The organism is Kitasatospora sp. NPDC058478 (assembly GCF_042720345.1).
Lineage (GTDB): Bacteria > Actinomycetota > Actinomycetes > Streptomycetales > Streptomycetaceae > Kitasatospora.
On sequence record NZ_JBHXML010000024.1, the window covers coordinates 1 to 56,124 of the forward strand.

Annotated in this window: 51 protein-coding genes and 1 tRNA gene; 39 read left to right on the plus strand and 13 right to left on the minus strand. The window is 71.7% G+C overall.

Annotated features, from left to right (window positions below):
* Positions 1-79: 79 nt before the first annotated feature.
* The 3 genes from ACFWPT_RS15320 to ACFWPT_RS15330 all read right to left on the minus strand — a co-directional run bounded on the left by ACFWPT_RS15320 (position 80) and on the right by ACFWPT_RS15330 (position 2,117).
* A complete protein-coding gene (locus tag ACFWPT_RS15320) occupies positions 80-991 on the minus strand; it encodes an alpha/beta fold hydrolase (RefSeq protein WP_380377689.1) in 912 nt (303 codons plus the stop codon).
* Positions 988-1,836: a hypothetical protein gene (locus ACFWPT_RS15325; protein ID WP_380482153.1), complete on the minus strand. Its 849-nt coding sequence runs from the start codon at positions 1,834-1,836 to the stop codon at positions 988-990. The genes ACFWPT_RS15320 and ACFWPT_RS15325 overlap by 4 nt, the downstream gene beginning before the upstream one ends.
* Positions 1,837-1,943: 107 nt before the next feature.
* Positions 1,944-2,117, minus strand: a complete 174-nt coding sequence (locus ACFWPT_RS15330) for a cypemycin family RiPP (protein ID WP_159398383.1) — start codon at positions 2,115-2,117, stop codon at positions 1,944-1,946.
* A gap of 516 nt (positions 2,118-2,633) precedes the next feature.
* Between ACFWPT_RS15330 and ACFWPT_RS15335 the strand changes: the two genes are divergently transcribed.
* The 5 genes from ACFWPT_RS15335 to ACFWPT_RS15355 all read left to right on the plus strand — a co-directional run bounded on the left by ACFWPT_RS15335 (position 2,634) and on the right by ACFWPT_RS15355 (position 8,579).
* Positions 2,634-3,332, plus strand: a complete 699-nt coding sequence (locus ACFWPT_RS15335; protein WP_380482155.1) for an ATP-binding cassette domain-containing protein — start codon at positions 2,634-2,636, stop codon at positions 3,330-3,332.
* 5 nt (positions 3,333-3,337) lie between these two features.
* Positions 3,338-5,014 carry a DUF6297 family protein gene (locus ACFWPT_RS15340; RefSeq protein WP_380482157.1) on the plus strand — a complete coding sequence of 559 codons (1,677 nt, stop codon included), beginning with the start codon at positions 3,338-3,340 and terminating at the stop codon, positions 5,012-5,014.
* A gap of 240 nt (positions 5,015-5,254) precedes the next feature.
* Positions 5,255-6,460, plus strand: coding sequence for a sensor histidine kinase (locus ACFWPT_RS15345; RefSeq protein WP_380482159.1), 1,206 nt, complete (start codon positions 5,255-5,257; stop codon positions 6,458-6,460).
* Positions 6,457-7,131, plus strand: a complete 675-nt coding sequence (locus ACFWPT_RS15350; RefSeq protein WP_363377203.1) for a response regulator transcription factor — start codon at positions 6,457-6,459, stop codon at positions 7,129-7,131. The genes ACFWPT_RS15345 and ACFWPT_RS15350 overlap by 4 nt, the downstream gene beginning before the upstream one ends.
* A gap of 230 nt (positions 7,132-7,361) precedes the next feature.
* Entirely contained in the window at positions 7,362-8,579 is a 1,218-nt protein-coding gene (locus ACFWPT_RS15355; protein WP_380482161.1) for an alpha/beta hydrolase, read from the plus strand.
* Between the two features lie 286 nt (positions 8,580-8,865).
* Here the strand turns inward: ACFWPT_RS15355 and ACFWPT_RS15360 are convergent.
* A tRNA-Leu gene (locus ACFWPT_RS15360) sits at positions 8,866-8,953 on the minus strand.
* Between the two features lie 290 nt (positions 8,954-9,243).
* On the opposite strand from ACFWPT_RS15360, the gene ACFWPT_RS15365 reads away from it, so the two are divergent.
* The 3 genes from ACFWPT_RS15365 (at position 9,244) to ACFWPT_RS15375 (ending at position 12,297) form a co-directional block, all read left to right on the plus strand.
* Complete coding sequence (locus tag ACFWPT_RS15365; protein ID WP_063346934.1) at positions 9,244-10,575, plus strand: M20/M25/M40 family metallo-hydrolase; 1,332 nt, start codon at positions 9,244-9,246, stop codon at positions 10,573-10,575.
* Between the two features lie 305 nt (positions 10,576-10,880).
* Entirely contained in the window at positions 10,881-11,123 is a 243-nt protein-coding gene (locus ACFWPT_RS15370) for a chaplin (RefSeq protein WP_063346933.1), read from the plus strand.
* Between the two features lie 298 nt (positions 11,124-11,421).
* Positions 11,422-12,297 carry a chaplin gene (locus ACFWPT_RS15375; protein ID WP_380482163.1) on the plus strand — a complete coding sequence of 292 codons (876 nt, stop codon included), beginning with the start codon at positions 11,422-11,424 and terminating at the stop codon, positions 12,295-12,297.
* A gap of 319 nt (positions 12,298-12,616) precedes the next feature.
* Here ACFWPT_RS15375 and ACFWPT_RS15380 read toward each other — a convergent pair whose 3' ends face one another.
* Entirely contained in the window at positions 12,617-12,826 is a 210-nt protein-coding gene (locus ACFWPT_RS15380; protein ID WP_033350848.1) for a DUF5703 family protein, read from the minus strand.
* A 390-nt stretch (positions 12,827-13,216) separates the two neighbouring features.
* On the opposite strand from ACFWPT_RS15380, the gene ACFWPT_RS15385 reads away from it, so the two are divergent.
* On the plus strand, positions 13,217-13,822 hold the full coding sequence (locus ACFWPT_RS15385) for a hypothetical protein (protein ID WP_063346931.1): 606 nt from the start codon (positions 13,217-13,219) through the stop codon (positions 13,820-13,822).
* Positions 13,823-13,907: 85 nt separating this feature from the next.
* Here the strand turns inward: ACFWPT_RS15385 and ACFWPT_RS15390 are convergent, their stop codons facing one another.
* Together ACFWPT_RS15390 and ACFWPT_RS15395 are read right to left on the minus strand one after the other, a co-directional pair.
* The gene (locus ACFWPT_RS15390) at positions 13,908-16,136 is read right to left on the minus strand and encodes a helix-hairpin-helix domain-containing protein (RefSeq protein WP_380482165.1); all 2,229 of its coding nucleotides are present in this window, start codon (positions 16,134-16,136) and stop codon (positions 13,908-13,910) included.
* 49 nt (positions 16,137-16,185) lie between these two features.
* Positions 16,186-17,166 (minus strand): aldo/keto reductase, encoded by a 981-nt coding sequence (locus ACFWPT_RS15395; RefSeq protein WP_380482167.1) that lies wholly within the window; start codon positions 17,164-17,166, stop codon positions 16,186-16,188.
* A gap of 251 nt (positions 17,167-17,417) precedes the next feature.
* Here ACFWPT_RS15395 and ACFWPT_RS15400 point away from each other — a divergent pair, with 251 nt between their 5' ends.
* The 9 genes from ACFWPT_RS15400 to ACFWPT_RS15440 all read left to right on the plus strand — a co-directional run bounded on the left by ACFWPT_RS15400 (position 17,418) and on the right by ACFWPT_RS15440 (position 23,901).
* Positions 17,418-18,470: an LLM class F420-dependent oxidoreductase gene (locus tag ACFWPT_RS15400; protein ID WP_380377671.1), complete on the plus strand. Its 1,053-nt coding sequence runs from the start codon at positions 17,418-17,420 to the stop codon at positions 18,468-18,470.
* A 79-nt stretch (positions 18,471-18,549) separates the two neighbouring features.
* On the plus strand, positions 18,550-19,104 hold the full coding sequence (locus tag ACFWPT_RS15405; protein WP_380482169.1) for a recombinase family protein: 555 nt from the start codon (positions 18,550-18,552) through the stop codon (positions 19,102-19,104).
* Positions 19,105-19,211: 107 nt separating this feature from the next.
* On the plus strand, positions 19,212-19,661 hold the full coding sequence (locus ACFWPT_RS15410) for a hypothetical protein (protein WP_380482171.1): 450 nt from the start codon (positions 19,212-19,214) through the stop codon (positions 19,659-19,661).
* 410 nt (positions 19,662-20,071) lie between these two features.
* A complete protein-coding gene (locus ACFWPT_RS15415) occupies positions 20,072-20,293 on the plus strand; it encodes a hypothetical protein (protein ID WP_380377667.1) in 222 nt (73 codons plus the stop codon).
* Positions 20,277-20,798, plus strand: coding sequence for a DUF6879 family protein (locus ACFWPT_RS15420; RefSeq protein ID WP_380377666.1), 522 nt, complete (start codon positions 20,277-20,279; stop codon positions 20,796-20,798). Before ACFWPT_RS15415 ends, ACFWPT_RS15420 begins: the two co-directional genes overlap by 17 nt.
* Positions 20,788-21,636, plus strand: coding sequence for a Scr1 family TA system antitoxin-like transcriptional regulator (locus tag ACFWPT_RS15425; RefSeq protein ID WP_380482173.1), 849 nt, complete (start codon positions 20,788-20,790; stop codon positions 21,634-21,636). The genes ACFWPT_RS15420 and ACFWPT_RS15425 overlap by 11 nt, the downstream gene beginning before the upstream one ends.
* A gap of 266 nt (positions 21,637-21,902) precedes the next feature.
* Positions 21,903-22,325, plus strand: a complete 423-nt coding sequence (locus ACFWPT_RS15430; RefSeq protein ID WP_380482175.1) for a hypothetical protein — start codon at positions 21,903-21,905, stop codon at positions 22,323-22,325.
* Between the two features lie 116 nt (positions 22,326-22,441).
* Positions 22,442-22,894 (plus strand): NUDIX domain-containing protein, encoded by a 453-nt coding sequence (locus ACFWPT_RS15435; RefSeq protein WP_380377660.1) that lies wholly within the window; start codon positions 22,442-22,444, stop codon positions 22,892-22,894.
* Between the two features lie 59 nt (positions 22,895-22,953).
* Positions 22,954-23,901, plus strand: a complete 948-nt coding sequence (locus ACFWPT_RS15440; protein WP_380482177.1) for a hypothetical protein — start codon at positions 22,954-22,956, stop codon at positions 23,899-23,901.
* Positions 23,902-24,119: 218 nt separating this feature from the next.
* Here the strand turns inward: ACFWPT_RS15440 and ACFWPT_RS15445 are convergent, their stop codons facing one another.
* The gene (locus tag ACFWPT_RS15445; RefSeq protein ID WP_363377210.1) at positions 24,120-25,103 is read right to left on the minus strand and encodes a magnesium and cobalt transport protein CorA; all 984 of its coding nucleotides are present in this window, start codon (positions 25,101-25,103) and stop codon (positions 24,120-24,122) included.
* 197 nt (positions 25,104-25,300) lie between these two features.
* Here ACFWPT_RS15445 and ACFWPT_RS15450 point away from each other — a divergent pair, with 197 nt between their 5' ends.
* The 6 genes from ACFWPT_RS15450 (at position 25,301) to mshC (ending at position 31,226) form a co-directional block, all read left to right on the plus strand.
* Complete coding sequence (locus tag ACFWPT_RS15450) at positions 25,301-25,993, plus strand: histidine phosphatase family protein (RefSeq protein WP_380482180.1); 693 nt, start codon at positions 25,301-25,303, stop codon at positions 25,991-25,993.
* 328 nt (positions 25,994-26,321) lie between these two features.
* Positions 26,322-26,900 carry a DUF3090 domain-containing protein gene (locus ACFWPT_RS15455; RefSeq protein ID WP_063350992.1) on the plus strand — a complete coding sequence of 193 codons (579 nt, stop codon included), beginning with the start codon at positions 26,322-26,324 and terminating at the stop codon, positions 26,898-26,900.
* 56 nt (positions 26,901-26,956) lie between these two features.
* A complete protein-coding gene (locus tag ACFWPT_RS15460; protein ID WP_063350993.1) occupies positions 26,957-27,742 on the plus strand; it encodes an SCO1664 family protein in 786 nt (261 codons plus the stop codon).
* 73 nt (positions 27,743-27,815) lie between these two features.
* The gene (locus tag ACFWPT_RS15465) at positions 27,816-28,745 is read left to right on the plus strand and encodes an AraC family transcriptional regulator (protein ID WP_380377653.1); all 930 of its coding nucleotides are present in this window, start codon (positions 27,816-27,818) and stop codon (positions 28,743-28,745) included.
* A gap of 127 nt (positions 28,746-28,872) precedes the next feature.
* On the plus strand, positions 28,873-29,712 hold the full coding sequence (locus ACFWPT_RS15470; RefSeq protein WP_063346925.1) for a carbohydrate-binding protein: 840 nt from the start codon (positions 28,873-28,875) through the stop codon (positions 29,710-29,712).
* A gap of 284 nt (positions 29,713-29,996) precedes the next feature.
* The gene (gene mshC, locus ACFWPT_RS15475; RefSeq protein ID WP_380377650.1) at positions 29,997-31,226 is read left to right on the plus strand and encodes a cysteine--1-D-myo-inosityl 2-amino-2-deoxy-alpha-D-glucopyranoside ligase; all 1,230 of its coding nucleotides are present in this window, start codon (positions 29,997-29,999) and stop codon (positions 31,224-31,226) included.
* Positions 31,227-31,314: 88 nt separating this feature from the next.
* Here mshC and ACFWPT_RS15480 read toward each other — a convergent pair whose 3' ends face one another.
* A complete protein-coding gene (locus ACFWPT_RS15480; RefSeq protein WP_063346923.1) occupies positions 31,315-32,265 on the minus strand; it encodes a PAC2 family protein in 951 nt (316 codons plus the stop codon).
* A 370-nt stretch (positions 32,266-32,635) separates the two neighbouring features.
* Positions 32,636-33,727 carry a hypothetical protein gene (locus tag ACFWPT_RS15485; protein ID WP_380482182.1) on the minus strand — a complete coding sequence of 364 codons (1,092 nt, stop codon included), beginning with the start codon at positions 33,725-33,727 and terminating at the stop codon, positions 32,636-32,638.
* 143 nt (positions 33,728-33,870) lie between these two features.
* Here ACFWPT_RS15485 and metH point away from each other — a divergent pair, with 143 nt between their 5' ends.
* The 3 genes from metH (at position 33,871) to ACFWPT_RS15500 (ending at position 40,206) form a co-directional block, all read left to right on the plus strand.
* Entirely contained in the window at positions 33,871-37,377 is a 3,507-nt protein-coding gene (gene metH / locus ACFWPT_RS15490) for a methionine synthase (RefSeq protein ID WP_063346922.1), read from the plus strand.
* Positions 37,378-37,531: 154 nt separating this feature from the next.
* Positions 37,532-38,233 (plus strand): HAD family phosphatase, encoded by a 702-nt coding sequence (locus ACFWPT_RS15495; protein WP_063346921.1) that lies wholly within the window; start codon positions 37,532-37,534, stop codon positions 38,231-38,233.
* 353 nt (positions 38,234-38,586) lie between these two features.
* The gene (locus tag ACFWPT_RS15500; RefSeq protein ID WP_380482185.1) at positions 38,587-40,206 is read left to right on the plus strand and encodes an ABC transporter substrate-binding protein; all 1,620 of its coding nucleotides are present in this window, start codon (positions 38,587-38,589) and stop codon (positions 40,204-40,206) included.
* Between the two features lie 99 nt (positions 40,207-40,305).
* Here ACFWPT_RS15500 and ACFWPT_RS15505 read toward each other — a convergent pair whose 3' ends face one another.
* Positions 40,306-40,977, minus strand: coding sequence for a response regulator transcription factor (locus ACFWPT_RS15505; protein WP_063346919.1), 672 nt, complete (start codon positions 40,975-40,977; stop codon positions 40,306-40,308).
* Positions 40,977-41,885 carry a RecB family exonuclease gene (locus ACFWPT_RS15510; RefSeq protein WP_063346918.1) on the minus strand — a complete coding sequence of 303 codons (909 nt, stop codon included), beginning with the start codon at positions 41,883-41,885 and terminating at the stop codon, positions 40,977-40,979. The genes ACFWPT_RS15505 and ACFWPT_RS15510 overlap by 1 nt, the downstream gene beginning before the upstream one ends.
* A gap of 168 nt (positions 41,886-42,053) precedes the next feature.
* Between ACFWPT_RS15510 and ACFWPT_RS15515 the strand changes: the two genes are divergently transcribed.
* The 3 genes from ACFWPT_RS15515 (at position 42,054) to ACFWPT_RS15525 (ending at position 45,010) form a co-directional block, all read left to right on the plus strand.
* On the plus strand, positions 42,054-43,274 hold the full coding sequence (locus ACFWPT_RS15515; RefSeq protein WP_063346917.1) for a site-2 protease family protein: 1,221 nt from the start codon (positions 42,054-42,056) through the stop codon (positions 43,272-43,274).
* 45 nt (positions 43,275-43,319) lie between these two features.
* Entirely contained in the window at positions 43,320-44,279 is a 960-nt protein-coding gene (locus ACFWPT_RS15520; RefSeq protein ID WP_063346916.1) for a tRNA (adenine-N1)-methyltransferase, read from the plus strand.
* A gap of 125 nt (positions 44,280-44,404) precedes the next feature.
* A complete protein-coding gene (locus ACFWPT_RS15525; protein WP_380380033.1) occupies positions 44,405-45,010 on the plus strand; it encodes a hypothetical protein in 606 nt (201 codons plus the stop codon).
* A gap of 13 nt (positions 45,011-45,023) precedes the next feature.
* On the opposite strand, the gene ACFWPT_RS15530 is transcribed toward ACFWPT_RS15525, so the two are convergent.
* Complete coding sequence (locus tag ACFWPT_RS15530; RefSeq protein WP_063346915.1) at positions 45,024-45,329, minus strand: ferredoxin; 306 nt, start codon at positions 45,327-45,329, stop codon at positions 45,024-45,026.
* Between the two features lie 285 nt (positions 45,330-45,614).
* Between ACFWPT_RS15530 and arc the strand changes: the two genes are divergently transcribed.
* The 9 genes from arc (at position 45,615) to ACFWPT_RS15575 (ending at position 55,982) form a co-directional block, all read left to right on the plus strand.
* On the plus strand, positions 45,615-47,381 hold the full coding sequence (arc, locus tag ACFWPT_RS15535; protein WP_063346914.1) for a proteasome ATPase: 1,767 nt from the start codon (positions 45,615-45,617) through the stop codon (positions 47,379-47,381).
* Between the two features lie 230 nt (positions 47,382-47,611).
* A complete protein-coding gene (gene dop, locus ACFWPT_RS15540; protein WP_208869055.1) occupies positions 47,612-49,123 on the plus strand; it encodes a depupylase/deamidase Dop in 1,512 nt (503 codons plus the stop codon).
* Between the two features lie 174 nt (positions 49,124-49,297).
* Positions 49,298-49,516, plus strand: coding sequence for a ubiquitin-like protein Pup (locus tag ACFWPT_RS15545; RefSeq protein WP_031069167.1), 219 nt, complete (start codon positions 49,298-49,300; stop codon positions 49,514-49,516).
* 163 nt (positions 49,517-49,679) lie between these two features.
* Positions 49,680-50,522 carry a proteasome subunit beta gene (gene prcB, locus ACFWPT_RS15550; RefSeq protein WP_380342771.1) on the plus strand — a complete coding sequence of 281 codons (843 nt, stop codon included), beginning with the start codon at positions 49,680-49,682 and terminating at the stop codon, positions 50,520-50,522.
* 31 nt (positions 50,523-50,553) lie between these two features.
* On the plus strand, positions 50,554-51,309 hold the full coding sequence (gene prcA / locus ACFWPT_RS15555) for a proteasome subunit alpha (RefSeq protein WP_063346912.1): 756 nt from the start codon (positions 50,554-50,556) through the stop codon (positions 51,307-51,309).
* A gap of 121 nt (positions 51,310-51,430) precedes the next feature.
* Entirely contained in the window at positions 51,431-52,792 is a 1,362-nt protein-coding gene (gene pafA, locus ACFWPT_RS15560; RefSeq protein ID WP_063346911.1) for a Pup--protein ligase, read from the plus strand.
* 136 nt (positions 52,793-52,928) lie between these two features.
* Complete coding sequence (locus tag ACFWPT_RS15565; RefSeq protein ID WP_380482188.1) at positions 52,929-53,915, plus strand: FKBP-type peptidyl-prolyl cis-trans isomerase; 987 nt, start codon at positions 52,929-52,931, stop codon at positions 53,913-53,915.
* Between the two features lie 209 nt (positions 53,916-54,124).
* On the plus strand, positions 54,125-55,435 hold the full coding sequence (locus ACFWPT_RS15570; RefSeq protein ID WP_380342778.1) for an FKBP-type peptidyl-prolyl cis-trans isomerase: 1,311 nt from the start codon (positions 54,125-54,127) through the stop codon (positions 55,433-55,435).
* Positions 55,436-55,598: 163 nt separating this feature from the next.
* On the plus strand, positions 55,599-55,982 hold the full coding sequence (locus tag ACFWPT_RS15575; RefSeq protein WP_063346909.1) for an FKBP-type peptidyl-prolyl cis-trans isomerase: 384 nt from the start codon (positions 55,599-55,601) through the stop codon (positions 55,980-55,982).
* Positions 55,983-56,124 lie beyond the last annotated feature (142 nt).

A 56,124-nucleotide genomic window follows, 5' to 3' on the forward strand; every position in this document is an offset into this window, starting at 1 on the left:
CGAACGTGCTGTGGGCGCTCCTGCGCGACAACCGGATCTTCACCTCCGCCCCACCGGTCGCGCAGGCATCTTGACTTCATCATTGAGACTCCAGGATGATCGCCGCCGTCTGCTGCGCCAGGGCGGGCTTGGCGATGATGGACCGGTGGCTGCTCGCCGGCACGACGTGGAAGTCCGCGGCGACCCGCTCGCTGAGCTTGCGCTGCTGCTCGGTGTTGTTGGCGGCCGAGATGACGACGCGCCGCAGCGGCCCGGCGGCCACGAAGTCCTGGCCGGTGAGGGGCTCGTGCAGGTACTCCTGGCGCGCCGCCAGCAGTACCTGGGGGCTGGAGATCGAGGCCAGGTACGCCCGTTGGATGTCCGGGCGGTATTCGAGTTCCCGCTCGGTGGGGCTCGTCAGCCAGCGGGTGGTGCCCAGGGCCGAGCCGAGCAGCCGTCGCGCGGTGTCCTGGTTGTAGCGCGCCACCCGCCGCTTCGACCCGCGGTCCTCACCGAGGAGGACGGCGTCCGTCCCGTCGACGATGTGCAGGACGGTGGCGCGCTCGCGCACGTACGCGGACTCCGCCGCGACGTTCATGGCGGTGAGGGCGCCGATCGAGTGGCCGCACAGGACGACGTCGCCCTGCGGCGCGAGCTGTTGCAGGAGGAACTCGACCAACTGGGCCGGCCGCAGCCTGCTCTTCGAGCGCCAGTACCCGCTGCGGTGGTAGCGCAGGACCCGGAAGCGCCGGCTGAGCAGCCCGGCCACCCAGTCCCAGGACTCCAGCGGCGCGCCCAGGCCGCTTTCGAGGACCGCGACGGGGGCGGTGGGGCCGAGCTCCCCGCCATCGAGCGCGTACTCGATCGCGAGGCCGTCCGGGCCCTGGATCAGGGAGGTCCCCTTGAGTCCGCCGCGCCGGGTGTACTCCTCCTCCAGGCGGATGTACGAGAGGTAGGCGCTGACCACGGCGGCGGCCCCGAAGGTGGCGACCACCTGGCGTTCGAACCTCATCCCCGGCCCCCGTTCCTGGGGAGGCGGTCCACGGCGTAGAGGACCGCCGCGTGGGCCGAGCTGAATCCCCAGAAGAACCGCGGCAGGCCCATCGTCACGGCGATGCCCAGGTGGAAGAGCTTGACGCCGGCCAGGGCCCTGCGGGCGTCCGCCGGTGCCAGCAGGTAGACGACCGGGAACCCCGTCTCCCAGACGATGGTGAACCACGTCATCGAACTGCACAGCAGCGGGCTCTTCTTCAGCCACTTGGCGACCGCGCTGTCCCCGTACTGCTGGGTCTGCAGGACCTGTTCCAGCGCCTCGCCCGACCGCCAGGTACTGGAGATCGCCTTCGCCGCGCCGGCGGTCACGTAGGCGATGAAGGTCTGGGCGTTGACCGCGCGCAGGAAGAGGTCGTCGGACTTCTCGGCCTCGGGGACCAAGGCGGTGAGCAGGCGGTAGCCGCAGATCAGGGCGGCCATGTGGTCCGCCCCGTCCCTGCCGAACGAGGTGCGGTACTTGCTCAGGCCGCTGGAGGCCAGCATCAGGCCGGCTCCGGTGATCTGCTGCGCCCGGCTCCTGCGGCCGGTCAGGGTCAGCGCTCCGCCGACGACGCCCATGGCCTTGATGGCGACGGCGCCGCCGCGGCTGTCGATCGCCTTGCGGAGAGCCTGCGGGACGACGCTGCGATCGCGTTTCGAACTCAGGCCCTGCAAAAGGCCGTTGGGTCCGTAGGCGGCTGTCCGGGTCAAGGCTTCGAGGCCGCTGATGATCTCGCCCACCGCGGCCGGGGCCAGCGTCCAGTAATGCGCGTCCTCGCGCGATATGGGGTGGGAAGGCTCGTTGACGATCTTAGTGAATGGCATTCACGCGTCCTCGTGCTCCGGTCGAGCGGGGCCGGAAAGGGGAACCGCTCGTCCCCCTTTCCGGCCCGTCTGCTCACATGGGTGGTGTCACCGGTGGGTCAGTTGGTTCAGCAGCCGAGGCAGATCGTGCTGCCCGTCACGACGACCTCGCACACGGCGATGATGGTGGGGGTGGTCATCGCGGGAGCGTTGTGTGCGTTCACGAAACCCTCCTGCGCCTCCGCGAACGAGGCGTTGACGGCATCGGTCACGAACTCGACACGCGATTCGGTGGCGTTCACTCTTTCTCCTTTTGATGGTGGAGACAGCGGCCAACCCACAGAGGACCGACGTCCGCTGCCGGCCGCTGCCGTTCGACCATATGTCGTTTCGGTAACCACGGGAATACCCTTGATGTGTTCATGGTGTGCGCAATGCGAATCGGCGGCGGATAATTTCGAAGAAATTGACCAATTCCATTGTAGGTGGACATTCCTCGAATTCTGTGCAATGCCCCTTTTGTTGCGGAGTCCCCGGGTGTTCCTGTATTCGATCATTGATATCGCAGGTCAGGCCTTGATCGAGAATCCGGGCGGGTGGCGGATTCCGCCGAACAGTCCGTATGGCCTCGAATCGCCCCATTTGACTTGACGGCCTCGGGTTCGGGTTCTGGTTCGGCCGGAGGGCGCATGCCGGCCGCCCGGAGGGTGTATTTGGGTCGGCTTTGCAGGATTGGGGCGCCTTGCTATGATCGGCCCAATGTTCAGAAAAGTGTGAAAATGAACGTTTCGATCATCCGAGAGAAGACGGCTCGTCGATTGAAAAACAAAACCGGCAAGGCGGCGGGCGCACCGCTGCTGCAACTCGTCGATGTCACACACGCGTACGGTGACAGCACCGTGCTCGACCGGGTCTCCCTCCGCATCCACCGTGGTGAGTGCGTTTCCCTGGTCGGGGAGAACGGATCCGGCAAGAGCACCCTGCTCCGCGTGGCGGCCGGCCGGGAGAGACCCTCCGCAGGGTCGGTCGTCTTCGACGGGGAAGAGATCCACGAGGATTCCCTGGACGTGCGCAAGCGGGTCGCGTCGGTGATGGATCCCGGTGCGTTCTACCCGGACCTCACCGTGCGGGAGCACCTGCGGCTCGTGGCGCTGTCGCACGGCATGGGCGCCGGAGCCGATGCCGCGGTCGACGGGGCGCTGGAGTCGCACCGCCTCACGGCGCAGTCCGAACAGTTCCCCTCGGCCCTGTCCTCCGGACAGACCCAGGCACTGCTCCTCGCCGCCGCCTTCATCCGGCCGCACGACCTCCTCATCCTCGACGAGCCCGAACAGCGGCTCGACTCCCACGCCCGGACCGCCCTCGCCCGCCTGATCGCGGAGCACCGCGACCGCGGAGCGGCCGTCCTCATGGCCACCCATCACCGGGCCCTGAACGAGGTCGCGGACCAGATCGTCGAAGTCGGCTCGCGTTCGGGGCACCCGGGCCCGTCCGGGGCGGTGCAGGGGGAAGGATGAACGGTTTGAGCGACAGCGTGGCACCCGCGACCGGGACGAGGGCGCGGGTGCCCGACAGGTCGGGGGACTGCACCGCGGACACCCTGCTGTTCCTGCGCGAAGCCCGGAGCGGCACGCGCCAGGAGAAGCGCAGGAGCGCGTGGTTCATCGCCTACACGGTCCTCCTGGTGGGCGGCTGCTGGGGCGTCCCCGCCCTGCTCCAGTGGACGAGTTCGACCCGGGCGGCCGACCGGCCGCCCGTGCAGATCGGGGAACAGGCGTCCGCGACGCTCCTGGCGCTGATCCCGGCGGTGCTGGTCCTCGCCCTGCTGCTCACCGCCCGGGGAGCGATGTGGCGGGGCCCGGTCCTGCTGGACCGGGCCACCACCGGCTTCCTGCTGCCCTCGGCCGTCGACCGGCGAGCCCTGCTCGCACCGGGGCTGCGGTCCTCGGTGGCGCTGGCCTCCGTGGTGAGCGGCGTCGCCGGCGCGGTCGCGGGCTTCCTGCTGCAGGGCCTGGCCCCGCAGTCGTGGATCCTGCTGACCCTCGCGGGCTCCTGGACGGGCGTCTCGGTGGCACTCACCACGAGCGCGGTCGGCGTCCTGGTCGAGCGGCACGACCAGTGGATGTCCCGGTACGGCCGCAGGGTCTTCGCCGCAGGGTGGCTCCTCGCCGCGGTCGCCGCCGTCGGCGTGTGGACGGCATGGACGCAGGGGCGGACGGGCTGGCTGCAGGGCCTCCTGCTCTGGTCGGGCCCGTGGGGGTGGGCGTCCCAACCGCTCCTGTGGGCGCTCGGCCTCGTGGGTGCGGCGGGCGCCGCCGGCACGGTGCTGTCCGTCGGCACCCCGGTGCTCGCCCTCGCCCTCGCCTGGCGGGAACTGCCCGCGATCCCGCAAGCCGCCCTCAGGCTGCGCGCGACGGTCGCCGCCCAGATCAGCACGTCCGTCCTCATGCTCGACCTCCGCCAGGCCCGCTCCGGAGTACCGCGGCTCAAGGAGCGGAACAGCACCCCCCGGCTCCGCCTCCCCATGCCGCGGCACCGGCTGCTGCTGGTCCCGTGGCGCGACCTCACCTGCCTGCTGCGCAACCCCCGCCGCCTGGGGTGGGCCGTCGTCTGGAGCGGAATCGCCGTCGGACTGACCGCGGCGGCCCCCTCCTTCACCTCGACCGCACAGCAGATCGTCGTCGTGCTGTCCCTGGTCGCCGAATACCTGGCGGCCGCTCAACTCACCGAGCCGGCACGGCTGGAGAGCGACGACCCGCGGCGCTCCACCAACCTGCCCTGGACGTTCAAGTCGCTCGCCCTCCAGCACTCGGCGGTGCCCGGCGGCCTCCTCCTCGCGCTCACCGGGGCCGGCGCACTGGCGTGCGCGCTCGCCGGCCGGGAGACCGCAGGACTCCTCCCGCTCCTCGCCTCCGTACCCGCACTCACCGCGGCCGCGCTGGTCAGCTCCTACCGGGGCGTCGTGCCCGTGCACCTGACGATCGGCGTCAACACCCCCATGGGCAACACCGGCCCCGGCCAGGTGGCGCTCTGGTACCTGCGCGGCCCGCTGGCGGTCGGCACCCTCCTGTTCCCGCTCGCCCGCTCCGCAGCCCAGGGCCACCCGTACGCCGCGGCACAACTCGCCTGGACCCTGGCCGTCACCGCAGCCGCCCTCTGGTGGGTCCGGCGCACCGCCCACCGCCTCCACACCCGATAGCCCCGGCCCCACACCAGGGGCCGGCCGCCGCTGCGGACGCATCGTCGGGCGGTCCCTCCGGAGGCGGGCGCCCGTGACGCCTCATACCTGAGAGCCAGGCCGAGAACGGCTCCGCGGCGGGAGGCCGACCGGCGGGTCCGCTCCGTAGCGTGGTGACCGAATGCACCCCGGCGTCGCGCGCCCGGCGTGATCCGAAAGAGAGCCCCTAGGAGGTGGTCGGTGCGCGGAGCGCTGCACACCGTGAGGAAGGATCTGTTCACCCCGGCCCCGCAGCCCATGCCGCCCATGAGCGGGCCGGGACTGCTGAGGTGGCTGCCGCACGGCGCGGTCGTCGCGGTGGCGGTCTTCGCGGCCGTCTCCGCTACCGAGGACATCCCGTTGCGGCCGCTCGGGATGCTCCACGCCGCGCTCCTGGTAGCGGCGCTGCGCCGGCCGCTGCCGGCCTGGTGGCTGTCGCTGGTGATGCTGCCGGTGTTCTCGTTGTACCCGCCCTTCGCGCCGTACACGGGATGGGCGTGGGCCGTGCAGGCTGGGCTGTCGTTCCTGGTCGCGCTGCGCAACCCGCCGCGGGTGACGGGAGAGACGGTGGCGCTGAGCACCGCGCTGCTGCTGGGACTGCAGCTGGCGGGCGGGCGGATCGGGCCCTGGTACTTCACGGTGATCGTGCTGGTGTTGTTCGCCCTCGTCGTGGCCGCCGCGACCGGGGTGCGCCGGACGAGGGAGGTCCGTGCCCGGCTCGCGGAGCAGGAGCGGGCCCTCGCGCAGGAGCGGGCGCACCGCACCGTCCTGGAGGAACGCGCCCGCATCGCGCGCGAGTTGCACGACGTGGTCGCCCACCACATGTCCGTCATCTCCATCCAGGCCGAGGCCGCCCCGTACCGGGTCGCGGACCCGCCCCGGGAACTGGTCGCGGCGCTGGCCGACATCCGCGCGGGCGCCCTGGAGGGACTGACCGAGCTGCGCCGCCTCCTCGGCGTGCTGCGCTCCGAGGACCGTCCCGGCGGGCGTGCTCCCGAGGCTCCTCAACCCACCCTGGAAAGGCTCGACGACCTGCTCGCCGGGGTGCGCGCGGCCGGGCTCGACGTGCGGGCGGTGGTCTCCGGGACGCGCCGACCGCTGCCCGAGGGCGTGGAGCTGTCGGCCTACCGCATCGTGCAGGAGGCGCTCAGCAACACGCTGCGCCACGCCCCGGGCGCCGCGGCCCGCGTCGAGCTGACGTACACCGACGCCGCCCTGCGGCTGCGGATCCGCAACGGGCCCGGCACCGCGGCCGCCGGGCCCCCGCCGGGAGCCGGGCACGGCCTCCTGGGCATGCGCGAACGTGCCGTGATGCTCGGCGGGGAGTTCTCCGCCGGCACCACCCCCGACGGTGGCTACGAGGTCACCGCACTGCTGCCGGTGCCCGCAGCCCCAGCCGTCCGGACAGACAGGGAACAGACCGCATGACGATCCGAGTGATGATCGCCGACGACCAGGCGATGGTTCGCGAGGCCTTCTCGGTGCTCCTCGGCGCCCAGCCCGGCATCGAGGTGATCGCGACCGCCGTGGACGGCCTGGACGCGGTGGCCAAGGCCGAGGAGCTCCGCCCCGACGTGATCGTGATGGACATCCGGATGCCCGGACTGAACGGCATCGAGGCCACCCGCCGGATCACCGGGCAGGCCGGCCTGTCGACCAGGATCCTCGTCCTGACCACCTTCGACCTCGACGAGTATGTGTACGAGGCGCTGCGGGCCGGCGCCGGCGGGTTCCTCCTCAAGGACGCCTCCGGGGTCCAACTGGCCGAGGCGGTACGCGTCGTGGCCGCCGGGGACGCGCTGCTGTCGCCCGGACTCACCAAGCGGCTCATCACGGAGTTCGCCCGGCTGGGCGGCTCGGCGAAACCGCCCGCCCAGGTGCGGATCGACGTCCTCACCAACCGCGAGACCGAGGTGCTCACGCTGGTCGCCCGGGGCCTGTCCAACGCGGAGATCGCCGCCGAACTCGTCGTCGCCGAGCAGACCGTCAAGACGCACATGGGCAGCATCCTGCAGAAGCTGCAGCTGCGGGACCGCACCCAGGCCGCAGTCCTCGCCTACGAGACGGGACTGGTCGTTCCCGGCCGCACCGATCTGTGATCCCGCGGTAGTGCGGCGGCACTGGCGCGGACGTCTCCCCCCGACCCCCTACCTGAGAGCTGCTCCGGAGAATGGCTCCGCGGTGTGAGGCCCGTGCGGGTGCCGGATTCCTAGCGTTCTTGTACGAGCCGGTCCTCGCCGCCCCGTGTGCGGTTCCGAGGACCTCGCGGCTCCCGACAAGTTCCGCGGGCGGCGGCGACCGCCCCGCGCACCATCGCAGGAGTACAGCCATGACCACACCCCGAAGCCTCGCCGCCTCGCCCGCCCGGCCCGGACGGGCTGGCCGGCCCGTCCGGATCCTGCGGGCCGCCTCCGCCGTCCTGGCGTCGTTCCTCGCGTTCCTGACCGTCGCCATCGTGCTCGGCGCGTACGTCCCCTCGACACCCAAGGCGGGCGTGATCGGGCCGGTCCTGGGCGGGCAGTACCCGTTCCACACGGCCCTGCTGGCCCTCGTCGCCGCCGGCCTCGCCGCGCTGGCCTGGCGGGCCGGCCTGGTGCGCTGGGGACGCGTGGTCACCGGCGTCTCGACGCTGTGCACCGTGGGCGCCCTGGTCATCGGCGGCATCCAGTTCCAGGCCGCCAGGGAGGCCGGCGTCGACATCTCGCTGGGCCAGGTGTTCACCGAACTCTCCTACCCCGCGGCGAAGCCGGACGCGACCGAGACGTTCGCGAGCCCCGAGGGCGAGCCCCTGCGGGTGGACGCGTACCTGCCCGCGAAGGCCCCGGGCAAGCGGACCCCGGCTGTCGTGCTCGCCCACGCCGGCGGCTTCCACACCTTCGACAAGAACGACCTGCGCGGCACCGGCCGCTGGCTCGCCGACCACGGCGTCGCCGTCTTCGCCGTCGACTACCGCCTGGCCGGTCCCGACCGTCCCACCTGGGGCAAGGCCCCGCAAGACCTCGTCTCCGCCATGGGCTGGGTGCAGCGCAACGCCGACGTGTACGGCGTCGACGGCGCACGGATCTCGCTCGGCGGCATGTCGGCGGGCGGCACCCTGGCGATGAACACCGCCTACCGCCTCCAGAACGGCACCATCAAGGCCGCCGAGGGCGCCACCCCTACGCCCCCGGCCTCCGTGATCGGCTTCTACCCCGGCACCGACGTCGCGCAGATGTGGGAGGACGACGTGGCCGGGACCCGCGAGGCGGCGCAGATGTACACCGGCGGCACCCCGCAGCAGTACCCGGACCGCTACCGCGAGGTGTCCCCGACCTCCGACGTCCGTCCCGGCCTGCCCCGCACCCTGCTCGTCGTCGGGGACCGCGACCGCAGCGCCCGCCCCGAGACCGTCACCGGCCTCGGCGACGCGCTGAGGAAGCAGGGCGTCGACGTGGAGGTGAAGGAACTGCCCTTCGCCGACCACGCGTTCGACGACGCGTACGGCAGCCTCACCTCCCAGACGAGCCGGCAGATCCTGCTCGACTTCCTCCTCGCGGACGCACGCTGACCCCGGGTCCCGGCCGGCCGTCGAGGCGGACAGGCAGCGCGACACGGCTGCGGGAGACTCGCTAGTAGTGCGTGCTGTGGTTCCACCAGGCCTGGGTGCTATCGGTACCGCTTTCCCCCGCAGGGGCGGACTCCGCCACGGGGGTGGGCGTCGACACCGGGCCGGCTGGGCCTGTCCGCCCTGGTCGAAGGGCAAGCCCGCCGGCCGGTGGGTCACGCGGTTGGTCACGTGACTGCTGCACCGTGACCGGAAAAGCAAAAAACCCCTGATAATCAGGGGTCTTAGCTGGTGTCCGAGGGGGGACTTGAACCCCCACGCCCGATAAAGGGCACTAGCACCTCAAGCTAGCGCGTCTGCCATTCCGCCACCCGGACCGGGTGTTGTCTTTGCGGCTTTCGTTCTCTCGTCGGCCGCGCTGACAGATGTAACTGTAGCAAAGATCGGCTTGGGGTCCCAAAACGGTTCGGGGCGGGGGTGCGGGGGTGGTGGCGGGGGCAAGGGGGAGTGTGTGGCGGGGGCGTGACCAGGGGGTTTCGGGGGCGCGCAGGGGGTGGATCCGGGTCGGGGGCTGGGGGAGGATGGGCGTACGTGCTCGTACGCCCGGGTGCAGGTCCTGGGGGTGGCGCGCTGGTGCGTCGGTGCGGGCCAAAGACGAGGAGTGACCGTGAGCGAGCGGAGCGAGTCGGCGGGGCCGAGGGCGACGGCTGAGTCGGAGGTCGCCGGGATCTGTCGCGATCTGATCCGGATCGACACCAGCAACTACGGGGACGGCTCCGGCCCGGGGGAGCGCAAGGCGGCGGAGTACGTCGCCGAGCAGCTCGCCGAGTTCGGGGTGGAGCCGCAGATCTTCGAGTCGGCCAAGGGGCGGGCCTCGACGGTGGTGCGGATCGAGGGCGAGGACCGTTCCCGCCCGGGCCTGCTGATCCACGGCCACACCGACGTGGTGCCGGCCAACGCCGCGGACTGGACGTACGACCCGTTCGGGGGCGAGATCGCGGACGGCTGCGTGTGGGGGCGCGGCGCGGTCGACATGAAGGACATGGACGCGATGACCCTCGCGGTGGTCCGCGACCGGCTGCGCACCGGCCGCAAGCCCCCGCGCGACCTGGTGCTGGCGTTCGTCGCGGACGAGGAGGCCGGCGGCACGTACGGGGCGCGGTTCCTGGTGGACAAGCACCCGGAGCTGTTCGAGGGCGTGACCGAGGGCATCGGCGAGGTCGGCGGCTTCTCCTTCACGGTCAACGACCAGGTGCGGCTGTACCTGGTGGAGACGGCCGAGAAGGGCATGCACTGGATGCGCCTGACGGTCGAGGGCCGCGCCGGGCACGGCTCGATGGAGAACGACGACAACGCGATCACCGAGCTGTGCGAGGCGGTCGCCCGGCTCGGCCGGCACAAGTTCCCGCTGCGGATCACCAAGACCGTACGGGCGTTCCTGAACGAGCTGTCGGACGCTCTCGGGGTCGAGCTCGACCCGGAGAACATGGACGAGACCCTGCGGGTGCTCGGCGGCATCGCCAAGATGATCGGCACCACGCTGCGCAACACCGCCCAGCCGACCATGCTCGGCGCCGGGTACAAGGTGAACGTGATCCCCGGCCAGGCCACCGCACACGTGGACGGGCGCTTCCTGCCCGGCTACGAGGAGGAGTTCCTGGCGGAGCTGGACAGCGTGCTGGGCCCGCGCGTGAAGCGGGAGAGCCTGCACTCGGACAAGGCGATCGAGACCACCTTCGACGGCGCGCTGGTGGAGGCGATGCAGACGGCGCTGCGGGCGGAGGACCCGATCGCCCGCGCGGTGCCGTACTGCCTGTCGGGCGGGACGGACGCCAAGTCGTTCCAGGACCTCGGGATCCGCTGCTTCGGCTTCGCGCCGCTGCAGCTGCCGCCGGAGCTGGACTTCGCCGGGATGTTCCACGGTGTGGACGAGCGGGTGCCGGTGGACGGGCTGAAGTTCGGCGTCCGGGTGCTGGACCGGTTCCTCGACGCCTGCTGAGCGTTGCCTGCCGAGCGTTGCCTGTCGAGCGGCTTGGGCTGAGCTCCTTGGGCTGAGCACCTTGGGCGGACGGCCCGTTCCCGGAGTGCCGGGGGCGGGCCGTCCGCATTGTCCGAGCTAATGATTTGGGACAGGGCGAAGGAGATCAACAGAAACGATCCTGCAAGGAAATGCGGATCGAGCGTGCGTGCGAGACGTCACCGTTGCGAGTGAATGGCAAATCTGTTCCGTACCCCGTTTGCCACACCCTCGTTCATCCCTGTGCAACCCGCCGAACGGGTTGCGTTGTCCATACAGGAGGAATGATGAAGGTCAAGAAGATCGCCGCTGTTGCCGCCGCCACCGGTGGCCTGGTGATCGCCGCCGCCGGTGTCGCGTCCGCTCACGGCGGTGCCGCCGCCGAGGGTGTGGCCGCCGGCTCCCCGGGTGTCGTCGCCGGCAACCAGGTGCAGATCCCGGTGCACGTCCCGGTCAACCTGTGCGGCAACACCGTCAGCGTGATCGGTGTGCTGAACCCGGCGTTCGGCAACCACTGCGCCAACTTCTGAGTCACGCTCCGAGCTGCTGAGGCTCGTTGAGCCGACTCATTCGACCCCCGGGTGGCGGACGCGCCGCCCGGGGGTCGCTTGCATGCGGGGTGCGAGTGCGGGGTGCGGAGAGGTGAACAAGGGGGCAATCGCTCGATCGGGTGAAGCTGGTTCGTTCGGCTCAACCTGCCCGCCGTCCTCTCGTTAACTCCTGTGCAGTCGAAGACCTTGCCGGATATCCGGATATACGGAAATTCCGACTTTCGGAAGGTATTTACGTCAAGGTCGTCACGTCGTTCTCGATACGTCAGGGGAAAAGATGAGGAATGTAGCCAAGAAGGGGATCCTCACGGTCGTGGCCACCGGCAGTGTCCTGGCCTCGACCGCCGGCTACGCCTACGCGGGTGCCGAGGCCCAGGGAGGTGCCGCCGGCTCGGCGGGCGTCGCCTCCGGGAACTCGGTGCAGGTGCCGGTCGAGGTGCCGATCAACGCCTGCGGCAACACCGTCGACGTGATCGGCGTGCTGAACCCGTCCTACGGCAACCGCTGCGCCAACGTCAGCGGCCACCCCGAGGCCGCGAAGCCGGGCGGCTCCCACGTGGGCTCCGGCTCCCACACCGGCTCCGGTTCCCACGCAGGCTCCGGGGCCAACGGCGGCACCGGCCGGGGCTCCTCCGCCTCGGGTGCGTCCGCCTCCGGCGTCGCCGCCAACTCGCCCGGCGTGGTCTCCGGCAACAGCATCCAGGCCCCCGTGCACGTCCCGGTCAACGCCTGCGGCAACTCCGTCGACGTGGTCGGCGTCGGGAACCCCGCCTTCGGCAACGACTGCGCCAACGTCGCGCAGCCCGCCCCGGCGCCGAAGCCGGCCGACGACTGCCCCGAGAAGCACAGCCCGTCCATCCCGCCGCAGGCCGGCGGCGAGGTCCCGGGCAACCCGCGCAACGGCGGCCCGTCCACCACCCCCGAGGCCGGCGCACACTCGGCCCCCGCCGTCGCGCCGGTCGCGAGCGGCCAGGTCGCCCCGGTCGCGGCCCGCGCCGCCGCCCCGGCCGTCGCCTCCTCGCCGAGCGGCGCCGTCGGCAGCCAGCTGGCCTCCACCGGCGCCGGTGACGTCGAACTGCTCGGCGCAGCCGGCCTCGCCCTGCTGCTCGGTGGCGGCGTGCTCTACCGCCGCGCCCGCGCCGGTGCCCGCTGAGCGGCCGCTAGGCCACACCCCGCGGCGCCGCACCCCAGCGGCGCTGCCGGAGCACGACGCCGGAGCGTGACGCGCCCGCGGCCGCCTGGAGGTACGGGCGGCCGCGGGCAAGCGGAGGCCCGGCGTGAAAGCCCGTACGAAGGCCTGACGGTGACGTGAAGCCCCGGCCCGAAAGCCCGGCGTGAAATCCCCACCGCGACGGGCGCGTTCCCGGGCCCGGAGCTCCCCGACCCGGCCGCCTCCCGCCCGGGCCTTCCCCGCCCAGGCGCCCCGCCCGTCCACCCCCGCCGCGGCGGGCGGGCTCAGACGCGCTCGCCCGTCACCAGCTCCGGACCTGCCGGATGATCCGTCGTTTCAGCCGGACCGTCCGGCTCCCGTCGGGGAACAGCCGCAGCCGGTCGAGCTCCCAGTGCCCGTACTCGGCGTGCTCGGTGAGCAGTTGGCGTGCCGCGTTGCGCGTGGTGCCGCGCGGCATGCGCAGCGACTGGTACTCGTACTCCGGTTGCCGGACCGGCTTCGGTGGGGTCAAAACGCTCCTCCTGAGAATCACCTGCGCGCAAGCCTACGACCTGCCTCGGACAGTCGGCCCGGGTATTCCCGGACGTCCTCCCGGACGTCCTCCCGGACGTCCTCCCGGACGTCCGTCCGACCCGGCAGGACGCCCCGGACCGGCCGGGGCGCGCCGGCTCGCCTGACAGTGCATCAGTTCCGTTGTTCCTCCGGACGGGATACCCCGATCCCGGCGCGCGAAGCGGCACCCGATCGGCCCCGCGCGGCCCGGCCGCACGCCCTTCGCGCCGGGCATGCGCGGGGACAGAACCACGCGGATCGGACATCAGGGGGGAAGTTGCGGTGAAATCGCGGGTGTAGGTGACAACCGCTGTGCGTACCGACACCGCGGGGAGATAGCGTCTGCACCATGTCTGATGCCGCGCAGCCAACCATTGCCGAGGTACGCGCCGCCGCCGAGGCGGTCAAGGCCGCCATCGACCGTCATCTGGAAGCGGTGTCAAGCCCCAGCGCAGCGGATGATCCCGCTGTGTCCGCCGCCTACGAGCAGCTCGCGACGGCGGCCATCGCCTACGACCAGATCCTCTACGAGGTCTACGACGAGGTCACCCCCTTCGAGATCCCCGGGGACGAGGGTCCGGGCGGCTACCACGGCCCCGAACAGCCGGAGGCGATCAGCGTGCTGATCCGCCGCGACTACCACGTCGCCGACCCCAAGCGGCTGCGCGCCCAGGCCGAGCGGCTCGACGAGTCGCTGACCCCCGGCGGGGGCGGCACCAGCGGGGTGAACGCCGCGATCGGTGTGCTGTTCGGCGAGTACGAGCCGGACGAGATCGCCGCCCGCAGCGAGGAGTTCGGCCTGGAGGAGGCGGACTCGACGCTCTGGGTCGCGGCGGCGGAGCCGACCGAGCCGGGGGAGTGGCTGCCGGAACCCTTCGAGCACGCCGACCCGCAGATGCTGATCTGCCGGTTCGACGTGAGCGAGGTCTACGACGACGAGGACCCCGACGACTGAACCGTTCGTCGTGCGGACACCCGGAGGGCGGGCCCCACCTGTAGGGGGCCCGCCCTCCGCGCGTTCCGCCAACCGCCGGACAGGGCTAGTACGCCGAGGCGGCGTTCTCGGCGAGGATCGCCCGCAGCCGGGTGGTGCGCGGCTGCGCCGGGCGCTCGGTGACGGCCTGGGCGAGCGCCGGGCCCGCCGCGTGCACCACGGACAGGTGCCGCTCGCCGCGGCCGAAGGCGGTGTAGACCCACTGCCGGGTGAGCGCCGGGCCGGCGTCCTCCGGGAGCACCACGACCGCGCCCGGCCAGCGGCGGCCGAGTGCCTGGTGGACGGTCAGCGCCCAGCCGTGCCGCAGCCGGCCGGCCTGGGCGGGCGGGACGGTCCGGCGCGAGCCGTCCGCGTACGCCAGGTGCAGGCCGGTGGCGTCGCCGTCCAGCACCCGGGCCGGGCGGGTGACGCCGGGGGCCGGGGAGTCGACCACCCGGTCGCCCGGGTCGAAGCCGCCGAACCGGCCGGGCCCCGGGTTGAGCCGGGCCTTCGCGGCGGCGTTCAGCGCCCGGGTGCCCGCCGGGCCGCCGTGGCCGGGGGTGAGCAGCACCACCTGCTCGGCGGGGATGCCGAGGGCGCGGGGAATGGAGTCGGTGAGCAGCTGGAGGGCGCGGTGGACGGCTTCGCCGCCGTCCTTCGCGGTCAGGATGACCACCTCCTTGTCCGGCGCCTCGACGGGCTGGAGCTCGCCGATGCCGACGCCGGAGACCAGCTCGCCGATCGGGCCGAAGTCCGGGGTGCGGGAGGCGACCGCCGGGCAGACCCTGGCGGCCAGCAGGTCGGCGAAGAACCGGCCGGGGCCGGCCGACCAGAGCTGGCCGGGGTCGCCGCTGAGCACCAGCCGGGTGCCGTCGGCGAGCGACTCCAGGACGGTGGCGGCCAGTTCGACGTCCAGCAGCGGGGCGTCGAGGACGACCAGGACGTCCAGGGCGAGCGTGCCGTCAGCGGCGCGGCCCGGCCCGGCGGCGCCGGAGAGCAGGTCGGCCAGGGTGATCACGGCGGCCGGGGTGTCGGTGAGCGCGGCGAAGGACTCCCGGCCCTGGTCGGTCCAGGTGGCGGCCCAGACCCGCAGCCCGAGGCCGCCGGCAGCGGCCAGCAGCGCGGCGGGTTCGGCGCGGGCGGCCTCGCCGCCGGTGTGCAGCACCAGGGCGCTGTCGGCGACGGCCTGGATCAGGGCGGTCGCGGAGGAGGACGGCGCGGCCTCGCCGGCAGCCGCCCACGCGGTCGGGCCGGGCGCGGCGGGGGCCTGCGGAGATTCCTCCGCCGTGGCCTCTGCTGTGGCCTCCACCGTGTCCTCCGTGGGGGCCGCGCCCGAGCCGGAGGCCGCCTCGGAGCCGGAGGCCGGCGAGGAGTCGGCCGCGGACTCGGCGTCCTCCGCCGTGTCCTCCTCCTCCGGATCCTCCTCCGCCGCCGCGTCCTCGTCGCCCGGCTCAGGGTCCTCGCCCGGCACGAAGGTCGACATCAGCCGGACCAGCCCGTCCGCGAGGCTCTCCTCGGCCAGCGCGAGCCGCTCCAGGGCGAGCAGCGTCCGGGTCGGCGGCTCCTCGTCCTCGTCGCCGCCCGCCGCGTGCGCCTCGGGGCCGGTCAGCTCCTCCTGGAACGGCATCGCGCGCCCGTCCAGGACGGCGGCCTGGATCGCCGCGGCCGAGTCCGGCAGCCCGTGGCGGTCGAGCCCGGCCGCGATCTCGGCGACCTCGACGGCGGAGTGGCCGCGCAGCGCCGCCTGCTCCAGCAGCCACGGCACCAGCGCCTGGGCGCGGCGCGGGTCACCGGGGCCGGCGGCGGGGCCGAGCAGGCCGCGGGCGAAGCCGTCCGCGTGCTCGGGGCGGACGCCGGGCAGGGACAGTACGGCCCACGGGTCGGAGCGCAGCTGTTCGGCGGCGCCGTCGCCGAACTCGGCGACCGCGGCGGTCGCGAGATCGGCCGGGGCGCCCCCGGCGGTCAGTACCTCGGCGGTGTCCTTGAGCGCCTGCGCGCGCTGCTGGTCGGGCTGCGCGGAAGCCGGGGCCGGGGTCGGGGTCGGGGCCTTGGCGCCCTGGCCGTCCTTGACGTCCTTGGCGTGCTCGGGAGCCGCGGCGCGGCCCTCGCCCTCCGGTGGTGCGGCCTGCGGGCCGACGCTGCGGATCCGCTGCGCCAGCTCGGCGATCGCCGCCGCCTTCTCCGCCGGGCTCGCCGACTGTGCCGGGCTCGCCGTCTCCGCGGGGCTCGCCTTCTCCGTCGGGCTCACCGAGACTGCCGAGGTCTCCTCCGGAGCGCCGTTCTCCGTGTCACTCATCGTCCGCTCCAAGGGTCACTCCACTGCGTGTTCAGCTGAACGAGGGGGGCTACAGCTCGCTCCACCCCTGGTCCGGGTAGCGGTGCACCGGCGACGAGATGTCGTCCAGCGCACCACGGATCTCACCCGGTAGCGTAAGCGCCTCCACTGACAGCGCCGCCTGCAGCTGTGCCACCGTACGGGCCCCGACCAGCGCGCTCGCCACTCCGGGCCGGTCCCGGACCCAGGCGAGGGCGACCGCGAGCGGGCTGCTGGCGAGGCCGTCGGCGGCCGTGGCGACGGCGTCGACGATCCGCCGCGAGCGCTCCCCGAGGTACGGCTGGACGAACCCGGACAGGTACGGCGAGGCGCCGCGCGAGTCCTGCGGGACGCCGTGCCGGTACTTGCCGGTGAGCACCCCGCGCCCGAGCGGCGAGGAGGCGAGCAGCCCGACCCCGGCGTCCGCCGCGGCGGGCAGCGCCTCGCGCTCGATGCCGCGCTGGAGCAGCGAGTACTCCAGCTGGGCCCCGGCCAGCGGGGTCCGCCCGTGGTGGACGCGCTGCCAGGTGGCGGCCTTGGCGAGCTGCCAGCCGCTGAAGTCGCAGACCCCGACGTACCGGGCGCGTCCGGAGGAGACGGCGATGTCGAGGGCGCTGAGCGTCTCCTCGACGGGCGTCATGGGGTCGAAGGAGTGCACCTGCCACAGGTCGACGTAGTCGGTGCCGAGTCGGCGCAGCGAGGCGTCGAGGGCGGCGAGGAGGTGGCCGCGGGAGCCGTCGAAGCGGCGGGCGGACTCCGGCACGCTGCCGGCCTTGGTGGCGATGACGAGTTCGGAGCGGGGGACGAGGTTGTCGGTGAGCCGGGAGATCAGGTATTCGGCGCCGCCGTCGGCGTACACGTCGGCGGTGTCGAGCAGGGTTCCGCCGGCGTCGACGAACTCCTTGAGCTGCTCGGCGGCCTCGTGTTCGTCGGTGTCGCGGCCCCAGGTCATGGTGCCGAGGCCGAGCCGGGAGACCTGGAGACCGGTACGGCCGAGGTGACGCTTTTCCATCGGACGGGTCCTCCACTGGCCGGTGGCACCGGGCGCCCCGGTAGCCCTGAGAACGCGCAGGTGGGGAGAGCGCTCCCCACGTCGGCTGAGCGTAGCGGCCGGTGTCCGGGCAGGGGTGGCGACCCGCAGAACGATCACCTGGCCCGGTCGGCGGCGGGTGTGACCCAGACCACCACTACCGGTCAGTAGCATGACCGGCGAGTGCGCGGCTACCCTCGCCACCAACCCTCACCGACTGGAAGGTTCGGCACATGCGACTCGGAATCAACCTCGGCTACTGGGGTCTCGGCATGGACGCCGACAACATCGCCGTGGCCCAGGAGGCGGACCGGCTCGGCTACTCGGTGTGCTGGGCGGCCGAGGCGTACGGCTCGGACGCCGCGACGGTGCTGAGCTTCGTCGCCGCGAAGACCGAGCGGATCGACGTCGGTTCGGCCATCTTCCAGATCCCCGCCCGCACCCCGGCGATGACCGCGATGACCGCGGCGACCCTGGACACCCTGTCCGGCGGCCGCTTCCGGCTCGGCCTCGGCGTCTCCGGCCCGCAGGTCTCCGAGGGCTGGTACGGGGTGAAGTTCGACAAGCCGCTCGCCCGCACCCGCGAGTACGTGGAGATCATCCGCAAGGCGATGTCCCGCGAGCGGCTGGTCCACGAGGGCGCGCACTGGACGCTGCCGCTGCCCGGCGGCCCCGGCAAGCCGATCAAGCTCACCGTGCACCCGGTGCGCGAGCACATCCCGCTGTACATCGCCGCGATCGGCCCGAAGAACCTGGAGCAGACCGGCGAGATCGCCGACGGCTGGCTCGGCATCTTCTTCTCGCCCGAGCACGCCGCGCTCTCCCTCGACCCGCTGAAGGCCGGCCGCGCCAAGGCGGGGCAGAGCCTGGACGGCTTCGACCTGTGCCCGACCGTCACCATCGCGGTCGGCGAGGACATCAAGGCCGGCGTCGACTCCCAGCGCTCCTACGCCGCGCTGTACATCGGCGGCATGGGCAGCAAGGAGAAGAACTTCTACAACCAGCTCGCCCGGCGGATGGGCTACGAGCAGGCCGCCGACGAGATCCAGGAGAAGTACCTGGCCAAGGACTACGCGGGCGCCGCGGCCGCCGTCCCGCACGACCTGATCGACGCCACCTCGCTGATCGGCGACACCGCCCGGATCGCCGACCGGATGCAGGCCTACGCCGACGAGGGCGTCACCACGCTCACCCTGGCCCCCGCCAGTGTCGACTATTCGCTGGAAGGCAGGATCCACGCTCTCCGCGTCGGTGTGGAGGCGCTGGAGCTGGCAGGGCTCGCCTAGCAGCGGGCATCCCTGGGGGCCCGGGTTCGCCCGTTCAGCGGCGCGAGCCGCCCCGGCCCCTGGGGAACACATGCCCACTATGACCAGCACCAATGACGCGCCCGTGACGCCGTACGACGGCTGCGGGCGCTGTCTGCTCGGCGTTCGCCGACTCTCCCGCGTGCAGGCGGCTACCAGCTCACCGGCACGGCAGCGGGACGCGATCCTCGACTCGGCCGAGCGAGCCGGAGGGCACGTCATCGGGTGGGCGGACGACTGGGAGGTGTCCGGCGCGTCCGACCCGCTCACGCGTCCGAAGCTGGGGCCGTGGCTCAAGGCCCAGCGCGGGCCCTATGACGGACTTGCGGCGTCCGCCGTGGATCGCCTCGGGCGTGACGTCCTGGAGGGGCTGCGGCTCGCCAGGGAGACCAACGCGGGCCGTCTCCTCCTCACCGCTGATCACCCCGGCTTCTGGGACCTGGACGACCCGAGCCAGGAGATCGAGTTCAACGCGAAGCTGTTCGGCGCGCAGATCGAGCACCGGAACATCCGGACACGGAACCGGGACCCGCGCGGTACAGGCCCGTTCGGCGGGGGAGGTCGCGGGGCGGCCCGCGCCATCGCCTTCACGGTCACCCCGCCCGCCAAGGCGTGACCGGCACGGCCCGGAGCCCAATGTCAGATCTGACATTGGGCTCCGGGTGCTCATGTCCAAGTGGACATGAGCACTGCCCCCGTCCTGCCGCCCAGATCGGAGAGTCCATGCCCACGCCCGCCGAGGTCATCCCGGGCGGTGTCGCCCATCCCGGCACCCCCGCGCCCGCCGACCCCGCGCCGACCTCCGCTGCCGAGGCTGACCCCTCCGGCCGGCCGGAGCCCGAGCCCGACCCGCGAGACGCACGAATCGCCGACCTGGAAGCCGAGTTGGCCCACGTCCGCGAGGAGCACAGCGGCGCGTCCGTCGAGGTCGACGAGCTACGCGGCCAGGCCGCCGAGGACGCCCGCCGGGCCGAGACGGACCAGGTCATCGCCGGATACGCGCTGCCGCCGTTCGCCGCCGACGCCGCCCGCACCGCCGCCCCCTTCGTGGACCTGGACGCGCTGTGCCGCAACCTGGCCGAGGCCGTCATCCCGCGCCCGCTGTTCGGCTCCGGCGGGCTCGACCCGGCCCCCCGGCCAAGCCGGACCATCAGGCCATCGCTGAGAGGCTGATCCGCCGGGCGTGGTGACCGGGCCCAGACCCCTGCACCTCGGAATTTTCCGAGGACGCCCCCACGCCAGAACTGCGGAGAATTCCGCAGTTGCCCTGTGCCTCATGTCAGTTCTGACATGAGTCACAGGGCGTGCCTCAAACCTAGCGACGAACTCCGGGCGGGCCGCTCCAGCGCCGCCCGCAGCCTCGCCGCCCACCGCTGGGGCAACCGCATCTGACCGCCCCAGCACACCAGCCCCGGCCGCCCAACGAACTGGGCAGCCGGGGCCTTTCGTGCGTTCTGGGTCGCTCCAGCATGATCCTTAGTCCAACACGGGAATATTTCCGTCCTGTCATAGACATGTGCCGAAGGGCTCTCTAGCGTCATTCCTGGGCGGTCCAGGCAGGGCCGCAGTTCCAGGGGGTTGAGATGGACGACAGGTCGGGTCTCACGCGGCTGACCAACACGGGCAACGGCAGCGGCTCGGGGGAGTGCAACCAGAACGACTGCCCCAACGTGTACCGCACCGAGCGAGGGACCTTCGTGGTTCAGGGGGATGTGTCCAACGCCTTCATGCCGCCCAACGGCGAAGGGCTCGTGGAGATCCCCGAGAGCGTGCTTCGGGAGGCCGTCCGTGCGCTTGGATGGTGATGCTTGGCAGGCCAGGTTCCGGGATTTCAAGACGGAGGCATGGCGCCTGGAAACTCTTCCGGCCTACAACGTGCCGCAGGAGATCGAGGAGCTGCGAGCGTTCCGGGCGGGCGAGCGAATCGACCCGCGTGCGCACTCCAACGATTACACGGACGACCTCAAGCGGGTGCGTCGAGAAGGGAAGTCCAAGGGGCGCGTTCGCATTGTCACGCGACCGCTCTCCGAGTACCTGCGCTACGAGTTCATGTACTATCTGCCGCATGCCTGGGCGGGGGAAGAAATTCGGATCATGGACGTCACGGATCGCCCTAACCCGCTGGCCGGCGTTTCGGACTACTGGATGTTCGACAAAAGGGAGGTGGTGCTGATGAACTACCTGCCCGACGGAACGCAGATCGACCGCACCGTGTTCGAGGGCGACATGAGCCCCTTCGTCGAGTATCAGCGGATTGCAATCGCTGAATCGGTGCCTTTTGAGGAGTACGTGAAGGGCATTGGCGCTTGATCCACAAGAGCTAGGTCAATCGAATTCGGACCTGGCAGCAATCCTTCAAGAGCTTCGCAAGCGAGCTGGACTCTCCGGGGTCCAGCTCGCTCGGCGTGTCAACATGTCGCAGTCCAAAATTTCCAAGATCGAGACCGGCAAGGTCACGCCGTCGCTGGTTGACGTCGAACTGATCCTGCGGGCGTTGGACGCGCCGCCCGATCTCATCGCCCACGTCACGGCGCTTGCCCGCATCGCCAACACGGAGTGGCAGGATGCGAGGGCCCTGCGCAGGAAGGGGCTCGAAAAGAAGCAAGTCGAGTTGGCGACGCTTGAACGTACCACCGGCGAGTTTCGATACTTTCTGCCAACCATGATCACCGGTCTTCTTGCGACTCCTGAGTACATCCGGGCCAGTCTCGCCCCGTTCCCCGGCGATCACTCGAAGGCTATTGCCAAAAAACTTGAACGGCAGGCCGTCCTCTACGAGCCGGCTAAGCGCTTCGACTTCATTCTGACTGAACAGGCTTGCCGCTGGCCTCTTGTTCCCGCGCAGGCCATGGCGATGCAGATTGACCGGTTGGTCTCTGTGTCCCGGTTGCCCAATGTACGCCTCGGGATTATCCCGATGGCTGGTCACATGCCGTGGGCGCCATTGAACGTATTCACCGTCTACGACGAGGCCCTAGCAACTGTCGAGGTCTCCACGGGCGCGCTTGTGTTCCGTGACCCCCGAGACATTCAGGAGTACCTGGACGAGTTCCGGACCTTCGAGGGCTATTCGCTGTGGGGTGAGGATGCTCGGGTCAAGCTGGCGGAGTGGGCCGACCACTATCGAGGGACATCTCAAGATCTTTAGTCGATAGCGGGAATATCGTTGAGTCCCTATCTGGAATTCCCCTAGCCTGGCATCTCATTCCACGAAGCCGAGCGAAAAGGAGCCAGGTGTGTCCGTTGCCGTGAGGTCCGCCGGTTCGCACCGGAGTAGGGAGAAGGCCAGTCCGCAGACGATGGCCGCGTTGAGGGAGCATTACCGGGCGGCGAACCCGACCGGTCGTGCGCTGACCTACCCGCTCGACCCGGAGTGCCCGTGCCCGAGGTGCACGGAGTTGAGGTTGGGCCGCAATGCCGCCGCTTGAACTGGTGGCGGCGCCCGGAGAGCCGAAGCCGGGCATGGTCATGCGCTATGAGGTGGTGGCGGCGGCGGGCTCCCATGTCCTGCGGGATGTGCTCCTGGGCGAGTTCTGCACCCTCCCGGACCTCTCCGGCAAGCCCGTGTTGCTCGCCTTCCCCGACGCTTACCACGCGCGTCTGTGGCTGATGACGGCCGACACCCGTAAGCAGTACGCGGTGAACGCCACCCGCATCCGCGCCGAGCAGGGCAAGAAGCCGTTGCAGGAGCACGCCGGATGGCTGCGGTTCGACCTCTATACCCCCGCGCCGGCCGACCCGTCCAACGCCTCGGGCGGGGCCGATCCGGTGGCTGCCGAGGTGGCCCGACAAGCAACCCTGCATTCGGATCGCCTGCGGTACCGGCACCAGCACTGACGCACCCCAATTGGTCTGATCATCACGGGATTTGGTGTCGGTGGGGTGGGGTGCGGGATCGTGGGCCGACCGCGCGAGCGGCGCGCGGTGGCCCGACCAATGAAGGGGCGAAACCCATGAAGAAGATCGCTGCGAAGCTCTGGCGGATCATCCGGGGCCCGATGCAGTGGCGCGTTCTGTGGCTGTGGCACTCCAAGTTCATGGTCGGGGTCACGGGCATCGTTCGCGACGACGAAGGCCGGGTGTTGCTCCTCAAGCACCGGATGTGGCCGGAGGGTCGGCAGTGGGGGCTACCGACCGGCTACGCGAACAAGGGCGAGAGCTTCGAAGAGACGATCATCCGTGAGGTCAAGGAGGAGACCGGACTCACGGTGAAGGTGTGCGAGCTGGCGCACCTGAAGAGCGGATACAAGCTGCGCGTCGAAGTCGCCTACGAGGCGCTGTACGTCAGCGGACGGATCAAGGTCGCTTCGTTCGAGATCTTGGAGGCCCGATGGTTCTCACCGGACAAGCTCCCCGAGGGAGTGCAGGAGTCGCACCGACAGCTGATCAGCCGTCAGCGCTTCTGACCCTCGGTCGCTCGCTCACCCCCTCGTGTCTGGGGCCGAACGAGCACCTGGCCGGAGACGTGACCGAGCGCGCCGAGTTGGCGCACCTGCTGGCCTCGCGCCGGGCGACGGCGGCGCTGGACCAGGCGCACCCGCACGTGACGTTCTCGCTGCTCCACTGGGTGCTGGACACCTGGGCGGACGAGTCGGCGCGGGAGGTGTTCCGGCAGGGGGCGGCGCTCCTGGCCGACCGCTACCGGGAGTTGGGGTTGAACCAGCTCCTGCCGATCGATCGGGTGTGGGTCGGGGTGCGCTCGACGCAGCCCGACGCGTTCGGCGGGTTCCATCACCCGAACCAGGGCTACCGGCACGAGCAGATGGCCTCCGTGATCACGAGGTACGGGCGGCTGAGCGACCCCCGGCTGACCTCGCCCGAACTGGTGGCGCTGGACCTGCTCCGGTCCTACGCGCATGACTGCCTCCACTGGGGGTCGTTCCGGGAGTACCGGTTCCAGGACGGGCACGTGGTCCGGAGCCGGTACGGGATCAACCGGCGTGACCCGCAGGGGCGCACCTACTCGGCGCGGGACCAGGAGGACGCCGTCTCGACTCGGAACCTCGGGATCGTGATGGAGGGGGCGACCGATCGGGAGGCCCGGACGATCGCCGCCACGGTGGCCGATCGGCTCGACCTGGCCGAGCGGATCGCACTGCCCGATCGGCTGGCCTTCCGTGACACCACTGGCCGCCTGGAGCCGTCCGACTTCGACCAGGCGGAGCCCGGCATCGCGACCCGCTTCCACCTGGCGATGGCCGGATACGAACACGGGGTCGGGGCGCGGTATCAGCGCTTCCTGACCGAGATGGGCGGGACCGATGCTGGCGCGCTGCACGGCCTGATAGTGGCCGCGACGATCGGCGGGGACCTGTCCGGCCTGACCGGGTGGCTCGACCAGCGGCACGGTTCCCGGGTGTTCCCGCGCATCTTCCGCTCATCGGCCTACACCGGGCCGGACCCCGGCCAGTAGCCGCCCGTCCGTGCGCCGTTCCCCCGTGGCGCACGGGCGGGCGCACGGTTGGGCACGGCCGGAGTCCGGCCGCAACGAGGGCGCTATCCTTCCAGGTGATAAACGAATCCGGCCCCGTCCGGCTTCACCCTGGACGAGCGGATCCAGGCGCTGCGCACCGGCGTCGAGGCCCTGGAGCGCGCCGGGCTGGCGTAGCCACCCGGGGCCGTCGAGCGGCACTACAGCCAGTCGTGCCGCTTGAACACCCGGTGCAGCACTATGCAGACCGCGACCATCAGCGACAGCACCGCCGGGTACCCCCAGGGCTGGCGCAGTTCGGGCATGTCCTCGAAGTTCATCCCGTAGACGCCCGCGATCATCGTCGGCACGGCGGCCAGCGCCGCCCAGGCCGAGATCTTCCGCATGTCGTTGTTCTGCTGCACGCTGACCTGCGCCAGGTTGGCGTTGAGGATGTCGGACAGCAGCCGGTCCATGCCCTCGACCTGGTCGGTCACCCGGGCCAGGTGGTCGGCGACGTCCCGCAGGTAGGGCAGGGTCTCCGGGCGGATGTACGGCTCGCCGCCGCGGGCCAGGCGCAGCGTCGGTTCCAGCAGCGGGCCGGTGGCGCGGCGGACGGTCATCACCTGGCGCTTGTAGCCGTAGATCCGGCCGGCGGTGTCGCGGCCGACCCGGCCGGGGGCGAAGACGTCCGCCTCCAGTTCGTCCAGGTCGGTCTGGAGCCCGGTGGCCACGTCCATGTAGCCGTCGACGATGGTGTCGCAGACCGAGTGCAGCACCGAGCTGGGCCCGTAGCGCAGCAGTTCGGGCTGCTTCTCCAGCCGGGCCCGCAGGCCGGAGAGCGGGGCGTCGGCGCCGTGCCGGACGGTCATCACGAAGTCCGCGCCGAGGAAGACCATCACCTCGCCGATGGTCACCGCGTGGGCGCCGGGGTGGTAGCCGAGCGTCTTGAGGGCGACGAACAGGGAGCCCTGGTACGGCTCGATCTTGGGGCGCTGGTGGGCGCTGACGGCGTCCTCGACGGCCAGCGGGTGCAGGGCGAACTCCCGTCCGACGTGGTTGAGTTCCTCGGCGGTGGGCTCGAACAGGCCTATCCAGACGAAGCCGCCGGGCCCGGCGGCGCGGGCGGCGGCGAGCGCGCCGGCGAGGTCGTCGGGGGCCTCGATCCGGTGGCCGTCGTGGTAGCTGGCGCAGTGGACGATCATCGGGCCATTGTGGCCCGGGGCGGGGTGCCCGGGGCGGAGCCGGGCCAGGACGGCGTCGCGGGCCGGTGCCGGCGGCGGCCCAGGAGGGCCCGCAGCCCACCGCGCGTTGCGCGCCCGCACCCCACGGCCGCGCACCCCGCGCCCGCACCTCGCACCGACACTCCACGCCCGCGTCCGGAGGCCGTAGGCTGAGCCCCATGCCCACCCTGCTGCTCGTCCGCCACGGCCGCTCGACCGCGAACACCGCCGGAATCCTGGCCGGTTGGACGCCCGGCGTGGACCTCGACGACACCGGGCGCGGGCAGGCCGCCGCGCTGGCCGGCCGGCTCGCGGGGATCCCGCTGGTGCAGGCCGTCAGCAGCCCGCTGGAGCGCTGTCGGCAGACCCTGGAGCCGCTGCTGGCGGCTCGGCCCGAGCTGGGCCCGCCCGCCGAGGACGAGCGGCTGGGCGAGTGCCACTACGGCGAGTGGACCGGCCGGCCGCTGGCCGAGCTGGCCAAGGAGCCGCTCTGGCGCACCGTGCAGGACCACGCGGCCGCCGCGGCCTTCCCCGGCGGGGAGTCGTTGCGCGAGCTGAGCCACCGGACGGTCGGCGCGGTCCGGGAGTGGAACGAGAAGATCGCCGCCGAGCACGGCGCGGACGCGGTCTGGCTGGCCTGCTCGCACGGGGACGTGATCAAGGCGGTGGTGGCCGACGCCCTCGGCCTGCACCTGGACCACTTCCAGCGGATCAGCGTCGAGCCCTGCTCGGTCACCGCGATCCGCTACACCCCGCAGCGGCCCTTCGTCCTGAGGATGGGCGACACCGGCGACCTCGCCTCGCTCGCGCCCAGGCCCGGCGCGGCCCCGGCCGCCCCGGCGGGCGACGCGGTGGTCGGCGGCACCACCTGAGGCGGTCGCTCCGCCTGACCCGCCTGACCCGCCTGGTACGGCCCTGGACCGACCGGCGCCACCCGACCTGACCGGAGCCACCCGGCCCGGAGCCGCATGACGTGGGCGGGAGAGCCGTCGCACCCCGCCCCGCAGGGACCGGCGGCACCGCCTGAGCTGGCCGGTGCCACTGCGGCTCGGCTCCCCTGCGGGGGCCCGGAGGTCGTAGGGTGACTAACGAGCCCCGCCGCGTGGCGAGCCCGCGCGCGGGCCGCCGTACGGCAGCCCGAGCCATGACGTCCGAACGATCCCTGTGATCCCCACGACCGACACGATCCGGAGCGAGAGCGTGCCCCGTCAGGTCTTCTTCTACGACCAGCCCGAACGGTTCGTGGCCGGCACCGTCGGCCAGCCCGGCGCCCGGGCGTTCTACCTCCAGGCCAGTGCCCGGGGCCGGATCACCAGCGTCCTGTTGGAGAAGACCCAGGTGGCGGCGCTCGCCGAGCGGATCGAGGAGGTCCTGGACGAGGCGCTGCGGCGCAGCGGCGGCGACGTCTCCATCCCGGCCGCCGCCCCGCAGGACCTGCTCGACACCGCGCCGCTGGACCTGCCGCTGGAGCAGGAGTTCCGGGTCGGCACCATGGCCCTGGCCTGGGACAGCGTGGACGGCTGCCTGGTGGTCGAGGCGCAGGCGCTGATCGAGGCGGAGGAGGACGGCGAGGACGAGGACAGCGCCGCGGCGGTCTTCGAGGACGACGACAACGGTCCGGACATGCTGCGGGTGCGGCTGTCCGGCGCGATGGCCCGGGTGTTCGCCAAGCGGGCGCTGGACCTGGTCTCGGCCGGCCGCAAGCCCTGCCCGTTCTGCAACCTGCCGCTCGACCCGGAGGGCCACCTGTGCCCGCGCGCGAACGGCTACCGGCGCTGAACACCGAGACCCCGCCGCAGGCGGACCCGGCGGCCGCCGCCGCCCTCGCCGCCGACGTGCCCACCGCGTTGGAGCTGCTGCGCGAGGGCGAGTTGACGGTGCACGGGCGCCTCACCGAGGCGTCCAACGCCGCGCTGTACTGCACCGCCACGCACGGTTCGCTGAGCGCTCAGGCCGTTTACAAGCCGGTCGCCGGGGAGCGCCCGCTGTGGGACTTCCCGGACGGCACGCTGGCCGGCCGCGAGGTCGCCGCGTACGAGGTGTCGGCCGCGACCGGCTGGGCGCTGGTGCCGCCGACCGTGCTGCGCGACGGGCCGCACGGGCCCGGGATGGTGCAGCTGTGGGTCGAGCCGGATCCGCAGGCCGAGCCGCTGCTGGCCCTCCAGGACCCGCGTGGCCCGGAGCACGGCTGGCTGCCGATCGTGCGGGCCGAGGTCGGCGGGGGACGCACCGCGCTGCTGGTGCACCACGACGACCAGCGGCTGCGCCGGCTCGCCGTGCTGGACGCGGTGCTCAACAACGCCGACCGCAAGGGCGGCCACCTGATCCCGGCCGCCGACGGCCGGGTCTACGGCATCGACCACGGCGTCACCTTCAACACCGAGGGCAAGCTGCGCACCCTGCTCTGGGGCTGGGCCGGCGAGCCGCTGCCCGCCGAGGCGCTGGAGGTGCTGACCCGGCTAGCCGAGCGGCTGGACGGCGAGTTGGCCGCGCGCCTCGCCCCGCACCTGACCGCCGCCGAACTGGAGGCGACCCGCGCCCGGGTGGCCGGGCTGCGCCGCACCGGTCGGCACCCACTGCCCTCCGAGGACTGGCCCTCGATCCCCTGGCCCCCGGTCTAGGACGTATCCCGCGGACCGGTTCGGGCCGGCTGATGGTCTGGACCTGTCCGCGAACCGGCAGCACACTGCTCCGATGGACGCGTTACGGACCACCCCCACCCCCCGTACCACGCCGGACCTGCCGCTGCACCGGCTCCAGGTCCCGCTGCCGCACCTGCTCCCGTTCGCCATCGGGAGCTTCGACACGATCGGCCCGCTGTCCCGGGCGGGCTTCCCGCACCGGCACTCGTTCTACGAGATCGTCCACGTCACCGGCGGCCGCGGCGCCCACGTCCTGGACCTGGTCCACCGGCCGCTGGCGCCACCGCAGTTGTGCGTGATCACACCCGGCCAGGTGCACTACTGGTCGGACGCGGACGAACTCACCGGCCAGGTCGTCCTGTTCAACGAGGACTTCCTGCTCCGGAACCCGCAGGACCTCGCCGCGCTGCGCACCCTGGCCACCCGCCCCGCGCTCGGACTCGGCGAACAGGCCGGGCCGGTCGGCGCGTTGCTCGCCGACATGGAACACGAGTACCGCTCCAGGCAGCCCGGCTACCAGGGCGTGCTGCGGGCCAGTCTGCACATCCTGATCGTCCGGGCGCTGCGCGCCGCCCGGCCGGGGGAGCGGCCGTCGCCGCCCGGCCGCCCGACCGAAGTGGCCTCCGCCTTCACCCGGTTGATCGCCGGTCCGGGCGGGGTGCGGTACTCGGTGGCGTCCAGTGCGCAGGAACTCGGCGTCTCGCCGGGCCACTTGCAGACCCTGGTCAAGCAGGCCACCGGCCGCACCCCGGGCGGGCTGATCCGCCGCCAGCAGACCCTGGAGGCCAAACGGTTGCTGGCGTGCACGGATTTGACGATTCGTCAGGTCGCGAAGGAGGCGGGCTTCGCCGACCCGGCCTACTTCTGCCGCTTCTTCCGGCGGGAGACCGGGATGACGCCGGGGGAGTTCCGGGCCCGGGTCGACGGAAATCACCACGATCCCCGGATCGCGTCCATCGCGGCGGCCCCGGACGGCCCGTAACTTTGCTGGTGGCCACCGGTGGCCGGTCCGGCGCGCGCGGACGGGCGGCCGGTTCGGCCCTTGTCATGCCCCCACCATGGCAAGGGCCGCCCCCCCACATCCACCCCCCACCCGAAGGAGAGGGCGCATGCCCACGCCCGACGGCATGATCAGCCGCAAGACCGTCCTGAAGGCCGCTGCCGCGCTCGGCGCCGCCCCGCTGCTGGTCGGCGGCGGCGTCGCGCTGGCCCGTGAGCAGGCCGGCACCGGCCGGCCCCTCGGCCTCACCCCCGAGTGCCACGACGGCGACGACCCCACCATCGAGCAGACCGAGGGCCCCTACTTCAAGCCCAACTCCCCACTGCGCAGCTCCATGGTCAACGACGGCCCCGGCACCCGGCTGACCGTCAGCGGCTACGTCTTCGGCCGCGCCTGCCGACCGATCTCCGGCGTCCTGCTGGACTTCTGGCAGGCCGACGACAACGGCGCCTACGACAACGCCGGCTTCACCTTCCGCGGCCACCAGTTCACCGACGCGAACGGCGCCTTCAAGCTGGACACGATCGTCCCCGGCCTCTACCCGGGCCGCACCCGGCACCTCCACGTCAAGCTCCAGGCGCCCGGCCGCCCGGTGCTCACCACCCAGCTCTACTTCCCCGGCGAGCCGCGCAACAGCACGGACACCATCTACGACGCCCGGCTGCTGATGAACGTCCGCCAGAACGGCCCGGGCCGTGAGGGCAGTTACGACTTCGTCCTGGACGTGCCGCAGACCCCGGGTACGCCGAGCCCGACCCCCACCGCCACCCCGACCGGAACCCCCACCGGAACGCCCACGCCGCCGAGCGGCAGTTGGAAGCCGGGAGCCTCCTACAACGCGGGCGACCGCGTCACCTACTCCGGCGCCTCCTACCTCTGCCTCCAGGCGCACACCGCCATGGTGGGCTGGGAGCCGCCGAACGTGCCGGCCCTCTGGCAGCGGTCGTAGCGGCTCCGGCCGCGTTCCCCGGGGTGCCGGGCGCCCGGTCGGCGGCAGGGTCGACCGGGCGCTCAACCGTGTCCGAAAGCCTGCCCAACGCCTGCCCAACGCCTGCTCGACGCCCGCCCAACGCCCGCCCGAAGCCTGCCGCATTCCTGCCCGAAACAACGCCGGGCCCGTCAAGGTCCGCTCCTTATCAGTCGGGAAGCGGTCCGGCAACGACAGGAAGCGAATCCAGTCGATCTTGTGTACTGGTTAGGCTTTCAAATGTTCGCAAGGTTAAAGTCGGTTCCATGCATGCCTGGCCCGCCTCCGAGGTTCCCGCCCTGCCTGGTCAGGGGCTCCCCCTCCGTATCTTCGACACCGCAGCGGGCACGGTCCGCGAGGTCGTGCCGCAGGACGGCACTGCCCGGATCTACGTCTGCGGCATCACCCCCTACGACGCGACCCACATGGGCCACGCCGCCACCTACAACGCCTTCGACCTGGTGCAGCGCGTGTGGAAGGACGCCGGCCACGACGTCCTGTACGTCCAGAACGTCACCGACGTGGACGACCCGCTGCTGGCCCGGGCGGTCGAGACCGGTCAGGACTGGGTGGCCCTCGCCGAGCGCGAGACGGCCCTGTTCCGCGAGGACATGACCGCCCTGCGGCTGCTCCCGCCGGCCCACTACATCGGCGCCGTCGAGTCGATCCCGTGGATCGTCCCGCTGGTCCAGAAGCTGCTCGCCGGCGGCGCCGCCTACCAGGTGGACGGCGACATCTACTTCTCGGTCGAGTCCGACCCCCGCTTCGGCCAGGTCTCCGGCCTCGACCAGGAGGCCATGCGCCCGGTCTTCGCCGAGCGCGGCGGAGACCCGGACCGCCCGGGCAAGCGCCACCCGCTGGACGCCCTGCTCTGGCTCGCCGCCCGCCCGGGCGAGCCCGCCTGGGAGACCGAACTCGGCCACGGCCGCCCCGGCTGGCACATCGAGTGCGTCGCCATCGCGCTGCAGTACCTCGGCATGTCCTTCGACATCCAGGGCGGCGGCAGCGACCTCTCCTTCCCGCACCACGAGATGGGCGCCTCGCACGCCCAGGTCGCCACCGGCGCCCACCCGTACGCCAAGGCGTACGTGCACGCCGGCATGGTCGGCCTGGACGGCCACAAGATGTCCAAGTCCCGCGGCAACCTGGTCTTCGTCTCGGCGCTGCGCCGCGAGGGCGTCGACCCGGCGGCGATCCGCCTGGCGCTGCTCTCGCGCCACTACCGCGAGGACTGGGAGTGGACCAAGGCGACCCTGGACGAGGCCGTCGAGCGCCTCGCCCGCTGGCGGGCCGCGGTCTCCCGGCCGGACGGCCCGGCCGCCGAGCAGCTGCTCGACGAGGTCCGTACGGCGCTCGCGGACGACCTGGACGCGCCCGCCGCGCTGGCCGCCGTCGACCGCTGGGCCGAGCGGCAGGAGGCCGGGGGCGGCACCGACATGGGTGCGCCCGGCCTGGTCAGCCGCACCGTGGACGCCCTGCTGGGCGTCGCGCTCTAGAGTCCTCCCTCAACACGCCGAAGGGGCGTCCGGACCAGGTGTCCTGACGCCCCTTCGGCGTTGTCCGGGGCGGGCCCCGGGGCGGCGGCTACTCCTCGTCGCCGTCCTGGCTCTCCCGGGCCGCGCCCGGGGCCTCCGGCTCGGCCGGCCGCTCCGCCGTGGCGTGCCCGGCCACCGGCTTCTCGCCGGTCGGCCCGACGTTCTCCCGGCGGCGCAGGTAGCGCTCGAACTCGCGGGCGATCGCGTCGCCGGAGGCTTCCGGCAGCTCCGCGGTGTCCTGCGCCTCCTCCAACTGCTGGACGTACTCGGCCACCTCGCTGTCCTCGGCGGCCAGCTGGTCCACGCCCAGCTGCCAGGCCCGGGCGTCCTCGCCGAGCTCGCCCGGCGGGATGCGCAGGTCGAGCAGGTCCTCCAGCTTGTTGACCAGGGCCAGCGTCGCCTTGGGGTTCGGCGGCTGCGCGACGTAGTGCGGCACGGCCGCCCAGAGCGTCACGGCCGGGACCCCGGCGTGCGTGCAGGCCTCCTGGAGCACCCCGACGATGCCGGTCGGGCCCTCGTAGCGGCTCTCCTCCAGGTCCAGCCGGCGGGCCAGCTCCGGGTCGGAGGTGACGCCGCTGACCGGCACCGGGCGGCTGTGCGGGGTGTCGCCGAGCAGCGCGCCCAGGATCACCACCAGCTCGATGCCGAGCTCGTGCGCGAAGCCGAGCAGCTCGTTGCAGAACGAGCGCCAGCGCATGCTCGGCTCGATGCCGCGCACCAGGACGACGTCCCGGGTGGTCGGCTCGGTCACCCGGATCACCGAGAGCCTGGTGGTCGGCCAGGTGATCCGGCGGATGCCGCCGTCCAGCCAGACCGTGGGCCGGTTGACCTGGAAGTCGTAGTAGTCCTCCGCGTCCAGGGCGGCGATCACCTTGCCGCCCCAGGTGTCGTCCAGATGTGCCAGAGCCGCGGAGGCGGCGTCGCCCGCGTCGTTCCAGCCCTCGAAAGCGCAGACCATCACCGGGTCGATCAACTCGGGAACATCTTCCAGCTCGATCACCCAGCGTCTCCCTCCGGTCGGCGGTCGAACCTGCGCCGCCTCGGCTGGCCTGCCGGGGCGCCGACGGGTCGGCTGCCGACTGTCGAACCTCTCGTCACCCATGGAACGCCTCGCCCCATGGTCCCTACCTGCCCAGCCTACGGGCTTTGATGCGCACCGCGGCCGGGCACCGGGACAGTCTGGGGGAGCGTGCCGCCCCGATCCAGCGGATATCCGGACCGTCCGAGCTGACGATCCGTCAGCTCCTCCGGGGTGGGTGCGGACGGTGTCCGAGCGGCGACGCGGCGCGACGGCACGCCCTCTCTGCGCACACCCTTCCCGCACGCACCCTTCCCGAGGGCGCCCCTCCCGCGCTCGCCGCCGGAACCCCTCAGGCGTCCACCCACCCGCGCCGGTACGCCGCCCAGTGCTCCGGGGTGGCGGCGAAGTCCACGTACAGCGCGACGCCGAAGTTCCGCCGCCCCGGATCCTGGCGGCCCAGGCCCAGCCGGACGCCCCGGACGGCGGCCGGCACGGTCTCGGCGTCACCCCGATGGCCGTGCCGGTCGTCCCAGAAGAACGGCAGGCCGATCAGCAGGTCCACCCCGGCCGGGGTGGCCTCCAGCGCCAGTTCGGTCTGCAGGGCGACGTAGCCGCCGAACAGCGGCTCGGTCGGCATGCTGGTGTCGTACGCCATCACGGCGACCTGGTCGACCCGGCGGGCGGTCTCGGTGAAGTACGCCTGGTCCCACCACTTGCCGTGGTCGGTGAGCAGGATCCCGGCGGTGTGCAGGCCGGGCACCGGGTCGAGCTGGGGGACCGCCACCGAGAGCGCCGCGCCGCGCCCGGCCGTGACCGGGCGGACCTGGTCGAGCAGGGCCAGCCAGCCGGCGCTGCCGGGCCGGATCGGTTCCATGTCGAAGTGCACGCCGTCGAAGCCGAGGTCCAGCACCTGCCGGGCGGAGGCGGTGACCCGGTCCCGGGTGGGGGCGTCCTCCAGGTCCAGGGCGTCCTTCTCCGGCTTGACCTCGTCGCCCAGCCAGCTCTGCACCCGGACGTCCGGCAGCGCCCGGTGCACCGCGTCGGTGAACCAGCGGCCCCGGGGGTGGACGGCGGGCGGCAGCGAGCCGTCGTGTTCCAGCGGGCCGGTGTGCACGTACAGGTCGCGGACGCCGGTGCCGGCCAGCTGCCGCACCAGCGCGGCGACGTCGGCCTCGCCCTTGCGGCCGTCCATCCAGGCGTGGCCGAGCCAGAGCGCGTCCCGGCCGCGGGTGCGGGCCTCGGCGGACGGGTCGCCGGTGTAGTGCAAGCGGATCGCGACGAAGGCGGAGCCGAGCGCGGCCGCCGGTACGGCCGCCGCGAGGCCCAGTGCCAGCAGCGCCCGGCGCCACCAGGACCAGCTCCGCCAGCGCTTGCGCAACGCCCGGAACGGGGCCGACAGGGCCCCCGTGACGCGTCGCGCGACGGTCGGGAATCGGCCCACGCGGTTGCTCCCCCCTTGCGGTCGAACGCTCAGGATACGGAATGCGACCGCAGGCCGGGGCGCGGGCCGGATACCCTGGCCACGTGCGGGCCCGAGTAAGCGGGCCCGCAAAGCCGACAGCCGTCGCACCAGGGAGAAGCCCCATGGCCACTGCAGCCAATCCGTCCATCACTCAGCAGAGCCGCGCGAACGCGTTGCGTGAAGCGCTCGCCACCCGGGTGGTGGTCGCCGACGGTGCGATGGGCACCATGCTCCAGGCACAGGATCCGACGCTGGAGGACTTCCAGAACCTGGAGGGCTGCAACGAGGTCCTCAACGCCACCCGGCCGGACATCGTGCGCTCCGTCCACGAGGCCTACTTCGGGGTCGGCGTGGACTGCGTCGAGACCAACACCTTCGGCGCCAACTTCTCCGCACTCGGCGAGTACGAGATCGCGGAGCGCATCTTCGAGCTGTCCGAGTCCGGCGCCCGGATCGCCCGCGAGGTGGCCGACGCCCACGCCGCCGACGGCCGCACCCGCTGGGTGCTCGGCTCGATCGGCCCCGGCACCAAGCTGCCCACCCTCGGCCACGCCCCGTACGAGACGCTGCGCGACGGCTTCCAGCAGAACGCGGCCGGCCTGATCGCGGGCGGCGCCGACGCGCTGCTGGTCGAGACCAGCCAGGACCTGCTGCAGACCAAGGCCGCCATCCTGGGCTCCAAGCGCGCCCTCGCCGAGGCCGGGCTGGACCTGCCGGTGCTGGTGCAGGTGACCGTGGAGACCACCGGCACCATGCTGCTCGGCTCCGAGATCGGCGCCGCGCTGACGGCCCTGGAGCCGCTCGGCGTCGACTACATCGGCCTCAACTGCGCCACCGGCCCGGCCGAGATGAGCGAGCACCTGCGCTACCTGGCCAAGAACGCGCGGATCGGCCTGTCCTGCATGCCGAACGCGGGCCTGCCGGTGCTCGGCAAGGACGGCGCCCACTACCCGCTCTCCCCGGCCGAACTGGCCGACGCGCACGACGTGTTCACCCGCGAGTACGGCCTCTCGCTGGTCGGCGGCTGCTGCGGCACCACGCCCGAGCACCTGCGCCAGGTGGTCGAGCGGGTGCAGGGCCGGCCGGTCACCCCGCGCACCCCGCAGCCGGAGTCCTCGGCGTCCTCGCTGTACCAGGCGGTGCCGTTCCGCCAGGACACCTCGTACCTGGCGATCGGCGAGCGCACCAACGCCAACGGCTCGAAGAAGTTCCGCGAGTCGATGCTGGCCGGCGACTGGCAGGCCTGCGTGGAGATCGCCCGCGACCAGATCCGGGACGGCTCGCACCTGCTGGACCTGTGCGTGGACTACGTCGGCCGCGACGGCGTCGCCGACATGAAGGAGATCGCCGGCCGGCTGGCCACCGCCTCCACCCTGCCGATCGTGCTGGACTCCACCGAGCCGCAGGTGCTGCGGGCCGGCCTGGAGGCGCTCGGCGGCCGCGCGGTGCTCAACTCGGTCAACTACGAGGACGGCAACGCCCCGGACTCGCGCTTCGGCCGGATCGCCTCGCTGGCCCGCGAGCACGGCGCCGGCCTGATCGCGCTGACCATCGACGAGGAGGGCCAGGCCCGCACCGCCGACAAGAAGGTCGAGATCGCCGAGCGGCTGATCACCGAGCTGACCGCCGACTACGGCGTCGACGAGGGCTCGATCCTGGTGGACTGCCTCACCTTCACCCTGGCCACCGGCCAGGAGGAGTCCCGCCGGGACGGCATCGAGACCATCGAGGCGATCCGCGAGCTCAAGCGCCGCCGCCCGGCCGTGCAGACCACGCTGGGCCTGTCCAACATCTCCTTCGGCCTCAACCCGGCCGCCCGGGTGGTGCTGAACTCGGTCTTCCTGCACGAGTGCGTGGAGGCCGGCCTGGACTCGGCGATCGTGCACGCCTCCAAGATCCTGCCGATCTCCCGGATCCCCGAGGACCAGCGCGAGGCCGCCCTCGACCTGGTCTACGACCGCCGCCGGGACGGCTACGACCCGCTGCAGCACCTGCTGGAGCTGTTCGACGGCGTCTCCTCGGCCTCGGTCAAGGCGTCCAAGGCGGAGGAGCTGGCCGCGCTGCCGCTGGACGAGCGCCTGCAGCGCCGGATCATCGACGGCGAGCGCAAGGGCCTGGAGGCCGACCTGGACGAGGCGCTGGCCGGGCGGCCCGCGCTGGAGATCATCAACGACACCCTGCTGTCCGGCATGAAGGTGGTCGGCGAGCTGTTCGGCTCCGGCCAGATGCAGCTGCCCTTCGTGCTCCAGTCCGCCGAGGTGATGAAGACCGCGGTGGCCCACCTGGAGCCGTTCATGGAGAAGTCCGACAGCGAGGGCAAGGGCACCATCGTGCTGGCCACCGTCAAGGGCGACGTCCACGACATCGGCAAGAACCTGGTGGACATCATCCTGTCCAACAACGGCTACAACGTGGTCAACCTGGGCATCAAGCAGCCGGTCTCGGCGATCCTGGACGCCGCGCAGGAGCACAAGGCGGACGTCATCGGGATGTCCGGCCTGCTGGTGAAGTCCACCGTGATCATGAAGGAGAACCTGGAGGAGCTCAACCAGCGCAAGCTGGCCGCGAGTTACCCGGTGATCCTGGGCGGCGCCGCGCTCACCCGGGCCTACGTCGAGCAGGACCTGCACGAGATCTACGAGGGCGAGGTCCGCTACGCCCGGGACGCCTTCGAGGGCCTGCGGCTGATGGACGCGCTGATCGCGGTCAAGCGCGGCGTGCCCGGCGCGAGCCTGCCGGAGCTCAAGCAGCGCCGGCACGCCCGGGTCGAGGTGGTGGAGGAGCCGGAGGTCAACCTCGGCCAGATCCGCTCGGACGTCACCGTCGACAACACCGTGCCGACCCCGCCGTTCTGGGGCGACCGGATCGTCAAGGGCATCCCGTTCGCCGACTACGCCTCCTGGCTGGACGAGGACGCGCTGTTCAAGGGCCAGTGGGGCCTGAAGGCGGCCCGCAGCGGCGAGGGGCCCTCGTACGAGGAGCTGCTGGAGACCGAGGGCCGGCCGCGGCTGCGGATGTGGCTGGACCGGCTGCAGACCGAGGGCTGGCTGGAGGCGGCCGTGGTCTACGGCTACTACCCGGCCAACTCCAAGGGCGACGACCTGATCGTCTTCCACGAGGACGGCACCGAGCGCACCCGCTTCACCTTCCCCCGCCAGCGGCGCGGGCGCCGGCTCTGCCTGGCCGACTTCTTCCGCCCGGAGGAGACCGGCGTGCGGGACGTGGTCGGCCTCCAGGTGGTCACCATGGGCAACCGGATCTCGGAGGCGGCGAACGAGCTGTTCGCCGACAACTCCTACCGCGACTACCTGGAGCTGCACGGCCTGTCGGTGCAACTGGCCGAGGCGCTGGCCGAGTTCTGGCACGCCCGGGTCCGCTACGAGCTGGGCTTCTCCGGCGAGGACCCGCAGGACGTCAAGGACATGTTCGCGCTCAAGTACCGGGGCGCCCGCTTCTCCCTCGGCTACGGGGCCTGCCCGGAGCTGGAGGACCGCGCCAAGATCGCCGAGCTGCTGAAGCCCGAGCGGATCGGCGTGGTGCTCTCCGAGGAGTTCCAGCTGCACCCGGAGCAGTCCACCGACGCGATCGTCATCCACCACCCGGAGGCGAAGTACTTCAACGCCCGGTAACCCGGGCGCCTCGTTCCGTTCGCTCTTTTCGGGCGAACCGGGCGTATCCTGGATGATCCTGAACGGGCCGGTCCGCTCACCAGCGGGCCGGCCCGCGCCATCCCCGGGGGGTGCTCGAACGCGCCCGGGGGGTACCGACGGAAGGACTCCCGCCATGACCACCTCCACCGCCGCCCGGATCCTCGACCGCGGGGACGGCCGCGGCCTGCAGGCGGTGCTGCTGGACATGGACGGGACGCTGGTGGACACCGAGGACTTCTGGTGGCAGGCCGAGGTCACCCTGTTCGCCGAGCTGGGCCACGCGCTGACCGACGAGGACCGGGCCCAGGTGGTCGGCGGTCCGATGACGCGGGTGATCGACTACCTGGTCGGCACCACCGGGGTGGACCTCGCTCCGGCGGACCTGACGGTGCTGATCAACCAGCGCTTCGTCGACCTGCTGGCGGGCGGCGTGCCGCTCATGCCGGGCGCCGAACGCCTCCTCAACACCCTGGCCGCACACGGGATTCCGGCCGTCCTGGTGACCGCCTCGCACCGGCACGTGGTGGACATCGTGCTGCGCTCGCTGGGCTCCCACCACTTCGCCTTCACGGTCGCCGGGGACGAGGTGCCGCGCACCAAGCCGCACCCGGACCCGTACCTGGAGGCGGCCCGGCGGCTGGGCGCGGACCCGGCCCGCTGCGTGGTGGTCGAGGACGCGCCGACCGGGGTGCGGGCGGCCGAGGCGGCGGGCTGCCCGGTCATCGCCGTGCCCTCGGTGGCGCCGATCGAGCCGGCCCCGGGGCGGCTGGTGCGCTCCTCGCTGGAGCAGGTCGATCTTGAACTGCTGCGCTCGCTGGTCACTTCGCGGGTGTGATTGTCATCTCATTGCGAGGGTGGTCTACTCGCCGGTAAGCGGCCGGATCCGGCCGCCACCGACGCCCGCCCGGGGAGAAAAAGGGCATTGCCTGACAACTCGTCGGGTGTTTCGCGATGCCCTCAACCACCGTGTCCCAAACGTCATCTGCACGGGTATCGGTCGTGCGTGTTCGATATGGCACGCTACTCCAGTTCGTTCCCCTCCCTCGCGCCCTGCCACCGCCGACGACGGGCAACCCCGTCCCGCCCGCGGTCGTACGGGCGCCAGGCCCGCGCACGCCTTCCGCACCCGGAGCGCCCTCGACGCGGGCCGCCGGCCCCGGTCGGACCGCACCCAGAAGGACGCGCCCCGTGAAGACTTCAGCTGAACGCCTGGCAGTACTCGGCTGCGCCGGTCTTGTCGCCGTGACGGCGGCAGGCTGCGGATCGGTCACCGACGCCGTCAAGGGGGACGGCGGCAAGCCGATCGTCATGGGCACCACCCAGCTCACCGGCGTGCTGGACCCGGCCGCCGCCTACGACTCCGGCTCCTGGCTGCTGCTGCGCAACACCTTCCAGTCGCTGCTCACCTTCCCGGCCGCCTCCAGCGCCCCCTCCCCGGACGCCGCGCAGTCCTGCGAGTTCACCGCGGGCGACGCCACCCAGTACCACTGCACCATGCGGACCGGCCTGAAGTTCTCCAACGGCCACCCGCTGACCGCCGCCGACGTGGTGTTCTCGATCGAGCGCACCAAGAAGATCAACGACCAGAACGGCGCGGCCCCCCTGCTCTCCTCGATCAGGAGCGTCGAGGCCAAGGGCGACACCGAGGTGGTCTTCCACCTCTCCACGCCCGACGCCACCCTGCCGGCCAAGCTGGCCGGCCCGGCCGGCGCCATCCTCGACCACCAGGCCTACCCGGCCGACAAGGTCGTCCCCAACGACAAGCTGATCGGCTCCGGCCCGTACCGCTTCGAGACGGTCGAGGTCATGGGCGGCAACGGCGACACCGCCAAGCAGCTGGGCAAGGTCGTCCTGGTGCCCAACGACAAGTACAACGGCGAGGCCAAGCTCCGGAACAGCAAGTTCACCGTCCGGTACTTCGACAAGCCCGCCGACCTGAAGGCCGCGCTGGACAAGGGCGACGTCGACCTCACCGACAACAGCCTGGACCCGAACACCGCCGCCCAGATGCACTCCGACCAGCAGGGCGGCAAGACCGACCTCCAGGTCGTCGAGGGCGACAGCAACGACACCCGCTCGCTGGTCTTCAACACCAAGGACCCGGTCGCCGGCAACGTCGCCGTCCGCCAGGCCGCCGCCCAGCTGCTCGACCGCAAGTCGCTCGCCCGCGACGTCTTCGCCCGGACCGTCCAGCCGCTGTACGCGATGGTCCCGGCCGGCGTCACCGGCCACACCACGGCCTTCTTCGACCGCTACGGCGACCAGGACAGCGGCAAGGCCAAGAAGATCCTCACCGACGCCAAGGTCCAGCTCCCGGTCAAGCTCACCCTCACCTGGTCGCGCTCGCGGGCCGGCAGCGCCGAGCCCGAGACCCTGAAGAAGCAGCTGGAGGCCGGCGGCCTGTTCCAGGTGACCGTCCAGACGGAGCCGGACTGGGACAAGTACCGGGCCGGCTGGTCCGAGGGCCGCTACCAGGCGTACCTCATCGGCTGGTTCGCCGACTACCCGGACCCGGACAACTACATCGCCCCGCTGCTCATCGACGGCGGCGCCTACCACCACGGCTGGGACGACCCGAGGATCAGCCAGAAGCTGGTGCCGGACGGCCTCAAGCAGGCCGACCGCAGCGCCGCGGTGGCCGGCTACGCCCAGATCCAGCAGATCGTCGCCGAGAACGCGCCGCTCATCCCGCTGTACCAGAACAAGGGCTTCTTCGCGTCGCGTTCGTACATCACCGGCGTCGAGTCGACCATCGACACCACCGGCGTGTTCCGCTTCTGGGAGATCAGCCGCAGCGCCGGCAAGTAGACGACCGGACGACACCCCTCGACACGGCGGCCCGCCCGCCTTCCCCCTGGGTGCACGGGGAAGGCGGGCGGGCCGCCGGCACGTTCGGCCGGACAGGGCCTACAGGGCGCCCGGGCGCACCAGCCCGCTCTCGTACGCGTACACCGCCGCCTGCACCCGGTCGCGCAGCTGGAGCTTGGTCAGCACATGGCCGACGTGCGTCTTCACGGTGGTCTCGCTGACGAACAGTTCGGCCGCGATCTCCGCGTTCGAGAGCCCGCGCGCCACCAGCTTCAGCACCTCCAGCTCACGTTCGGTCAGCGCGCTCAGCGCCTGCGGCGGCGCCTCCTCGCCCGAGGGCAGCTTGGTGGCGTACATGTCCAGCAGCCGGCGGGTGATGCTCGGCGCCAGCATCGCCGCGCCGTCCGCCACCACCCGGATCGCCTGCACCAGTTCCTCCGCCGGGACGTCCTTCAGCAGGAAGCCGCTGGCGCCCGCGCGCAGCGCCTCCACCACGTACTCGTCCAGGTCGAAGGTGGTCAGCACCAGCACCTTGGCCGGGCCGTCCCGCCCGGGGCCGGCGATCCTGCGGGTCGCCTCGACGCCGTCCATCCTGGGCATCCGGATGTCCATCAGCACCACGTCGGGCTGCAGCGCCCGCACCTGGTCCAGCGCCTGCTGACCGTCGCCGGCCTCACCGACCACCACCAGGTCGGACTCGGCCTCCAGGATCATCCGGAAACCGGTGCGCAGCAGCGGCTGGTCGTCGACCAGCAGCACTCGGATCGTCACTAGGACTCCTTGCTCATCTGATCCCCCGTGGGATCGTCTTCGTCAGACGTACGCGACAGCGGCAGCGGGTACGGCGGGGGAGTGCCGCCGAACTCCGGGCAACTGGCCTGGTGGTCGCACCAGTCGCAGAGGCGGTTGCGGGTCGCCGGGAACTCCCCGGTGGCCACCGCGTGGGTGATCCGCTCCCAGAGCGCCCGCAGCTTGCGCTCCACCGCGAGCAGGTCGGCCTCGTCCGGGTCGTAGCTGACCACGTCCCCGCCCCCGCCGAGGTAGACCAGCTGGAGCCGCTTGGGGACGACGCCCTTCCAGCGCCACACCACGAGCGCGTAGAACTTCATCTGGAACATCGCCTTGCCCTCGAAGTCCCGCGAGGGCGCCCGGCCGGTCTTGTAGTCCACCAGCCGGACCTCGCCGCTCGGGGCGACGTCCACCCGGTCGATGTAGCCGCGCAGCAGCAGCCCCGACTCCAGGGCCGTCTCCACGTACAGCTCGCGCTCCACCGGGTGCAGCCGGGTCGGGTCCTCCAGCCGGAACCACTGGCCGACCAGCTTCTCGGCGTCCGCCAGCCAGCGGGCGAGCGCCGCGCCGTCCGGATCGTCCGGGAACAGCGAGCCCAGCTCCGGGCGCTCGCCCAGCAGCCGCTCCCACTGCGGGCGCAGCAGGCCCAGCGCCCGCTCCGGCGTCCGCTCGGTCGCGGGGCTGTCGAAGAGCCGCTCCAGCACCGCGTGCACCAGCGTGCCCCTGGTCGCCGCCGCGCTCGGCGGCTCGGGCAGCCGGTCGATCACCCGCAGCCGGTACAGCAGGGGACAGGTCAGGAAGTCCCCCGCCCGGGACGGGGACAGGCCGGTCGGGGGCGCCGCCGGGCGCGCCGGGGCCCCGGCGGCGCTGGTGGTGTCGGTCTGCTGCATGCCTCCGACCCTATTGCCCTTCGCTGTCATCCTGCTGCCACGGTGCTGCCACACCGCGCGGCACAGTGGGTATGAAGCCTGACAGAGGGCCGCACGCCACCGGAGGGCCGCGATCACGTAGCGTGGGCGCACCGGGGCACGACGGGGCAGACGACCGAAGGGATCACGGTGAGCGACAGCAGGGGGCAGCAGACCTCCGACCAGCCACCGCAGGACGACGGCGGCCGCCCGGCAGGGCGACCGCCGAGGCCGCCCGAGCGCGGCAGCGGCCTCCTGGTGGGCCGCCCCTTCGGCGTGCCCATCTACGTGACCCCCTCCTGGTTCGTCATCGCCGCGCTGATCACCTGGGTGTTCGGCGGCCAGCTCGGCGACGTCCTGCCGGACCTCGGCGCCGCCCGCTACCTGCTCGCGTTCTTCTTCGCGGTCGCCTTCTACGCCTCCGTCCTGGTGCACGAGCTCGCTCACACCCTGGTCGCGCTGCGCTACAGGCTCGGTGTACGGCGGATCCAGCTGCAGTTCTTCGGCGGCGTCTCCGAGATCGAGAACGAGGCCGAGAGCCCGTGGCGCGAGTTCTGGCTGGCCTTCGTCGGCCCGCTGCTCTCGCTGGTGCTCGGCGGCGTGTTCTACCTCGCGATGCAGGCCGTGGAGCTCTCCACGGTGCCCGGGGTGCTGCTCACCGGGCTGATGGTCTCCAACCTGGTGGTCGCCGCGTTCAACCTGCTGCCCGGCCTGCCGCTGGACGGCGGTCGGATGCTGCGCGCGGTCGTCTGGGCGATCAGCGGCAAGGCGATGACCGGTACGGTCGCCGCCGCCTGGGTCGGCCGGGCACTGGCCGTCGTGGTGCTGATCGGCCTGCCGCTGTTCAGCGCCGCCCGCGGGATCGAGCGCACCACGACCGACACCCTGGTGGACGCGGTGCTGGCCGCCGTCCTCGCCGCGATCATCTGGAACGGCGCCACCGGGAGCCTGCGCAACGCCCGGCTCAAGGAGGTGCTGCCCGGCCTGCGGCTGCGCGAGCTCGCCCGCCGGACCGTCGAGGTCACCGCCGACACCCCGCTCGGCGAGGCGCTGCGCCGGGCCCGCGAGGCCCAGGCCGGCGCGGTCGTGGTGGTGGACGGCCGGGGCGACCCGATCGGCATCGTCCGCGAGTCCGCCGTCCGCGCGGTGCCCGAGCACCGCCGCCCGTGGGTCGCCGTCGGCCCGCTCGCCCGCGACCTCGAACCCGGCCTGCGGCTGGACGCCGACCTCGGCGGCGAGGACCTGCTGCGCGCCGTCCAGGCGACCCCGGCCGGGGAGTACCTGGTGGTCGAGGCGGACGGCCGGGTGTTCGGCGTCGCCGCGCTCACCGACATCGAGCAGCGCCTCACCGCCGCCGTCGCCGGCCGGTGATCACTCTGGTCGGGCGGACCGTCCGCTTCCCTTAGGATTGACCGCATGTCCGAACCGACCGGTGCCACCCGCCGACGCGGGCCCTTCCAGGTCGGGGACCAGGTCCAGCTGACCGACCCCAAGGGCCGCCACTACACGTTCACGCTCCAGGCCGGGAACCAGTTCCACACCCACAAGGGTGCGTTCCCGCACGACGAGCTGATCGGCGCCCCCGAGGGCACGGTCGTGCGCACCACGGGGAACGTCCCGTACCTCGCGCTGCGCCCCCTGCTCCCCGACTACGTCCTGTCCATGCCGCGCGGCGCCGCCGTGATCTACCCCAAGGACGCGGGGCAGATCCTGGCCATGGCCGACATCTTCGCCGGCGCCCGCGTCGTCGAGGCCGGTGTCGGCTCGGGCGCGCTCTCCACCTACCTGCTGCGCGCCGTCGGCGACACCGGCATGCTGGCCTCGTACGAGCGCCGGCAGGACTTCGCCGACATCGCCAAGGGCAACGTCGAGCGCTACTTCGGCGGGCCGCACCCGGCGTGGAAGCTCACCGTCGGCGACCTCCAGGACAACCTGGTCGAGGCCGACGTCGACCGCGTCATCCTCGACATGCTCGCCCCCTGGGAGTGCCTGGACGTCGCCTCCAAGGCGCTCGTCCCCGGCGGCCTGATCTGCTGCTACGTGGCCACCACCACGCAGATGTCCAAGACCGTCGAGGCACTGCGCGACCACGGCACCTTCACCGAGCCGCAGGCCTGGGAGACCATGGTCCGCACCTGGCACCTGGAGGGCCTGGCCGTCCGCCCGGACCACCGGATGATCGGCCACACCGGCTTCCTGCTCACCGCCCGCCGCCTCGCCGACGGCGTCGAGCCGCCGCTGCGCCGCCGCCGCCCGGCCAAGGGCGCGTACGGCGAGGACTACGACAACGGGGGCTCGGAGTCGACTCTGCGGGAGCGCGCCGCGGCCCGTGCCGCCGCCCGCGCCGTCGAGACCGAGCAGCCCGACCTGGGCTGACCGGGATCGCTTCCCAGGGGTGGTACGAGCCTGCTCGTGCCACCCCTCGGCACTTCGGCCGCCGGCGTGTGGGACGATGCTCGCGCACGCAGACCAGCTCCTGGGAGCACTGGAGGGGACGCCTGGTGGAGACCGCGGTCGGGACGACGGCTGGACAGCAGACACCGCGGGGCCGCACCGGGCCCGGGCACGCGCGCACCGCCCCCTGGCACTGGGCCCTGGCCCTGGCCGGCTGCGGCGCGGTGGTGGTCTCGGCCCTCGCCGCCGGCCCCGCCACCGGCACCCCGGTGCCCCTGCACGGCACTCCCAAGGCCCTCGGGGCGAGCGCCGCCCCCGACCCGGCCAAGGCCCAACTTCCGCTCGACTGCGGCCCGTTCCCGGTCGCGACGGCCATCAGCATGCCGGCCGACCTGGGCGACGGGCGGCCCGGCACGGTCGTCGCCGCGCACTGCGCGGCCGAGAACGGCACGCCGCCGGACGCCGTCTACCTGCTCGGCTTCGGCCCGGGCGAGCGCCCGGTGGTGCTGGCCACGCTCCTCTCCGAGCGCGAGAACCTCACCCTCGGCCGGCTCGCGCTGCGCTCCGACGGCGCCATCACCGGTCACGCGCAGGGGTATTCGAGCGACGAGGTGCCGCGCTTCCGCCCTGACATCTCACTCGACCTCACCTGGATGCGCAAGGGCGGCGGCTGGGAACGCTCCCAGACCGCCGCCCCGGTCAGCCAGACCTGAGGGGGAGGACGCGTCAGTCCGCGTCCGGCCCGTACACCTCGACCCGGTCGGTGACCCGGCGCACGTGGATGCAGTCGCCGGGGCACTCCTTCGCCGAGTCCACCACGTCCTGAAGGATCGTCAGCGGCACCGGGGCGGTCTGCCCGGGCTGCTGGCGCAGCTCGTCGTCCGGCCCCTTCACGTAGGCGAGGCCGTCGATGTCCAGCTCGAAGACCTCGGGTGCGTACTGCACGCAGATGCCGTCGCCGGTGCACAGATCCTGGTCGATCCACACCTCCAGCTGTTCGGCCGCCGTGGCCGTCTGCTCGGTTACCGACATGGTCCCCTGCCGTTTCTGTCCCGGGTCGCCCCTTTTCCGGGGGCAATCCCGCCATTCGTACAACGATCGGACCCAGGTGCCCGGTCGCGATCGGATATCACTTCGCTCGACGATACATCTGGCCCGCTTTGGGTGGTGAGCGGTGGGTATCCCCTTAGCAGAGGGGAAGCACGCTGGGGCGAAGATCGGACACGCCCGTTCCATCTTTCTTGATCTAGGGGTTTACGGACCCCTGGTCCCAGGTAGGGTCTGGAAGCGTCCAGCTCCCCGGAGGAGGTGAGGACCGTGGCAGCCCACGATGACGACTACAACCGCAGCACCGGCAGGCCCGCTCGTGGTTCCGACGAGGCCGCTCAGGTCTCGTTCCTTGAGCAGGAAATCGCTGTGCTGCGCCGCAAGCTCGCCGACTCGCCGCGCAATTCGAGGATCCTCGAAGAGCGGATCGTCGAGCTCCAGACCAACCTGGCCGGAGTGTCCGCCCAGAACGAACGGCTCGCCTCCACCCTGCGAGAGGCCCGCGACCAGATCGTGGCCCTCAAGGAGGAAGTGGACCGGCTGGCACAGCCCCCGGCCGGGTTCGGCACCTTCCTCGAGGCCAACGAGGACGGCACCGCCGACATCTTCACCGGGGGGCGCAAGCTCCGCGTGAACGTCAGCCCCAACGTCGCCCTCGACGAACTGCGGCGCGGCCAGGAGGTGATGCTCAACGAGGCCCTCAACATCGTGGACGCGATGGCCTTCGAGCGCATCGGCGAGATCGTCACCCTCAAGGAGATCCTCGAGGACGGCGAACGCGCCCTGGTCGTCGGCCACACCGACGAGGAGCGGGTGGTGCGCCTCGCCGAACCGCTGCGCGAGCTCACCATCCGGGCGGGGGACGCCCTGCTGCTGGAGCCCCGCTCCGGCTACGTGTACGAGGTCGTGCCGAAGTCCGAGGTCGAGGAGCTGGTCCTCGAAGAGGTCCCGGACATCGACTACCGCCAGATCGGCGGACTGAGCAACCAGATCGAGCTGATCCGGGACGCGGTCGAGCTGCCCTACCTGCACGCCGACCTCTTCAAGGAGTACGAGCTGCGCCCGCCCAAGGGCGTGCTGCTCTACGGCCCGCCCGGCTGCGGCAAGACGCTGATCGCCAAGGCGGTCGCCAACTCGCTGGCCAAGAAGGTCGCCGAGGTCACCGGACGCCCCCAGGGGAAGAGCTACTTCCTCAACATCAAGGGCCCCGAACTGCTCAACAAGTACGTGGGCGAGACCGAGCGGCAGATCCGCCTGGTCTTCCAGCGGGCCCGGGAGAAGGCGAGCGAGGGCACGCCCGTCATCGTCTTCTTCGACGAGATGGAGTCGCTGTTCCGCACCCGCGGTTCCGGCGTCAGCTCGGACGTGGAGAACACCATCGTCCCGCAGCTGCTCGCCGAGATCGACGGTGTGGAGGGCCTGGAGAACGTCATCGTCATCGGCGCCTCGAACCGCGAGGACATGATCGACCCGGCGATCCTGCGGCCCGGCCGCCTGGACGTCAAGATCAAGATCGAGCGCCCGGACGCCGAGGCCGCGAGGGACATCTTCTCCAAGTACCTCAAGGAGTCGCTGCCGTTCCACCCGGACGACCTCAAGGAGCACGACGGCTCCCTGGGCACCACGGTGGCCGCGATGATCCAGTCGGTCGTGGAGCGGATGTACTCCGAGACCGAGGAGAACCGCTTCCTGGAGGTCACCTACGCCAACGGTGACAAGGAGGTCCTGTACTTCAAGGACTTCAACTCCGGCGCGATGATCCAGAACATCGTCGACCGCGCGAAGAAGATGGCCATCAAGGACTTCCTCGACCACGGTCAGCGCGGTCTGCGCGTCTCCCACCTGCTCGCCGCCTGCGTGGACGAGTTCAAGGAGAACGAGGACCTCCCGAACACCACCAACCCGGACGACTGGGCCCGCATCTCCGGCAAGAAGGGCGAGCGGATCGTCTTCATCCGCACGCTGGTCACCGGCAAGCAGGGCGCCGAGTCCGGCCGCTCGATCGACACTGTCGCCAACACGGGGCAGTACCTGTAAGCACACGGTGAGACCGGGCCGCCCGGCGGTCCCCGGAACAGCACGCACCCCGTCCGGCTGTGGCGCCTCGCGGCCCCGCAGCCGGACGGCGCGTCTCGGGGTCCGCCCGTCGGTGCCGGGTTCTAGGCTCGACCCACCGATCGCGGGCAGAACGCCGGCGCCGGTGTTGTTCAGCGGTACGTCGGCGTGCTCCGCCCGTGGGGGGCGGCGCACCGGGCAAGGAGGGCCGCATGACCGTACGGCGCGTGATGGGCATCGAGACCGAGTACGGGATCTCCGTGCCCGGGCACCCCAACGCCAACGCCATGCTCACCTCGTCCCAGATCGTCAACGCGTACGCGGCGGCGATGCACCGGGCGCGGCGGGCCCGCTGGGACTTCGAGGAGGAGAACCCGCTGCGTGACGCCCGGGGCTTCGACCTGGCGCGCGAGGTGGCGGACGCCAGCCAGCTGACCGACGAGGACATCGGCCTGGCCAACGTCATCCTCACCAACGGGGCCCGGTTCTACGTGGACCACGCGCACCCCGAGTACAGCTCGCCAGAGGTCACCAACCCGCGCGACGCCGTGCTCTGGGACAAGGCCGGCGAGCGGATCATGGCGGCCGCCGCGCAGCGCGCGCTGGAACTGCCCAACGGGCAGAACATCCACCTGTACAAGAACAACACCGACAACAAGGGCGCCTCCTACGGCACCCACGAGAACTACCTGATGAAGCGGGCGACGCCGTTCGCCGACATCGTCCGCCACCTCACCCCGTTCTTCGTCTCCCGCCAGGTGGTCACCGGCGCCGGCCGGGTCGGCATCGGCCAGGACGGTTCGACGCACGGCTTCCAGATCAGCCAGCGGGCCGACTACTTCGAGGTCGAGGTCGGCCTGGAGACCACGCTCAAACGCCCGATCATCAACACCCGGGACGAACCGCACGCCGACGCGGAGAAGTACCGCCGGCTGCACGTGATCATCGGGGACGCCAACCTCTCCGAGATCTCCACCTACCTCAAACTGGGCACCACCTCACTGGTCCTGTCGATGATCGAGGACTCCTTCATCGCCTCCGACCTCGCCGTCGACCAGCCGGTGCGCACCCTGCACCGGGTCTCCCACGACCCCACGCTCAAGCACCTGATCACCCTGCGCAACGGGCGCAAACTCACCGCCGTCCAGCTCCAGCTGGAGTACTTCGAGCTGGCCCGCAAGTACGTCGAGGACCGCTTCGGCACCGACGCGGACGAGCAGACACTGGACGTGCTGGCCCGCTGGGAGGACGTCCTCGGCCGGCTGGAGCGCGATCCGATGTCGCTCTCCCGGCAACTGGACTGGATCGCCAAGCGGGAGATCCTGGAGGGCTACCGCAGCCGGGACGCCCTGGGGTGGGAGAACCCGCGGCTGCACCTGGTCGACCTCCAGTACAGCGACGTACGGCCCGACAAGGGCCTCTACAACCGGCTGGTGGCCCGCGGCCGGTTCGAGCGGCTGGTGACCGAGGCGGAGGTCGAGCGGGCCGTCTCCAAGCCCCCGGAGGACACCCGGGCGTACTTCCGCGGGCGCTGCCTGGAGCAGTACGCCGACCACGTCGCCGCGGCCTCCTGGGACTCGGTGATCTTCGACCTGCCGGGCCGGGACTCGTTGCAGCGGGTGCCCACGCTGGAGCCGCTGCGGGGCACCCGCAACCACGTCAAGGAGCTGCTGGACCGCTGTCGCACCGCGGAGGACCTGCTGCGGGTCCTCTCCGGCGGGTAACTTTTCGATCACCATGGGTGAACGTCCGCCGAATGGGAATCATCCGGGGTGGCAGCGGGTGTTGGACAGGAAGCGCCACCGGCAAACCGGGAGCGGCAGTCGCACCTTGTGTATAGGGTCGGTGCAGCAAGCAACGACCAAACCGTGCCAGAAGAATCGAGCGGGGTGAGGGAAATGGCGAGCAAGGACACCGGCGGCGGCCAGCAGCGGGCGAACCGCTCCTCCGAGGAGGTCGAGGAGCAGGCCGCGGAAACCCAGAATTCCGACGACCTCAAGGAGCGCCAGGAAAAGCTGAGCGACGACGTCGACGCGGTGCTGGACGAAATCGACGAGGTCCTCGAGTCGAATGCGGAGGATTTCGTCCGCGGATTCGTGCAGAAGGGCGGGCAATAGCCCGTCCCCGGCATTCGGGAATTCACGGTCGTGACCGTCGAGGGCGGTCGGGCGGCGAGGGCCGCCCGGCCGTCCGGCACCGGCCCCCTGCGCGCGTGGACAGTGATCTCCGGGCGGGTAGGGTGCGGGCAACGCGAGCTTCAAGCTACCTGGAAGGAATCGTGTGGAAGCCAACACTCGTGGCACCGGGCGTCTACCGGCTGCCTTCCTGACCCCGGGGTCCTCCTCCTTCGTGGACTTCCTCGCCGAGCACCGGCCGGAGCTGATCCCCGGCCACCGCGGGCTCCCCGCGGGGGCCGTGATCGAGGCCCCGCACGGGACCACCATCGTGGCCGCGGTGTTCGACGGCGGCGTGGTGATCGCCGGTGACCGCCGGGCGACGATGGGCAACGTGATCGCCCAGCGCGACATGGAGAAGGTGTTCCCGGCCGACGAGTACAGCGCGGTCGGCATCGCCGGCACCGCCGGCCTCGCCATCGAGATGGTCCGGCTGTTCCAACTGGAGCTGGAGCACTACGAGAAGATCGAGGGCGCGGTGCTCTCGCTGGAGGGCAAGGCCAACCGGCTCACCGCCATGATCCGGGGCAACCTGGGCATGGCGATGCAGGGCCTGGCGGTCGTCCCGCTGTTCGCCGGCTACGACCTGGACCTCGGCCGCGGCCGGATCTTCAACTACGACGTCACCGGCGGGCGTTCCGAGGAGCGCGGCTTCGCCGCCACCGGCTCGGGCTCGGTCTTCGCCCGCGGCTCGATGAAGAAGCTCTACCGCGACGGCCTGACGGCCGACCAGGCCGCCACGCTGGTCGTCCAGGCGCTGTACGACGCGGCCGACGACGACTCCGCCACCGGCGGCCCCGACCTCGCCCGCAAGATCTTCCCGATCGTCTCGCTGATCACCGAGGAAGGCTTCCGCCGGCTCACCGACGCGGAGGTCACCGAGATCGCGGTCGCGATCACCGACGAGCGCCGCTCGCACCCCAACGGCCCGCAGGCCCCGCTGCTCTAGCCATCACCTCTCAGGAAAGGGACGACCGCCGGTGTCGACACCGTTCTACGTCTCGCCCCAGCAGGCCATGGCGGACCGCGCGGAGTACGCCCGCAAGGGCATCGCGCGCGGCCGCAGCGTGGTCGTGCTCACCTACGCCGACGGCATCGTCTTCGTCGCGGAGAACACCTCCAGAGCGCTTCACAAGGTCTCCGAGATCTACGACAAGATCGCCTTCGCGGCGGTCGGCCGCTACAACGAGTTCGAGAACCTGCGCATCGGCGGCGTCCGCTACGCCGACCTGCGCGGCTACTCCTACGACCGGGCCGACGTCACCGCCCGGGGCCTGGCCAACGTCTACGCCCAGACGCTCGGCACCATCTTCTCCTCGGTCGGCGAGAAGCCCTACGAGGTCGAGCTGATCGTGGCCGAGGTCGGCCGCACCGCGGACGAGGACCAGATCTACCGCCTCACCCCGGACGGCTCGATCGTCGACGAGAAGAACTACGTCGTGGTCGGCGGCAACGCCGACTCGATCGGCAACTACCTGGGCCAGCGCCACCAGGCCGGGATGGGCCTCACCGAGGTGGTCCGGGCCGCCGTGGACTCGCTCGCCCGCGACCCCAACGGCGGCAGCCCGCGCGCCCTCACCCCGGAGCAGCTGGAGGTGGCCGTCCTCGACCGCCAGCGGTTCCAGCAGCGCAAGTTCAAGCGCATCCTGGGCAACCAGCTCGCCCGGCTGCTCGACGGCGACCAGTCCGCCGAGTCGGACGACGAGGACAACCCGGCGGACACCGCGCCGGAGTAGCAGTGCCTGCGGAGTCCCGTACGGCGGCCGGAAGGAGGCCGTACGGGACTCCGGTGCCCCTGCGGCGGCCCAGTCGTCGTGGAGGCGGTTTCGGACAGCTCCGACACAGAATGGAGTGCTCATGGACCGCCGGATTTTCGGGCTGGAGAACGAGTACGGCGTGACCTGCACGTTCCGTGGGCAGCGCAGGCTGTCGCCGGACGAGGTGGCGCGGTACTTGTTCCGCCGGGTCGTCTCCTGGGGCCGCAGCAGCAACGTCTTCCTGCGCAACGGCGCCCGGCTGTACCTCGACGTCGGCTCCCACCCCGAGTACGCCACCCCCGAGTGCGACGACGTGACCGAGCTGGTGACGCACGACAAGGCGGGCGAGCGGATCCTCGAAGGGCTCCTGGTCGACGCCGAGCGGCGGCTGCACGAGGAGGGCATCGCGGGGGACGTCTACCTGTTCAAGAACAACACCGACTCGGCCGGCAACTCCTACGGCTGCCACGAGAACTACCTGGTGGCCCGGCACGGCGAGTTCTCCCGGCTGGCCGACGTGCTGATCCCCTTCCTGGTGACCCGCCAGCTGATCTGCGGCGCCGGCAAGGTGCTGCAGACCCCGCGCGGCGCGGTCTACTGCGTCAGCCAGCGCGCCGAGCACATCTGGGAGGGCGTCAGCTCCGCCACCACCCGCTCCCGCCCGATCATCAACACCCGCGACGAGCCGCACGCGGACGCCGAGCGCTACCGCCGGCTGCACGTGATCGTCGGCGACTCCAACATGTCGGAGACCACGACGCTGCTCAAGGTCGGCGCCACCGACCTGGTGCTGCGGCTGATCGAGGCCGGCGTGGTGATGCGCGACCTCACCCTGGAGAACCCGATCCGGGCGATCCGCGAGGTCAGCCACGACCTCACCGGCACCCACCAGGTGCGGCTCGCCAACGGGCGCGAGGCCAGCGCGCTGGACATCCAGGAGGAGTACTACACCAAGGCGCTGGAGTTCGCCGACCGCAAGGGCATCAACACCGGCACCATCGGCCAGGTGCTCGAACTGTGGGGCCGGACCCTGGAGGCCGTCCGCACCGAGAACCTGGACCAGGTGGCCACCGAGATCGACTGGATCATGAAGTACAAGCTCATCGAGCGCTACCGCGAGAAGCACCAGATGAGCATGTCCAACCCGCGGGTGGCCCAGATCGACCTGGCGTACCACGACATCCACCGCCGGCGCGGCCTGTTCTACCTGCTCCAGGGCAAGGGCCAGGCGAAGCGGGTGACCACCGACCTCAAGACCTTCGAGGCCAAGTCCATCCCGCCGCAGACCACCCGGGCCCGGCTGCGCGGGGACTTCATCCGCCGGGCGCAGGAGCAGCGCCGGGACTTCACGGTGGACTGGGTGCACCTGAAGCTGAACGACCAGGCGCAGCGCACGGTGCTCTGCAAGGACCCGTTCCGCTCGGTGGACGAGCGGGTGGAGAAGCTGATCGCCGGGATGTGACCCCCGCAGGGGATCCCAGGTTTGTGATCAAGGCGGTGTCCGGCCCCGGTGGTGTCTACCGGGGCCGGACACCGTCCGGGCATACGCTGTCCGTCGAAGTCAGGAGAGCCGACCTCGATCGACAGTTAGGACCACCGTGCGCCGCACCGCCGGTTTGCTACTCACCCTGCCCCTGCTGCTGGCGGTCGCCTGCAGCAGTTCGCCCAAGGCGGCCGGCCCGGCGACTCCGTCCGCGGCGAGCGCGCCTCCGACGGTGCCCGCGCCGGTCGGCGAGGCGTCGCCGATGCCCACGCTGTCGGAGGGCGGTTTCGGTAGCAAGGCCACCATCACCCTCCCGGAGGGCCAGCCCGGCGGCCAGTTCGTGGTGAACACCGTCAGCGAGGGCGAGCGGTCGACGGTCAACAAGGGCGACTGGGTGACGGTCAACTACACGGCGAAGGACTGGACCACCGGCAAGGACCTGCCCAGCTCGTACGACCCGAGCGGGAAGCCGCAGCTCTACCAGGCCGGCAGCGGACAGCTCGTGCCGGCGCTGGACCAGAGCGTGATCGGCAAGAAGGTCGGCAGCCGGCTGCTGGTGGTCGCCCCGCCGGCGGCGGCCTTCGGCGAGCAGGGCAGCACCCAGCTCGGCGTCAACAAGGGCGACACCGTGGTCTTCGTCCTGGACATCGTGGAGAGCCTGCCGCAGGACTCCACGCTGACCGGCGCCATGACCCCGCCGCCGGCGACGATGCCGCAGGTCAAGGACAACGGCAAGGCCCCGGTGACGATCACCGTGCCGGCCGGGCAGGCCGCGCCCACCGACCTGGAGCAGGCGGTGCTGATCAAGGGCGAGGGCAAGCAGGTCAAGAGCGGGCAGACCCTGGTGGTGCAGTACACCGGGGTGCTCTGGAACAACGGCCAGCAGTTCGACTCCTCCTGGACGCACGGGGGCGCGCAGGCGGTGCAGATCGGCACCGGCAGCGTGATCGAGGGCTGGGACAAGGCGCTGGTCGGCCAGACCGTCGGCAGCCGGATCCTGCTCGTGGTGCCGCCCGCGCTCGGCTACAAGGACCAGGCGCAGGGCTCGGTGCCGCCCAACTCGACGTTGGTCTTCGTGATCGACATCCTGGAAGCGGTTTAGGGCGGACACGCACCCCTGGGATTCCGTACGCTTGGGCGGACGCTCGTACAACGAAGCGTCCGCCCTCATCCTGAGCTGTCATACTGCCCTCGCACTGTGGCAGGCGCCGCCCGGCGTCGAGGTCCGGGGCGGACGGTGCGACGGCAGACCGGCAGTCAGCACGCCGGTCGCAGACCTGGAAGACCTCGTGGCGAGATGGATGGGGAGTCATGACTGAGAAGACGCCGAGCCCGGGCGGGGCCGACACCGCGGCGAACGACAGCTCCGCGGGTGACCCGGCCGCCTCGCGTCCCGGCGGCCCGCTCCCGGGGGACGGTGAGTCGATCGTCGTCCCGCCGTCGATCCTGAAGCAGCAGGCCGGCTGGGCGCAGCCCGGCGAGCAGCCGCGGGCCTCGGGCGGGACCAAGACGGACGACACCCCGCAGATCTTCGCCTCCACCGTGCGTCGGGGCGACACCTCGGAGGCCGGGTACGACGAGAACCCGCCCGGGGTGGGCCGGCTGGGCGTGATCCTCGGTACGGTGCTGGCCGTGCTGCTGGCCGGCAGCGCCGTGACGCTGTACCTGGTGAACAAGGACGGCAAGTCGGACACCGCCGCCAAGCCGGACGCCGCCAAGAGCGCGCCGCCCACGCCGACCGCCGACCCGGTGCCGCCGATCAAGGACAGCGCCAAGGTGCTGCCCACCGTCACCGGTGACTTCGGCAAGAAGGCCGAGATCCAGGTGCCGGGCGAGGCCTCCGACGGCTCCTTCGTGGTGAAGGTGCTGACCGAGGGCACCGGCCCCAAGGTGGACAAGAACTCCTGGACCTCGGTGGACTACACCGCCAAGGACTGGACCACCGGCAAGGACATCCCGAGCTCGTACGACAACAACGGCAAGCCGCAGATCTTCCAGGCCGGCACCGACGCGCTGATCCCGGCGCTGGACCAGGCCGTGGTCGGGAAGAAGGCCGGCAGCCGGGTCCTCGTGGTGGCCCCGCCGGCCGCCGCGTTCGGCTCCCAGGGCAAGGCCGACATGTCGATCGGGGCGAAGGATGACCTGGTCTTCGTGATCGACATCCGCAACGCCAACGCGCCCGACTCCGTGGTGAGCGGCACCGTCACGCCGCCGCCCGCGGACTTCCCGCAGGTCAAGGACAACGGCAAGAAGCCGGCCGAGATCACCCCGGTGGCCGGCGCGAAGGACCCGACCGAGCTGAAGTCGCACGTCCTGATCAAGGGCACCGGGCCGGCGGTGGAGAAGGGCGAGAAGGTCGTCGTCCAGTACACCGGCGCGCTGTTCAAGGACGGCAAGATGTTCGACTCCTCGCTCAGCAAGGGCCAGGCGTTCTCCTTCCCGGTCGGCGGTGGCCAGGTCATCCAGGGCTGGGACCAGGGCCTGGTGGGCCAGACCGTCGGCAGCCGGGTGGAGCTGGTGATCCCGGCCGCGCTGGCGTACGGCGACAAGGGCCAGGGCGACATCCCGCCGGGCGCGCCGCTGGTCTTCGTGGTGGACATCCTGGACGCCGGTCAGGGCTGATCCACTTTCGGGTGACAATGGTGTGCGTGTGACCTTCAGGTCCGGCCGCGTGGCCGGACCACCCCGGGCGGTGGGCGCCCGTACCGTGGTCCGGGAACGGACCGGGGGTGCGGGCGCCCGCCGCTTGGTCGTGACTGCAATGCGAAACGTGAGAAGAGGGACTGTGAGCGTCAACCTCAACGAGAAGCCCGAGATCGACTTCCCGATCGGCGACGCCCCGGCGGACCTGCAGATCCGCGACATCGTCGTCGGTGACGGCGATGAGGCCAAGTCGGGCCAGGTCGTCAAGGTCCGCTACGTCGGCGTGACCTTCGAGACCGGTGAGGAGTTCGACTCCAGCTGGAACCGGGGCACCGCCCCGTTCTCGTTCCCGCTGGGCGCCGGCCGCGTCATCAAGGGCTGGGACCGCGGTGTCGCCGGCATGAAGGTCGGCGGCCGCCGCGAGCTGACCATCCCGTCGCACCTGGCCTACGGCAACCAGTCGCCGACCCCGCTCATCCCGGCGGGCTCGACCCTGATCTTCGTCGTCGACCTGATCGGCGTCTGAGTCGTTCCACACCGTGGGGCGGACCCCCCGCGGGGGTGGGCCCCCCGGCGTGAACCGCGGCGGCGTTTTGACTGCCTAACCCAACCCCGACGGGGGGGGCCCCCCGGGGTCCAACCGGCGCGTATAAAAAAAAGAACCAGCC

Coding starts and splice junctions, on each gene's coding strand:
- ACFWPT_RS15320 (WP_380377689.1), bottom strand. CDS start 991: ATGAGGTTCGAACGCCAGGTGGTCGCCACCTTCGGGGCCGCCGCCGTG.
- ACFWPT_RS15325 (WP_380482153.1), bottom strand. CDS start 1,836: ATGCCATTCACTAAGATCGTCAACGAGCCTTCCCACCCCATATCGCGC.
- ACFWPT_RS15350 (WP_363377203.1), top strand. CDS start 6,457: ATGACGATCCGAGTGATGATCGCCGACGACCAGGCGATGGTTCGCGAG.
- ACFWPT_RS15355 (WP_380482161.1), top strand. CDS start 7,362: ATGACCACACCCCGAAGCCTCGCCGCCTCGCCCGCCCGGCCCGGACGG.
- ACFWPT_RS15370 (WP_063346933.1), top strand. CDS start 10,881: ATGAAGGTCAAGAAGATCGCCGCTGTTGCCGCCGCCACCGGTGGCCTG.
- ACFWPT_RS15375 (WP_380482163.1), top strand. CDS start 11,422: ATGAGGAATGTAGCCAAGAAGGGGATCCTCACGGTCGTGGCCACCGGC.
- ACFWPT_RS15385 (WP_063346931.1), top strand. CDS start 13,217: ATGTCTGATGCCGCGCAGCCAACCATTGCCGAGGTACGCGCCGCCGCC.
- ACFWPT_RS15390 (WP_380482165.1), bottom strand. CDS start 16,136: ATGAGTGACACGGAGAACGGCGCTCCGGAGGAGACCTCGGCAGTCTCG.
- ACFWPT_RS15395 (WP_380482167.1), bottom strand. CDS start 17,166: ATGGAAAAGCGTCACCTCGGCCGTACCGGTCTCCAGGTCTCCCGGCTC.
- ACFWPT_RS15400 (WP_380377671.1), top strand. CDS start 17,418: ATGCGACTCGGAATCAACCTCGGCTACTGGGGTCTCGGCATGGACGCC.
- ACFWPT_RS15405 (WP_380482169.1), top strand. CDS start 18,550: ATGACCAGCACCAATGACGCGCCCGTGACGCCGTACGACGGCTGCGGG.
- ACFWPT_RS15410 (WP_380482171.1), top strand. CDS start 19,212: ATGCCCACGCCCGCCGAGGTCATCCCGGGCGGTGTCGCCCATCCCGGC.
- ACFWPT_RS15415 (WP_380377667.1), top strand. CDS start 20,072: ATGGACGACAGGTCGGGTCTCACGCGGCTGACCAACACGGGCAACGGC.
- ACFWPT_RS15430 (WP_380482175.1), top strand. CDS start 21,903: ATGCCGCCGCTTGAACTGGTGGCGGCGCCCGGAGAGCCGAAGCCGGGC.
- ACFWPT_RS15435 (WP_380377660.1), top strand. CDS start 22,442: ATGAAGAAGATCGCTGCGAAGCTCTGGCGGATCATCCGGGGCCCGATG.
- ACFWPT_RS15445 (WP_363377210.1), bottom strand. CDS start 25,103: ATGATCGTCCACTGCGCCAGCTACCACGACGGCCACCGGATCGAGGCC.
- ACFWPT_RS15450 (WP_380482180.1), top strand. CDS start 25,301: ATGCCCACCCTGCTGCTCGTCCGCCACGGCCGCTCGACCGCGAACACC.
- ACFWPT_RS15465 (WP_380377653.1), top strand. CDS start 27,816: ATGGACGCGTTACGGACCACCCCCACCCCCCGTACCACGCCGGACCTG.
- ACFWPT_RS15470 (WP_063346925.1), top strand. CDS start 28,873: ATGCCCACGCCCGACGGCATGATCAGCCGCAAGACCGTCCTGAAGGCC.
- mshC (WP_380377650.1), top strand. CDS start 29,997: ATGCATGCCTGGCCCGCCTCCGAGGTTCCCGCCCTGCCTGGTCAGGGG.
- metH (WP_063346922.1), top strand. CDS start 33,871: ATGGCCACTGCAGCCAATCCGTCCATCACTCAGCAGAGCCGCGCGAAC.
- ACFWPT_RS15495 (WP_063346921.1), top strand. CDS start 37,532: ATGACCACCTCCACCGCCGCCCGGATCCTCGACCGCGGGGACGGCCGC.
- ACFWPT_RS15510 (WP_063346918.1), bottom strand. CDS start 41,885: ATGCAGCAGACCGACACCACCAGCGCCGCCGGGGCCCCGGCGCGCCCG.
- ACFWPT_RS15520 (WP_063346916.1), top strand. CDS start 43,320: ATGTCCGAACCGACCGGTGCCACCCGCCGACGCGGGCCCTTCCAGGTC.
- ACFWPT_RS15530 (WP_063346915.1), bottom strand. CDS start 45,329: ATGTCGGTAACCGAGCAGACGGCCACGGCGGCCGAACAGCTGGAGGTG.
- dop (WP_208869055.1), top strand. CDS start 47,612: ATGACCGTACGGCGCGTGATGGGCATCGAGACCGAGTACGGGATCTCC.
- ACFWPT_RS15545 (WP_031069167.1), top strand. CDS start 49,298: ATGGCGAGCAAGGACACCGGCGGCGGCCAGCAGCGGGCGAACCGCTCC.
- pafA (WP_063346911.1), top strand. CDS start 51,431: ATGGACCGCCGGATTTTCGGGCTGGAGAACGAGTACGGCGTGACCTGC.
- ACFWPT_RS15570 (WP_380342778.1), top strand. CDS start 54,125: ATGACTGAGAAGACGCCGAGCCCGGGCGGGGCCGACACCGCGGCGAAC.